The sequence below is a fragment of the Isoptericola variabilis genome (genome assembly GCF_050311655.1).
GTDB classification, from domain to species: Bacteria; Actinomycetota; Actinomycetes; order Actinomycetales; family Cellulomonadaceae; genus Isoptericola; species Isoptericola variabilis.
The window spans coordinates 227330-283071 of the sequence record NZ_JBNOZM010000005.1; the positions used below are offsets into that span (position 1 = coordinate 227330).

The 55742-nt window shown below is 74.0% G+C and carries 54 protein-coding genes and 1 pseudogene (2 of these 55 running past the window's edge); 30 read left to right on the forward strand and 25 right to left on the reverse strand.

The annotated features are described in order from the left end of the window. Positions 1–495: the 3' portion of a LysR family substrate-binding domain-containing protein gene (locus ACQP60_RS13220; protein ID WP_429733290.1), read on the forward strand. Its footprint begins 444 nt before the window's first position; only the last 495 of its 939 coding nucleotides appear in the window; its start codon lies beyond the left edge, outside the window; its stop codon occupies positions 493–495. 36 nt (positions 496–531) lie between these two features. On the opposite strand, the gene ACQP60_RS13225 is transcribed toward ACQP60_RS13220, so the two are convergent. Further along, positions 532–1128, reverse strand: coding sequence for a biotin transporter BioY (locus tag ACQP60_RS13225; RefSeq protein WP_429733292.1), 597 nt, complete (start codon positions 1126–1128; stop codon positions 532–534). Positions 1129–1422: 294 nt separating this feature from the next. Here ACQP60_RS13225 and ACQP60_RS13230 point away from each other — a divergent pair, with 294 nt between their 5' ends. Then, the gene (locus ACQP60_RS13230; protein WP_429733295.1) at positions 1423–2271 is read left to right on the forward strand and encodes a hypothetical protein; all 849 of its coding nucleotides are present in this window, start codon (positions 1423–1425) and stop codon (positions 2269–2271) included. 22 nt (positions 2272–2293) lie between these two features. Here ACQP60_RS13230 and ACQP60_RS13235 read toward each other — a convergent pair whose 3' ends face one another. Then, the gene (locus ACQP60_RS13235; RefSeq protein ID WP_429733298.1) at positions 2294–3850 is read right to left on the reverse strand and encodes an ATP-dependent DNA ligase; all 1557 of its coding nucleotides are present in this window, start codon (positions 3848–3850) and stop codon (positions 2294–2296) included. Between the two features lie 101 nt (positions 3851–3951). Here ACQP60_RS13235 and ACQP60_RS13240 point away from each other — a divergent pair, with 101 nt between their 5' ends. Continuing rightward, positions 3952–4734, forward strand: a complete 783-nt coding sequence (locus ACQP60_RS13240) for a metallophosphoesterase family protein (RefSeq protein ID WP_429733301.1) — start codon at positions 3952–3954, stop codon at positions 4732–4734. A 6-nt stretch (positions 4735–4740) separates the two neighbouring features. On the opposite strand, the gene ACQP60_RS13245 is transcribed toward ACQP60_RS13240, so the two are convergent. From ACQP60_RS13245 to ACQP60_RS13255, 3 genes and pseudogenes are all read right to left on the reverse strand, one after another. Then, on the reverse strand, positions 4741–5505 hold the full coding sequence (locus tag ACQP60_RS13245; RefSeq protein ID WP_429733304.1) for an ABC transporter permease: 765 nt from the start codon (positions 5503–5505) through the stop codon (positions 4741–4743). 40 nt (positions 5506–5545) lie between these two features. Continuing rightward, positions 5546–5956, reverse strand: coding sequence for an ATP-binding protein DrrA1-3 family domain-containing protein (locus tag ACQP60_RS13250; RefSeq protein WP_429733623.1), 411 nt, complete (start codon positions 5954–5956; stop codon positions 5546–5548). 18 nt (positions 5957–5974) lie between these two features. Next, positions 5975–6498: pseudogene (locus ACQP60_RS13255) on the reverse strand (ATP-binding cassette domain-containing protein); the annotation flags it as partial. A 60-nt stretch (positions 6499–6558) separates the two neighbouring features. Between ACQP60_RS13255 and ACQP60_RS13260 the strand changes: the two are divergent. After that, positions 6559–7239 carry a TetR/AcrR family transcriptional regulator gene (locus ACQP60_RS13260; RefSeq protein WP_429733307.1) on the forward strand — a complete coding sequence of 227 codons (681 nt, stop codon included), beginning with the start codon at positions 6559–6561 and terminating at the stop codon, positions 7237–7239. Between the two features lie 19 nt (positions 7240–7258). On the opposite strand, the gene ACQP60_RS13265 is transcribed toward ACQP60_RS13260, so the two are convergent. Together ACQP60_RS13265 and ACQP60_RS13270 are read right to left on the reverse strand one after the other, a co-directional pair. Beyond that, positions 7259–8116, reverse strand: a complete 858-nt coding sequence (locus ACQP60_RS13265) for an aldo/keto reductase (protein WP_429733309.1) — start codon at positions 8114–8116, stop codon at positions 7259–7261. Between the two features lie 33 nt (positions 8117–8149). After that, positions 8150–8863, reverse strand: coding sequence for a DedA family protein (locus ACQP60_RS13270; protein ID WP_429733312.1), 714 nt, complete (start codon positions 8861–8863; stop codon positions 8150–8152). A gap of 131 nt (positions 8864–8994) precedes the next feature. Here ACQP60_RS13270 and ACQP60_RS13275 point away from each other — a divergent pair, with 131 nt between their 5' ends. Together ACQP60_RS13275 and ACQP60_RS13280 are read left to right on the forward strand one after the other, a co-directional pair. After that, positions 8995–10155, forward strand: coding sequence for a sensor histidine kinase (locus ACQP60_RS13275; RefSeq protein ID WP_429733315.1), 1161 nt, complete (start codon positions 8995–8997; stop codon positions 10153–10155). Continuing rightward, on the forward strand, positions 10146–10793 hold the full coding sequence (locus tag ACQP60_RS13280) for a response regulator (RefSeq protein ID WP_429733318.1): 648 nt from the start codon (positions 10146–10148) through the stop codon (positions 10791–10793). Before ACQP60_RS13275 ends, ACQP60_RS13280 begins: the two co-directional genes overlap by 10 nt. A 37-nt stretch (positions 10794–10830) precedes the next feature. Here the strand turns inward: ACQP60_RS13280 and msrA are convergent, their stop codons facing one another. After that, positions 10831–11505, reverse strand: a complete 675-nt coding sequence (msrA, locus tag ACQP60_RS13285; protein ID WP_429733321.1) for a peptide-methionine (S)-S-oxide reductase MsrA — start codon at positions 11503–11505, stop codon at positions 10831–10833. A gap of 115 nt (positions 11506–11620) precedes the next feature. Here msrA and ACQP60_RS13290 point away from each other — a divergent pair, with 115 nt between their 5' ends. Beyond that, the gene (locus tag ACQP60_RS13290; protein ID WP_429733324.1) at positions 11621–12238 is read left to right on the forward strand and encodes a YdeI/OmpD-associated family protein; all 618 of its coding nucleotides are present in this window, start codon (positions 11621–11623) and stop codon (positions 12236–12238) included. A 68-nt stretch (positions 12239–12306) separates the two neighbouring features. Here ACQP60_RS13290 and ACQP60_RS13295 read toward each other — a convergent pair whose 3' ends face one another. Next, positions 12307–14715, reverse strand: a complete 2409-nt coding sequence (locus ACQP60_RS13295) for a M6 family metalloprotease domain-containing protein (RefSeq protein WP_429733326.1) — start codon at positions 14713–14715, stop codon at positions 12307–12309. A gap of 188 nt (positions 14716–14903) precedes the next feature. On the opposite strand from ACQP60_RS13295, the gene ACQP60_RS13300 reads away from it, so the two are divergent. From ACQP60_RS13300 to ACQP60_RS13310, 3 genes are read left to right on the forward strand one after another with little or no spacing between them, the layout of a single operon-like run. Then, the gene (locus ACQP60_RS13300; RefSeq protein ID WP_429733329.1) at positions 14904–16163 is read left to right on the forward strand and encodes an AI-2E family transporter; all 1260 of its coding nucleotides are present in this window, start codon (positions 14904–14906) and stop codon (positions 16161–16163) included. After that, on the forward strand, positions 16164–17390 hold the full coding sequence (gene ilvA / locus ACQP60_RS13305) for a threonine ammonia-lyase (protein ID WP_429733332.1): 1227 nt from the start codon (positions 16164–16166) through the stop codon (positions 17388–17390). Between the two features lie 4 nt (positions 17391–17394). After that, complete coding sequence (locus ACQP60_RS13310) at positions 17395–17808, forward strand: hypothetical protein (RefSeq protein WP_429733335.1); 414 nt, start codon at positions 17395–17397, stop codon at positions 17806–17808. Here the strand turns inward: ACQP60_RS13310 and ACQP60_RS13315 are convergent. Next, a complete protein-coding gene (locus ACQP60_RS13315; protein ID WP_429733338.1) occupies positions 17787–18635 on the reverse strand; it encodes a helix-turn-helix domain-containing protein in 849 nt (282 codons plus the stop codon). The two genes, ACQP60_RS13310 and ACQP60_RS13315, sit on opposite strands and share 22 nt — an antisense overlap. A 90-nt stretch (positions 18636–18725) precedes the next feature. Between ACQP60_RS13315 and melA the strand changes: the two genes are divergently transcribed. From melA to ACQP60_RS13350, 7 genes are all read left to right on the forward strand, one after another. Further along, the gene (gene melA / locus ACQP60_RS13320) at positions 18726–20147 is read left to right on the forward strand and encodes an alpha-galactosidase (protein ID WP_429733341.1); all 1422 of its coding nucleotides are present in this window, start codon (positions 18726–18728) and stop codon (positions 20145–20147) included. A gap of 106 nt (positions 20148–20253) precedes the next feature. Further along, positions 20254–21567, forward strand: coding sequence for an ABC transporter substrate-binding protein (locus tag ACQP60_RS13325; RefSeq protein WP_429733344.1), 1314 nt, complete (start codon positions 20254–20256; stop codon positions 21565–21567). Then, entirely contained in the window at positions 21551–22522 is a 972-nt protein-coding gene (locus ACQP60_RS13330) for a carbohydrate ABC transporter permease (protein ID WP_429733347.1), read from the forward strand. The genes ACQP60_RS13325 and ACQP60_RS13330 overlap by 17 nt, the downstream gene beginning before the upstream one ends. After that, positions 22519–23409 (forward strand): carbohydrate ABC transporter permease, encoded by an 891-nt coding sequence (locus ACQP60_RS13335; RefSeq protein ID WP_429733349.1) that lies wholly within the window; start codon positions 22519–22521, stop codon positions 23407–23409. The genes ACQP60_RS13330 and ACQP60_RS13335 overlap by 4 nt, the downstream gene beginning before the upstream one ends. Before the next feature lie 85 nt (positions 23410–23494). Next, positions 23495–23899, forward strand: a complete 405-nt coding sequence (locus tag ACQP60_RS13340) for a YciI family protein (protein WP_429733352.1) — start codon at positions 23495–23497, stop codon at positions 23897–23899. Next, positions 23899–24243, forward strand: a complete 345-nt coding sequence (locus tag ACQP60_RS13345) for a YciI family protein (RefSeq protein WP_429733626.1) — start codon at positions 23899–23901, stop codon at positions 24241–24243. Before ACQP60_RS13340 ends, ACQP60_RS13345 begins: the two co-directional genes overlap by 1 nt. Next, positions 24240–25547 (forward strand): RNA polymerase sigma factor, encoded by a 1308-nt coding sequence (locus ACQP60_RS13350; RefSeq protein ID WP_429733355.1) that lies wholly within the window; start codon positions 24240–24242, stop codon positions 25545–25547. The genes ACQP60_RS13345 and ACQP60_RS13350 overlap by 4 nt, the downstream gene beginning before the upstream one ends. An 88-nt stretch (positions 25548–25635) precedes the next feature. Here ACQP60_RS13350 and ACQP60_RS13355 read toward each other — a convergent pair whose 3' ends face one another. From ACQP60_RS13355 to ACQP60_RS13375, 5 genes are all read right to left on the reverse strand, one after another. Beyond that, positions 25636–26058 carry an ectoine synthase gene (locus ACQP60_RS13355; RefSeq protein WP_429733357.1) on the reverse strand — a complete coding sequence of 141 codons (423 nt, stop codon included), beginning with the start codon at positions 26056–26058 and terminating at the stop codon, positions 25636–25638. Between the two features lie 60 nt (positions 26059–26118). Continuing rightward, entirely contained in the window at positions 26119–27429 is a 1311-nt protein-coding gene (ectB, locus tag ACQP60_RS13360; RefSeq protein WP_429733360.1) for a diaminobutyrate--2-oxoglutarate transaminase, read from the reverse strand. A 129-nt stretch (positions 27430–27558) separates the two neighbouring features. After that, complete coding sequence (gene ectA / locus ACQP60_RS13365; protein ID WP_429733363.1) at positions 27559–28134, reverse strand: diaminobutyrate acetyltransferase; 576 nt, start codon at positions 28132–28134, stop codon at positions 27559–27561. Between the two features lie 282 nt (positions 28135–28416). Continuing rightward, the gene (gene greA / locus ACQP60_RS13370; RefSeq protein WP_429733366.1) at positions 28417–28899 is read right to left on the reverse strand and encodes a transcription elongation factor GreA; all 483 of its coding nucleotides are present in this window, start codon (positions 28897–28899) and stop codon (positions 28417–28419) included. 192 nt (positions 28900–29091) lie between these two features. Continuing rightward, a complete protein-coding gene (locus ACQP60_RS13375) occupies positions 29092–29535 on the reverse strand; it encodes a DUF4307 domain-containing protein (RefSeq protein ID WP_429733369.1) in 444 nt (147 codons plus the stop codon). Positions 29536–29642: 107 nt separating this feature from the next. Between ACQP60_RS13375 and mca the strand changes: the two genes are divergently transcribed. Genes mca through ACQP60_RS13390 form a run of 3 tightly spaced genes read left to right on the forward strand, consistent with a single transcriptional unit; the run spans position 29643 to position 31833 of the window. Then, a complete protein-coding gene (mca, locus tag ACQP60_RS13380; RefSeq protein ID WP_429733628.1) occupies positions 29643–30518 on the forward strand; it encodes a mycothiol conjugate amidase Mca in 876 nt (291 codons plus the stop codon). Beyond that, complete coding sequence (locus ACQP60_RS13385; protein WP_429733372.1) at positions 30515–30871, forward strand: hypothetical protein; 357 nt, start codon at positions 30515–30517, stop codon at positions 30869–30871. Before mca ends, ACQP60_RS13385 begins: the two co-directional genes overlap by 4 nt. Beyond that, complete coding sequence (locus ACQP60_RS13390; protein WP_429733375.1) at positions 30868–31833, forward strand: carbon-nitrogen hydrolase family protein; 966 nt, start codon at positions 30868–30870, stop codon at positions 31831–31833. Before ACQP60_RS13385 ends, ACQP60_RS13390 begins: the two co-directional genes overlap by 4 nt. 21 nt (positions 31834–31854) lie before the next feature. Here the strand turns inward: ACQP60_RS13390 and trhA are convergent, their stop codons facing one another. After that, a complete protein-coding gene (gene trhA, locus ACQP60_RS13395) occupies positions 31855–32628 on the reverse strand; it encodes a PAQR family membrane homeostasis protein TrhA (protein WP_429733378.1) in 774 nt (257 codons plus the stop codon). Between the two features lie 258 nt (positions 32629–32886). Between trhA and ACQP60_RS13400 the strand changes: the two genes are divergently transcribed. From ACQP60_RS13400 to hemQ, 5 genes are all read left to right on the forward strand, one after another. Beyond that, entirely contained in the window at positions 32887–33648 is a 762-nt protein-coding gene (locus ACQP60_RS13400) for an isoprenyl transferase (protein WP_429733381.1), read from the forward strand. Between the two features lie 58 nt (positions 33649–33706). Beyond that, on the forward strand, positions 33707–34189 hold the full coding sequence (locus ACQP60_RS13405; protein ID WP_429733384.1) for a MarR family winged helix-turn-helix transcriptional regulator: 483 nt from the start codon (positions 33707–33709) through the stop codon (positions 34187–34189). Positions 34190–34302: 113 nt separating this feature from the next. Continuing rightward, complete coding sequence (locus tag ACQP60_RS13410) at positions 34303–36090, forward strand: alkyl/aryl-sulfatase (protein ID WP_429733386.1); 1788 nt, start codon at positions 34303–34305, stop codon at positions 36088–36090. Positions 36091–36206: 116 nt separating this feature from the next. Further along, positions 36207–37352 (forward strand): ferrochelatase, encoded by a 1146-nt coding sequence (locus ACQP60_RS13415; RefSeq protein ID WP_429733389.1) that lies wholly within the window; start codon positions 36207–36209, stop codon positions 37350–37352. Positions 37353–37371: 19 nt separating this feature from the next. Beyond that, positions 37372–38136, forward strand: a complete 765-nt coding sequence (gene hemQ, locus ACQP60_RS13420; protein ID WP_429733392.1) for a hydrogen peroxide-dependent heme synthase — start codon at positions 37372–37374, stop codon at positions 38134–38136. A 1-nt stretch (position 38137) separates the two neighbouring features. On the opposite strand, the gene ACQP60_RS13425 is transcribed toward hemQ, so the two are convergent. From ACQP60_RS13425 to ACQP60_RS13435, 3 genes are all read right to left on the reverse strand, one after another. After that, complete coding sequence (locus tag ACQP60_RS13425) at positions 38138–38980, reverse strand: putative protein N(5)-glutamine methyltransferase (protein WP_429733631.1); 843 nt, start codon at positions 38978–38980, stop codon at positions 38138–38140. Continuing rightward, on the reverse strand, positions 38977–40278 hold the full coding sequence (locus ACQP60_RS13430) for a Glu/Leu/Phe/Val family dehydrogenase (protein ID WP_429733395.1): 1302 nt from the start codon (positions 40276–40278) through the stop codon (positions 38977–38979). The genes ACQP60_RS13425 and ACQP60_RS13430 overlap by 4 nt, the downstream gene beginning before the upstream one ends. 267 nt (positions 40279–40545) lie before the next feature. Then, entirely contained in the window at positions 40546–41139 is a 594-nt protein-coding gene (locus ACQP60_RS13435; protein WP_429733398.1) for a biotin transporter BioY, read from the reverse strand. Between the two features lie 204 nt (positions 41140–41343). Between ACQP60_RS13435 and ACQP60_RS13440 the strand changes: the two genes are divergently transcribed. Beyond that, the gene (locus ACQP60_RS13440; protein WP_429733401.1) at positions 41344–42645 is read left to right on the forward strand and encodes an Nramp family divalent metal transporter; all 1302 of its coding nucleotides are present in this window, start codon (positions 41344–41346) and stop codon (positions 42643–42645) included. Between the two features lie 3 nt (positions 42646–42648). Here ACQP60_RS13440 and ACQP60_RS13445 read toward each other — a convergent pair whose 3' ends face one another. Continuing rightward, positions 42649–43509 (reverse strand): helix-turn-helix domain-containing protein, encoded by an 861-nt coding sequence (locus ACQP60_RS13445; protein ID WP_429733403.1) that lies wholly within the window; start codon positions 43507–43509, stop codon positions 42649–42651. Between the two features lie 53 nt (positions 43510–43562). Between ACQP60_RS13445 and ACQP60_RS13450 the strand changes: the two genes are divergently transcribed. The 4 genes from ACQP60_RS13450 to ACQP60_RS13465 all read left to right on the forward strand — a co-directional run bounded on the left by ACQP60_RS13450 (position 43563) and on the right by ACQP60_RS13465 (position 50818). Further along, entirely contained in the window at positions 43563–47096 is a 3534-nt protein-coding gene (locus tag ACQP60_RS13450; RefSeq protein ID WP_429733406.1) for a proline dehydrogenase family protein, read from the forward strand. 104 nt (positions 47097–47200) lie between these two features. Next, positions 47201–48049 (forward strand): patatin-like phospholipase family protein, encoded by an 849-nt coding sequence (locus ACQP60_RS13455; protein WP_429733409.1) that lies wholly within the window; start codon positions 47201–47203, stop codon positions 48047–48049. Next, positions 48046–49107: a 1-acyl-sn-glycerol-3-phosphate acyltransferase gene (locus ACQP60_RS13460; RefSeq protein ID WP_429733412.1), complete on the forward strand. Its 1062-nt coding sequence runs from the start codon at positions 48046–48048 to the stop codon at positions 49105–49107. Before ACQP60_RS13455 ends, ACQP60_RS13460 begins: the two co-directional genes overlap by 4 nt. Before the next feature lie 91 nt (positions 49108–49198). After that, the gene (locus ACQP60_RS13465) at positions 49199–50818 is read left to right on the forward strand and encodes an APC family permease (protein ID WP_429733415.1); all 1620 of its coding nucleotides are present in this window, start codon (positions 49199–49201) and stop codon (positions 50816–50818) included. Between the two features lie 105 nt (positions 50819–50923). Here the strand turns inward: ACQP60_RS13465 and ACQP60_RS13470 are convergent, their stop codons facing one another. From ACQP60_RS13470 to ACQP60_RS13490, 5 genes are all read right to left on the reverse strand, one after another. Continuing rightward, positions 50924–51394: a YdeI/OmpD-associated family protein gene (locus ACQP60_RS13470; protein WP_429733418.1), complete on the reverse strand. Its 471-nt coding sequence runs from the start codon at positions 51392–51394 to the stop codon at positions 50924–50926. A 19-nt stretch (positions 51395–51413) separates the two neighbouring features. Continuing rightward, positions 51414–52418, reverse strand: coding sequence for a LacI family DNA-binding transcriptional regulator (locus tag ACQP60_RS13475; RefSeq protein ID WP_429733633.1), 1005 nt, complete (start codon positions 52416–52418; stop codon positions 51414–51416). Positions 52419–52433: 15 nt separating this feature from the next. Then, positions 52434–53990 (reverse strand): glycoside hydrolase family 1 protein, encoded by a 1557-nt coding sequence (locus ACQP60_RS13480; RefSeq protein ID WP_429733421.1) that lies wholly within the window; start codon positions 53988–53990, stop codon positions 52434–52436. An 87-nt stretch (positions 53991–54077) separates the two neighbouring features. Beyond that, a complete protein-coding gene (locus ACQP60_RS13485; protein WP_429733424.1) occupies positions 54078–55001 on the reverse strand; it encodes a carbohydrate ABC transporter permease in 924 nt (307 codons plus the stop codon). Next, positions 54998–55742 carry the 3' portion of a carbohydrate ABC transporter permease gene (locus ACQP60_RS13490; protein ID WP_429733427.1) on the reverse strand. The gene runs 401 nt beyond the window's last position, so only the last 745 of its 1146 coding nucleotides appear in the window; its start codon lies off the right edge, out of view — the gene reads right to left on this strand; its stop codon occupies positions 54998–55000. The genes ACQP60_RS13485 and ACQP60_RS13490 overlap by 4 nt, the downstream gene beginning before the upstream one ends.

Sequence of the window (55742 nt, forward strand, 5' to 3'; positions counted from 1 at the left end):
GCGCCGACGTCCCCGGACCCTGACACAGACCTCCGGCCCGACACGGCCGCCGACGCGGTCGCTCTGGTCGCGACCGGCGTCGGGGTCACGATCCTGCCCATGTCCCTGGCGCGGCTGCACCACCGCAAGGACGTCACCTACCGGGTGCTCGACGACGGGCCCGGCGCGCCCGTGGGCCTCGCGTGGCTTGTGGACGGACTGCCCGACGACGTCCGCGGCCTGGTCGAGGAGATGATCGGCATCGTGCGCGGCCGCACGGCGAACAGCTCCCGAGGCCGGGGCGGGGCCGGGCGGTCGGACACGAAGCCGGTGGAGGCCGGGAAGCCGGCGAAGGGGACCGGCCAGCGCGGCGCCGGCGGTGCCTCCGGCCAGGGGCGCGGCCCCGGTCAGCGTGGCACCGCACGTCGGGGTGGCGGGCCGAGGGGCGGCGGCTCCCGCGGCGGGGGCTCGCGCGGCGGCGGGCCGCGCAAGGGCGGGCGCCGAGGCGGCCGCTGAGCTGCTCGGCCGCTGCGCAGGCCGGTGAGGACCCCGTCAGCGCTCGCGTCGTGCGGCGAGCCGCTCTGCGCCCTTCCAGGCCGCGGGCAGCAGGCCGGCGACGACGGCGGCCTTGACGACGCCGGGCAGCACGAACGGGTAGAGGCCGTTCGCGAGCGTGGCCTGCAGGTCGAGCCCGGCCACGGCGGCGAGCCACGGCAGCCCGACGAGGAACGTCACGCCGGTGCCGGCGAGGAACGTCACCATGCCCTTGAGGAACGTGCGCTCCCAGCGCCGCTCGGCGAGCCTGCCCACGAGCGCGGCGGCCAGGACGAAGCCGACGATGTAGCCGCCGGTGGCGCCCAGCACCACCGACATCCCGCCGCTGCCGTCGGAGAAGACGGGCAGGCCGACCATGCCGAGCAGGGCGTACAGGCCCATCGACGCGGCGCCCCGACCGGCGCCGAGCGTCGCGCCGACGAGCAGCACCGCCACCGTCTGCCCCGTGATCGGGACCAGCGGCAACGGAACGGTGACCTGGGCGAGGAGCGCCGTGAGCGCGGCGCCCCCGATCACGAGCCCGACGTCGGTGGCGAGGCTGCGCGGCAGCACCCTGTCGGCGAGCAGGACGGCGGGCGTGGCGATCGTGGTCACGAGGGTTCCCTTCGCGGCGGGGGGTGGACGCGGACACGCCGTGCGGGCCTCGCACGACGCCGCCGACCGTCGACGCTAGCGGCCGTAGGGGCGCGGCAGAGGGGTGGGAACCCTCCTGGGTTCGGGGCGTGTCGTTGTCGGTGTCGCGCTCCCGCGGGCTCCGGACGGGTTCGCCCGAGCCGTCCGGAAATTTCACCCTTCCGCCGGAACGTCCGACTCGCTAGCATTCCGGCGCGGCCGGAGGCCGCACCCTCTGCTGATGCGGTCGATCCCGCCTGCCCTTTTGGAGTGCTCGTGCGCACACCCGCCGTCCTCGGAGCCTCGCTCCTTCTGCTCGCCTCCCTCGCCGCGGCGGGGCCCGCCGTCGCGACGGAGGAGACCTGGGACGGAGACGTCTCCGGGCTGAAGATCCTCGAGGGGGACTTCGGTGTCGCCGGCACCGTCTACGAATGGGACGGCAAGGGCTGCCCCGCCATGGGCTCCGACGAAGCGCAGGCGAAGGTCGAGGTCGGAGAAGGAACGACGACGGTCAGCCGGACGGCACCCGAGGGACAGGTGATCTGGGCGTACTGCGTCAAGTCGGGCTCGGAGAACAACGGTTTCGGGCCGCGGATCGTCGTGCTCGACGACCCGAAGTCCACCGTGACCTTCACCTACGCGATGCCTGGCGACCCCAAGGACATCAGTCACTACGCGGTGGCGTTCACGACCGAGTCGACCCCGCTGGAGCCGAAGCCTTCGACGAGCCCGAGCCCGAGCGCCAGCCCGACGCCGACCGAGACCACCACCCCGCCGACGCCTGCGGAGACCACCGTTCCGCCGACGCCGACCAAGACCACCACCCCGCCGACGGACGAGGAGACGCCGTCGGAGACGCCCCTCCCCACGGCGCCGACCGACGGCTCGACCCCGGGCCTGGGCGGCGCGGACTACGTGGACGACGAGTCCGACGTCGTCGAGGCGAGCTCGCCGGCCCTGGGCGGGGCGTCGGGCCGCGTGAGCGCGGACGTCGAGGCGGCGGCCGCGCCGGAGTCGCTCCCGGTCACGGGGGCGCAGGTGCTCGGCATCGTGATGGCCGCCGTCGCGCTGGTGGGCGCGGGCGTCGGCGCGCTGATCTGGACGCGCCAGCGCCGCACGAGCTGACGACCCGGACGGCGCCGCGGGCTCAGCCCGCACTGCTCCCCGAGACCGCCGCCAGGGCGCGCACGGTGTCCACCGTGTCCGCCTCGGCGGCGGTCTTGTCGTCCCGGTAGCGCACGACGCGCGCGAACCGGAGGGCCATGCCCCCGGGGTAGCGGGTGGAGCGCTGCACGCCGTCGAACGCGATCTCGACCACCTGCTCGGGGCGCACCTGCACGACGTACGACGACCCGTCGGCGGGCGTCGTCGCCAGCTCGGTGAACCGCTCGGTCTGCCAGGCGAGCATCTGGTCGGTCATGCCCTTGAACGTCTTGCCGAGCATGACGAAGCCGCCGGTGTCGGGGTCGCGCGCGCCGAGGTGGATGTTGGACAGCCGGCCCTGGCGGCGACCCGACCCCCACTCGACGGCGAGCACCACGAGGTCGAGCGTGTGACGGGGCTTGACCTTGACCCAGCCGGCGCCGCGGCGGCCGGCGGCGTAGGGCGCGTCCAGCGCCTTGAGCACCAGGCCCTCCTGCCCGGCGGCGACCGTGTCGGCGAAGAACCGCTCCACCTCCCCGGCGTCGGCGGAGACCAGCCGCGGCACGACGACCTCGGGCGGCAGCACGCGGTCGAGCACCTCGAGCCGCTCGGCCGCGGGCGCGTCGATGAGGTCGGTGCCGTCGTGGTGCAGCACGTCGAAGAACCGCACGCTGAGCGGTACGGCGGCGCTGCCGGCCTCGGCGTCGTGGCTGCCGGTGCGGGCTGCCGTCTCCTGGAAGGGGCGCGGGCGGCCGGCGTCGTCCAGGGCGATGGCCTCGCCGTCGAGCACCACCGTCCGCACGTCGAGGGACCGGGCGACGGCGACGACCTCGGGCAGCCGTTCGGTGACGTCGTCGAGCGAACGTGTGAAGACGACGACGTCGTCGCCGCGGCGGTGCACCTGCACGCGGATGCCGTCGAGCTTGGTGTCGGCGGCGACCGCCGCGCCCTCGAACCGCCCCAGCGCGGCGGCGACGTCGGGGGCGGACGCCGCGAGCATGGGCCGCACCGGCCGTCCGGGCTCGAGCCGGAACGCCTCCAGCGCGGGCGCGCCGCCGTCGAGCGCGGCCCGCGCGATGGGGCCGGTGAGGGCGCTGAACATCGCCGCGCGGCGCACGACCGGCAGCGGGACGTCGCCGGCGGCGGCGATCGCGTCGAGCAGCAGCGAGTCGAGGGCGCCCTGGCGCAGCTCGCCCAGCACGAGGCGCCGCACGAAGTCCTGCTCGTCGGCGGTGGCGCGCCCGAACAGCTCGTCGACGGCGGCGCGGCGGGCGGCCTGGGACCCTGCGCCCGCGAGCCGCTCGAGGCGGCCGAGCGCGTCGTCGACGTCGGCGGGCGTCAGGGACGGCTCGGCCGCGGGGTCGGGAAGGCTGCCCAGCGTGCGCCAGCCCAGGCCCGTGCGGCGCTGTCGCGGCCTGCCCGACAGGAACGCCGCGACGACCTCCACCTCGTCGCCCGGCTCCGCGGCGCGCAGCGCGTCCGCGAGCAGCTCCCGCTTGCGCAGCCGCGAGCGCGTCGCGGCGACGGCGGCGTGGGTGGTGACCAGCTCCGTGAGCAGCACCCGACGATCGTCGCACCAGCGTCCGACGCTGTCGCGGCGCCGTCATGCTGCTGCGGGCGAAACCACGTGCATGCCGCACGTCCGGCTGGGAGCGTGACGGCATGGACGCGACGACGGAGGAGCTGGGCACGGTCGCGGTGCTCTCGGACGTGCACGGCGTGCTGCCGGTGCTGGAGGGGGTGCTCGACGAGCCCGACGTGCGCGCGGCGGACGCCGTCGTCGTCATGGGCGACCACGCCGCCGGGCCGCAGCCGGTCGCGGTGCTCGACCGGCTCCGGGCGCTGGGCGATCGGGCCGTGCTGGTGCGCGGCAACGCGGACCGCGAGCTCGTCGCGCACGCCCGCGACGGCTCGGGCCCCGTGCCCGACCCGATCACGCTCTGGGCGGCGGCGCAGCTGCGGCCCGCCGACGTCGAGCTCCTGACCGGCCTTCCGCACCCTGTGCACCTGCGTGTGCACGGTTTCGGGCGGGTGGCGGCGTGCCACGGGACGCCGCGGGACGACGCGGAGGTGGTGCTCGTCGACTCCTCGCTCGAGCGGTGGGCCGACGTGCTGGGCGGTCTCGACGACGACGTGACCACCGTGCTGTGCGGGCACACGCACATGCCGTTCGTGCGGCTGGTGGACCGGCGCCTGGTGGTGAACCCGGGCAGCGTCGGGATGCCGTACGGACGCGCGGGCGGGTCGTGGGCGCTGCTGCGCGACGGCCAGGTGGAGCTGCGGCACACCGCCGTCGACGTTGATGCCGCCGTGGCGTCGCTGGTGGCCGGGTCGTCGTACCCGGACGTCCAGGAGTGGGCCGACGAGTACCTGCGGTCGGCCGCGAGCGACGCCGACGCGCTGCGCGTCTTCGGGCCGCGGGACGGCCGGTCGCCCCGCGGGTGAGGCCGTTCAGGCGCGCAGCCGGCCCATCGCGCGGACGCCCAGGGCGAGTCCCAGCGCGGCCATCCCGAGGGAGACGAGCACCGCGAGGGTGACGCTCGGGTCGGCGAGGTCGCCGGCGAACAGGGCGCGCTGGGCGTCGACGGTGTGCGCCATCGGGTTGACCCGTGACAGGCCGTAGAGCCAGTCCGGGGCGAGCTGCACGGGCAGCAGCGCGCCCGAGGTGACGATCAGCGGCGTGTAGATGAGCGTGACGACGCCCCAGAACGCGTAGGCGTTGCGCAGGCCGACGCCCGCCGCCAGCGACAGGAGCGCGAGGCCGGCGGCGAGCGCGGCGAGCTCGACGGCGGCGATCAGCGCCCCCGCGACGGGCACGCGGAGCCCCATCGGTGCCGTGACGGCGACGATGACGGCCGCCTGCACGAGCACCGTCACGACCACCCGCAGCACCCGTCCCAGGAGGACGGCCGCCCGGTGCGTGGGGGTCACGAGCAGCCGCTCGAGCGACCCGGCGGCCCTTTCCTCCTGGATGCCGGAGCCGATGAACGCCGCCGTGCTGAACGTCATGATCACGAGCATCCCGGGCACGAACCACTGCATGGTCGACGAGCCGGGCGCGCCGTCGGGAACGGCGGCCACCGCGCCGGCCAGGGGCGCGAACAGGAGCAGGAGCAGCAGCGGGTCCGCGAGGGACTCCACGTAGGGCCACGGGGTGCGCAGCTTGGCGCGCACGTCGCGCTCGAAGAGGGTTGCGGTCTCGCTCAGGGCGGTCATGGTCGTCCTCCGGGGTGCGTGCGGTGCGGGCGGTCGGCGGTCAGGCGGCATCGCGCAGGCTGCGGCCGGTGAGCGTGAGGAAGACGTCGTCGAGGGTGGGGCGCTGCACGCGGGTGCCGCGCAGCCGGACGCCCGCGGAGTCCATCGCTCGCACGACCTCCGGCGTCACCGTGTCGCCGCCGGCGACCCGGAACCGCACGATGTCGTCGGCGCGCTCGATGTCCTGGGCGCCCGGCATGCGGGCCGCGACCCCGGCGGCCGCCGATGCGTCGGCGACGTCAGCGAGCTCCACGGTCACGAGGTCTCCGGAGACCTTGCCCTTGAGCTGGTCCGGCGTCCCGTCGGCGATGACCTCGCCGTGGTCGACGACGACGACCCGGTCGGCCGCCGCGTCCGCCTCGTCCAGGTAGTGGGTGGTGAGGACCACGGTGGTGCCCTGCTCCGCCCGCATCCGCGCGACGTGGGCCCACAGGTGGGCCCGGCTGTGCGGGTCCAGGCCGGACGACGGCTCGTCGAGGAACACGACGGGTGGGTGGTGAACGAGGCCCATCGCGAGGTCGAGGCGTCGCCTCTGGCCGCCCGAGAGGGTGGCGACGTCCCGGTCCTCGAGCCCGGTGAGCTCCAGCTCGGCGACCAGCTCCTCGCCGCGGCGCCGCGCCGCGCGCCGCGACAGGCCGTAGAGACGTGCCTGGGAGGTGAGCTCCTCGAGGACGCGCAGCCCGTCGAACGAGCCGTTGCCCTGCCCGATGGAGCCGATGCGGCGGCGGACGGCGACGGGCTCGCGCGCGACGTCGGCACCCGCCACCGTCGCGGTGCCGCGGGTGGGGGGAGCAGGGTGGTGAGCATGCGCAGGGTCGTGCTCTTGCCGGCGCCGTTCGGTCCGAGCAGGGCGACGGCCTCCCCCGCGGCGACGTCGAGGTCGACGTCGCGGACGGCCTCGACCGTGCCGTGGTCGGTGCGGAACGTGCGGGTCAGGCTGCGGGTGCGGATCATCGTCGGTCCCCTCGTTGTTCCATTACGTCGCGTAACGAAATTAAACTGTAGGGTGAGGGCATGTCAACGGTGTTCTCCGAGTCCGGTCCGCCCGAGCCGGCCGCGCGGGTCGGCCGCCCGCGCGATACCGGGATCGACGGCGCCGTGCTCGCCGAGACCCTCGCGGCCCTCGACGACGTCGGATACGCCCGGCTGTCCCTCGGGGACGTGGCGCGCCGGGCGGGTACGTCGAAGCCCGCGCTCTACCGGCGATGGCCCACCCGGCAGCGCCTGGCGCTGGCCGCGCTGGAGAGCCGGATCGGGCGCGTGACACCCCCCGACACCTCGTGCACGATGTGCGACTTGGCCGAGTGCCTCGGCCTCTTCGTCTCGGCGTTCGAGCAGCTCCCGCCGGGCGTGCTCGCGCCACTCCTTGCCGACACGGCGGACGACCCGGCGCTGCGCGCCGAGTTCATGGCGCGGCTCTTCGACCCGCCCCGGGAGGCCGTGCGGCGCACACTGTCCGGGGCGCGGGAGCGCGGCGACCTCCGCGCCGACCTCGACCTGGATCTCGCCGTCGACCTGCTCGGATCGTTCGTCCACTACCGGGCGCTCTTCGGGCACGCGACGACGACCCCCGCCGAGATCGAGACCGTCGTCGAGACCCTGCTGCAGGGGATCGCCGCCGACTACCCTGCCCTGTACCGCGAGGCGATGGGGCACGACGTGGACGCGGAGCCCCACGCCCTGCATCGCCCCTGAGCGCGTCCCGCGGTGGGGCTCAGAGCTCCTCGTAGACCGCCGGGTCCTGGTCGTTGGTGCGGCCGTCGGGCCGGCCGAGGCCGGTGATGCGGGCCATCTCGTCGTCGGTGAGCTCGAACGAGAACAGGTCGAGGTTGTCGGCCTGGCGCTCCGGGCTCGACGCCTTGGGGATGGGGACGACGCCGAGCTGCACGTGCCAGCGCAGGATCGCGCGGGCGGGGGAGACGTCGTGCGCGGCGGCCACCTCGGCGACGACGGGATCGGTGAGCATGGCGTTGGCACGCCCGATCGGGCTCCACGCCTCGGTGACGATGCCGCGCTCGGCGTCGGCGGCGCGCTGCTCGGCCTGCGGAAAGTACGGGTGCAGCTCGATCTGGTTCACGACCGGGGTCACGCCGGTGGCCTCGATGACCGCGTCGAGGTGCTCGGGCAGGAAGTTCGAGACCCCGACGTGGCGGATCAGGCCGCGCTCCCGGCAGTCGACCAGCGCCTGGTACGCCTCGACGTACTTACCGATGCGCGGGTTGGGCCAGTGGATGAGGTACAGGTCGAGGTGGTCCAGCCCGCTGCGGTACACCGACTCCTCGACGGTGGCGACGGCGTCGTCGTAGGCCTGGCGGCGGCCGGGCAGCTTCGACGTGATCAGCAGCTCCTCGCGCGGCACGGACGACGCGCGGACGGCACGGCCGACGGTGCCCTCGTTCTCGTAGCTGAACGCCGAGTCGATCAGCCGGTACCCGGCGTCGATGGCCCGGGCGATCGCGTCGGCGCCGCCCGCGCCCTTGAGCTTGTACGTGCCGAAGCCGACGGCGGGGATCGCGGTGCCGTCGGCAGCGGTGCGAGTGGGGACGTCGGGCGTGGTGGGCTGCTCGCTCATGACCCCATTCCACACCCGTGCCCCGCCCGAGCGTCAGCGCGAGCGCGCGTGCCGCCGGCCGACCACGGCACGGCGTGTGATCACGGCGTGCACGACGTACCAGGCGACCGCGACGCCGGCCAGCACGATCACGACCGACTGGTAGCGGCCCATGACGTCCTCCACGGCGGGCCACTGCTCGCCCAGCAGGTACCCGACGAGCACGAGGGCGGAGTTCCAGACGAGGCTGCCGACCGCCGTGAGCGCCACGAACCGGCCCAGCCGCATCCGCTCGACGCCGGCGGGCACGGAGATCAGGCTCCGCACGATGGGGATCAGCCGGCCGATGAGGACGGCGCGCGCGCCGTGCCGGGCGAACCACGCCTCCGCGGTGTCGAGGTCCTCGACGCGGACCAGGGGCATGCGGTCGACGACGCGTCGCAGCCGGTCCCGGCCGATCGCCGCACCGACGAGGTAGAGGGCGAGCGCTCCGACGACGGACCCTGCGGTGGTCCACAGGACCACGGGGAGCAGCCCGAGCGAGCCCTGGCTCGCGGTGAACCCGGCGAGCGGCAGGATCACCTCGCTGGGGATGGGCGGGAAGAGGTTCTCGAGGGCGACGGCAAGACCCGCGCCCGGTGCGCCGAGCGACTCCATGAGGCCCACCGCCCAGTCGGTGAGGCGGGAGACGATCCCAGGGTCGCCCGCCGTCGCGGTCGTCGTGAGGGTGGTCGCCGTGGTGGCCGTCGCGAGGAGTGCTGTGCTCATGCCGTCGACGCTACGAACGGGGCGGCCACCGCCACGACGCGGCTTCACGCACGGTCCGGAGCGGGGAACCGCAGGTCAGGGGTGCGGTTCACCGCAGTACGGCACCCGCGTCCCGTGGCTAGGGTTGCCGGGTGGCCGTCCCCAGCTCCGTCTCCCGCGCGACGTACGGGGTCGTGCTCGGGGCGTGCCTCGTCCCGCTCGACGCCGCCGCCCTGGCCGCGGCGGGCGCCCTGGCCGTCGTGGGCGGGGTCGTCCCGGGCGCCCGGGCGCGGCGTGACCGCGTGCTCGCCGCGGCGGTGGCGCTGCACGTCCGGCGGCTCGAACGCTGGCTGGGCCGCCCCGCCGGCGCCCCCACGGCGACCGACCGGCGCGCGAGGTACCTGGCGGTGCGCCTCGTCGTCGGCCTCACCGGGCTGGGCGTCCTCCTGCTGCTCGCGTACGGGGTGCTGGCCGCGGTGCTGATGATCGCCTCGTGGGCGTTCGACCTGCGCGTCCCGGCGCTGACCGACGACGAGGGTGAGCCCACGACCGGGCTCACGGTCCTGTCGGCGGCGGTCCCGGGAGTGCTGCTGCTCTACCTCGCGGTGATGGGGCTGGTCGGTACCGCGGCGCTCGAGCGAGCCGCCGCCGCGCGCTACCTCGGCCACGAGGACCCCGCCGAGCTGGTGTCCCGCATCGAGTCGCTGGTCGCGTCCCGCGCCGGGATCGTCGCGGCGGTCGAGGCGGAACGCCGCCGGGTGGAGCGTGACCTGCACGACGGCGCGCAGCAGCACGTGGTCGCGCTGGGGATGCTCGTCGACCGCAGCCGCCGGGCCACCGACGACGCCGCCCGTGACGCCCTGCTCGCGCAGGCCGCCGACGAGACCGAGCGCCTCCTGACGGCGGTGCGCGACGTGGCGTGGAGCGTGCACCCCACGGCCCTCGACACCCAGGGCCTGCGACCCGCGCTCGGGCGGCTGGCCGCCCGGTCCGCACCGCCGGCCAGGCTGGACTACCGCGTGCCGGGCCCGGTGCCGCCGCCCGTCGAGGCGTGCGTGTATTACGTCGTCGCCGAGGCGCTCACCAACGTGGGGAAGCACGCGCGGGCCTCCCGCGTGGACGTGGTCGTCGCGCCGTCCGACGGCGCGGTGGTCGTGACGGTCGAGGACGACGGCGTCGGCGGCGCCGGGCTCGGCGGGGGCCGCGGGTTGGCGGGGCTCGCCGCGCGCGCCGGCTCGCTGGGCGGCACCCTCGACGTGCGCAGCCCGGCCGGCGGGCCGACGGCGGTGCGGGCGGTGCTGCCGTGCGCGTGACGATCGCGGAGGACTCGGCGCTGCTGCGCGAGGGCCTGCGAGCGCTCCTGACCGACGAGGGCATCACGGTGGACGCCGCCGTCGGCGACGCCGCGGAGCTCCTCGCGCTGCTGGGCGCGCGCACGCCGCCGGACGTCGTCGTCGTGGACGTGCGCATGCCGCCCACGCACACCGACGAGGGCATCCGAGCCGCCCTCGAGATCCGGCGCCGCTGGCCCGCCGTGGCGGTGCTCGTGCTGTCGCAGTACGTGGAGAGCGGCTCGGCGCGCGAGCTGGTGACCGGCGGGGGAGCGGGAGTCGGGTACCTGCTCAAGGACCGCGTCATGCGGGTCGCGGAGCTGTTGGACGCGCTGCACCGGGTGGCCCGCGGAGACTTCGTCGTCGACCCCGAGGTGGTGCGCCAGCTGTTCGCGGACTCGCGGCGGACGGACCCGCTCGCCCGGCTGACCCCGCGCGAGCGGGACGTGCTCGGCCTCATGGCGGAGGGGCGCACGAACGCCGGGATCGCGACCGCGCTGCACCTGTCGCTCTCGGCCGTCGAGAAGCACGGCAACGCCATCTTCACCAAGCTCGGGCTCGACGCCGCCGACGGCTACAGCCGCCGCGTGCTCGCGGTGCTGCAGTACCTGCAGGACTGACCGGCCGGAGGCGGGATGCGCCTCCGGCCGGAGGGGGTCACGCGGCGTCGGGGTAGGGCACGCCCGTCGTCGCGTGGCAGCGGTAGCCGTTCGGGTTCTTGTCGAGGTACTCCTGGTGGTAGTCCTCGGCGTAGTAGAACGGGCCGGCCTCGACGGCCGGACGCAGCTCGGTGGTGATGGGGTCGTAGCCCTTCGCCGCGAGCACCTCCGCGTACCGCTCGGCCGTCTCGCGCACCGCCTGCTCCTGCTCGGGCGTGGTCCAGTAGACCGCCGAGCGGTACTGCGTGCCAACGTCGTTGCCCTGCCGGAAGCCCTGCGTCGGGTCGTGCCGCTCCCAGAAGATCTTGAGCAGCTCGGCCTCGGAGACCCTGGCCGGGTCGTAGGCGACGAGGGTGGTCTCGGTGTGCCCGGTGCGCGCCGTGCACACCTCCTCGTACGTCGGGTTCGGCGTCGTGCCGCCCATGTAGCCGACGGCCGTGCTCACGACCCCGGGCACCTGCCAGAAGATCTCCTCGGCGCCCCAGAAGCAGCCCATCGCCAGGTACAGCACCCGCGTGCCCTCGGGCCACGGACCCGTGAGCGACGTGCCGAGCACCGTGTGCGGTCGGGCGGCGGGCAGGACGGGCGACTCGCGCCCGGGCAGCGCGTCCTCCGGCGCCACCATGGTGGTCTTGCCGGAGCGGCCGAGCAGCTGGTCGAAGATCGAGTTCATCGGGTTACCTCCTTGGTCGGGACCCATCGGTCCCGTAGTGCGCAACGACATCGTGCCGCCGGGTGTTCCTGCCTTCGAGCATGCCCGCGGGCAGTCCGGGCGCTACGGTCCCGTCATGGCCGACGACCGCCCTGACCTGCCCGACCAGCTCGTGCTGCCCGACCCGGCGGGGTGGCGGGCGTGGCTGGACGAGCACGAGGCCGACACTCCCGACGGCGTGTGGCTGGTGCTCGCGAAGAAGGGCCGCCCGGCGCCGACGACGCTCACGCACGCGACGGCGCTCGAGGAGGCGCTGTGCAGCGGGTGGATCGACGCGCAGATGCGCAGCCTGGGCGCCGACACGATGCTGCAGCGGTTCTGCCCGCGCCGGCCGCGCAGCCGCTGGTCGGTGCGCAACCAGGAGATCGTGGCCCGCCTGATCGACGAGGGCCGGATGCGGCCGCGCGGGCAGGCGGAGATCGACGCCGCGAAGGCGGACGGACGCTGGGAGGCCGCGTACCACGGCTCCGCGCGCGCCGAGGTGCCGCCGGACCTGGAGGCGGCGCTGGCGGCCAGTCCGGCGGCGACGGCGATGTTCGAGGTGCTGACCTCGCAGAACCGCTACGCGATCCTGCACCGCCTGGGCGCGCTCAAGACGGCGGAGGCGCGCGAGCGGAACGTGGCGAAGTTCGTCGCGATGCTGGAACGCGGCGAGACCGTCTACCCGCAGAAGCGGCGTCCGGAGGCCGGTTGACGCCGGTGGACGAGCCCGTCGACACCTGAGGTCGGGTCTCGACGGGCTCGCCCACCGGCGGAGCCGCGTCAGCGCCGCAGGTCCTCCGCGGCGGACACGAGGGCCGCGCTCGCGAGGTTGCGACGGCCCTCGGAGGCGACGTCCGCGGCGAACCGCTGGAAGCGGTCGAGCGCCCGGTCGGCGGCGTGCGGCGGCAGCGTCGCCACCAGGCCGATCTGGGTGAGCAGCCGCGTGCTCTCGCCGTGGGTGAGCACGCCCTGGGCGGCGTAGTCGCCCACCAGCGTCGCCGTGCTCGTCGGCGTGACCCGCAGGTCGCGCTGCGTCAGCGTGACGGTCGTCGTGGTGACGACGTCGGGGTCGGACTCGCTGGTCGCGGTGATCGTCACCGTGGCCTCCCGGGCCGCTCCGGCGCCGGCCGTGGCGTACGCGGCGACGGTCTCGGCGTGCCCGGCCTCGACGGCCGTCAGCTCGTACGGGAGCGTGACGTCCCAGCCCTCGCCGTCCACGGTCGCGGACAGGCGGTAGACGTCGGAGGCGTGCACGCCCTCGCCCGCCTCGCCCGTGTTCGTCAGGCGCGACGTCACCAGCGCGGTGTCGCTGCCGACGGGAGCGGTCCGGGCCCGGCCGAGCCGGCCGTCACGCTCCTGGTCGCCGGAGCCGTCGAGCGAGCGGGCGGCGACGTCGTACGACAGCACGCCGTCCCGGTCGCGGTACGCGTCCAGCACGTACAGGTGCAGCCGGTTGGGCTCGTCCACCCACTCCGCCACGCTGCCGGAGCCCGTGCCGGCGTGGAAGGTGGCGTCATCGAGCTGGCGTGGGTCGCCGCGCACCACCTTGACGTCCTCGCCGTCGGGACCCACGTAGTCGACCCGGTCGATGTCCTGCGGGTTGGCGTCGACCAGCCACTCGCGGGGGCTGCCCTTCGACTGGTTCTGCGCCAGCAGCACGCCGTGCCCGGGCGCGAAGGAGTCGTTGCCGACCCGGTCCACGACCTCCATGGTGTAGTCCTGCCAGCCGGTGCCGTCCGGGCACCAGAACCCGGGGTCCTCGGGGACCTGGGCCTCGCACGCCCCGGCGGTCCAGCCGCCGTCGACGTCGAGGTCGAGCGCGACCTTGTCGCCCTTGCCGGGCACGTGCTCGCGCGAGCGGAGCGTGGCGACGGCGACGCCGTCCTCGGCCAGCCCGCTGCGCGTGAGCTGCACCGTCATGTCGTCGGTGAGCACGCCCAGGTCCTGCTTGTAGTGCACCATGTGGTGCGGCCCGAGGCCGGAGCCGCCCGCGTTGGGCACCTGCCAGCGCTGGTGGGTCCCGCCGGGCCCGTTGAACGTCCCGCGGCTCATCATCTCCCAGTAGCCGGTGAAATTGCGGGTGTCGTCCGCGAACGGGTTGTTGTAGTTGTCCGGCAGGCCGCGCAGGTGGCTGAACTCGTGGGCGAACACGCTCAGCCCCGAGCTCTCCGCCTGCGTCGAAATGCCGCCGCCGGCGTTCGGCCAGTGGTTCGCCGCGGCCCGCCACGACGTCCAGTCCACGTACCGGGTGCTGGCCCAGTTCGTCATCGGCTCGCCGAGCTGGTTGAGCACCGGGGTGCCGTCCGCGTGGCGCGGCGGCCCGAGCTCGTCGGGCACGTCCTCCTTGCTCGCGTACTTCTGCCGCCCGAACTCCTCCCACGTGGAGGACTCGTCGTGGCCCGCGGTGACGATGAAGACGTTGTCGAACCCGCAGAAGTCGTCCGTGGTGCAGCCGATGGCGTCGCGCCACAGCGCCATCCCGTCGGCGCGCAGGTCCTTGCCGCACTCGTCGCCCTGCGGGCAGAACTGCTCGATCGGCCCGTTCATGCGGTCGTCGATGCCGTACTCGTGCAGCTTGCCGGGCAGGTCGTAGGCGCCGAACACCTCGGCGTCGACGCCGATCCTCCCGTGGCTGTCCTCCATCCAGTAGGAGTGCAGCGTCTGGAAGCCGTTGCGTTCGCTCGGCACGGTGAAGTAGTCGAGGTACCAGTCGTCCACCTGGTCCTCGGACACCGGCTCGAAGCCCTCCTGCGGGTTGCCGAACGGGTGCGAGCCGGGCTCCTGGGTGATGAGCATCGGCTGGTCGGTGAACTCGAGCAGGATCACCGCGGTGCGGTACTGCACCTCGGAGCCCTGCGACGTGTCGGCGGACGCCCACTCGTCCGGCCGCACCGGCACGTAGTCGTCCCACGTCATCTCGGCCTGGTCGGCCCACTGCTGCGGGTCCGCGGGGACGACGGGTCCGGACGACGGCGGCCTGCCCGGCGGGTCCTGCGCCGCGAGGCCGGGAGCGCTCGCGAGGGGCACCGCCACGAGGGCGGCGGCCGTGGCGGCGACCGCCCGCCAGGCGCGTCGTCGGCCCGCGCCCGGCCCGCGGTGGCGGGCAGGGCGGCGGGCATGATGGTCGGCTTGGTGGTCGGCAGGGGAGCGGGTGCTGCTGCTGAGGTCTCGCGCTGGGTTCGCTGTCACGACCGTGCTACCTCCTCGTAGCGGTGGGCGGCGCCCGGGCGGCGCCGCCCGCCGCGAACCTATCCGTGCGCCGGGGCGACAAACCTGTGGACGCGCCGTGAAGATCTCGGTCGGTGCCTGGGCACGCCGACCCGGCTCGCGGGTGCGCCCCCGCGCGTCGAGACCGCGGGCCACCTAGGGTTTTCCGCGTGAGCTCGGAACGCACCTCCCCCTCCGGCGCGGACACCGTCCCGCTGAGCGTCCGCGCGGCGGCCTCCTGGTCGTGGCGCGTGCTGCTGATCGCCGCCGCCGTCGCCGGCTTCCTGTGGCTGCTCGCGGCGCTCAAGACGATCGTCGTGCCGGTCGCCATCGCGCTGCTGGTGACCATCCTGCTGGCGCCCGTGCGACGGACCCTCCAGCGGTGGCACCTGGGCAAGGGCCTCGCGACGGCCCTGTCGATCATCGGCCTGATCGTGCTGGTGGGCGGCCTGATCACGCTGGCCGGCACGTCCATCGTCAGCGGCTTCCAGGACCTCGCGGACCAGGCGGTCGAGGGCTTCCGCCAGTTCACGACCTGGCTCGCCGAGGGCCCGCTCAAGCTCGACTCCGAGCAGCTGTCCCAGTACGGCCAGCAGCTGCAGGGCTCGCTGGTGGAGAGCTCGGGCCTCGTCTCCGGGGCGCTGGGCGCCGCGACCACCGTGGGGCACGTCTTCGTCGGGGCGCTCATCGCCCTGTTCTGCACGATCTTCTTCCTGCTCGACGGCCGCACCATCTGGACCTGGCTGGTCAACCTGCTGCCCGTGCGGGCGCGGGAGAACGTGCACCAGGCCGGCCGTCGCGGGCTCGTCACCCTGTCGGCCTACGTGCGCACCCAGATCCTCGTCGCCTTCGTCGACGCCGTCGGCATCGGGATCGGGTCGGTGTTCTTCGTGCCGGCCCTGGCGCTCCCGATCGGCATCCTCGTGTTCGTCGGCTCGTTCGTGCCGATCATCGGCGCGATCGTCACCGGCGCGATCGCCACCGCCGTCGTGCTGGTGGCCAAGGGGTGGATCGCCGCCCTCATCATGCTCGGCATCGTGCTGCTGGTGCAGCAGGCCGAGAGCCACATCCTCCAGCCGTTCCTCATGGGCCACGCGGTGTCGCTGCACCCGGTGGCCGTGGTGCTCGTGGTCGCCGCCGGGAGCCTCGCGGCCGGCATCGTCGGGGCGCTGTTCGCGGTGCCGCTCGCGGCCGTGCTCAACACGGTGCTGCTGTACTTCCACGGCCACGACAAGTTCCCCGAGCTCGGCACGGAGGACCACCTGCCCCTGCTGCGCAAACGCTCGCAGCTGCCCGGTACCCTGCTCTGGTCGGGACGGGGGTCGTCGCAGGAGACGACGACGGGCGGCACCACGGATGCCGGCACGGACGGCAGCACGACCGGCGCCCCTGCCTCGCCCGACGCGGGCCCGGCAGGAGAGAACAGGTAAGTGGCAGCAGCACACCCCCCGATCGACCACGTGACCCTCGAGGACGTCCGCGCGGCGGCGCGCCTGCTCGACGGCGTCATCACCCGAACCCCGGTGCAGGCGTTCCGCGCGATGTCGGAGGTCGCGGGCGCGCCCGTCGTCCTCAAGTGCGAGAACCTGCAGCGCGCGGGGTCGTTCAAGATCCGCGGCGCGTACACGCGGCTGAGCCGGATGTCCGACGAGGAGAAGGCGCGCGGCGTCGTCGCCGCCAGCGCGGGCAACCACGCGCAGGGGGTGGCGCTCGCGGCGCAGATGCTCGGCATCCACGCCATCGTCTACATGCCCGTGGACGCGTCGGTGCCGAAGCTGCGCGCCACCCGCGGCTACGGGGCCGAGGTGCGGCAGGTCGGCGAGAGCGTGGACGAGGCGCTCGTCGCCGCCCGCGCGGAGGCCGCCCGCTCCGGGCGCACGCTCATCCACCCGTTCGACCACCTGGACGTCGTGACCGGCCAGGGCACGGTCGCGCTCGAGATCCTCGAGCAGGTGCCCGACGTCGGCACGGTCGTCGTGCCGCTCGGCGGCGGCGGCCTGGTCGCCGGCATCGCGACCGTCCTCGCCGAGGCGGCCCCGCAGGTCAAGGTCGTCGGCGTGCAGGCGGAGACCGCCGCCGCGTACCCGGGGTCGCTGGCCGCGGGCCGTCCCGTCCCGCGGGCGCTCGGCGCGACGATGGCGGACGGCATCGCCATCGGCACCCCCGGCGACGTGCCGTTCGAGGTGCTGGCCCGCCTCGGCGTCGAGGTGCGCACCGTCTCCGAGGAGGAGATGTCGCGCGCCCTGCTGCTCGTCGCCGAGCGGGGCAAGCTGATCGTCGAGCCGTCGGGCGCCGCCGGCGTCGCGGCGGTGCTGGCCGCCGAGCCCGGCTCGCTGCCGGGCACCATCGTCCCCGTCCTCACCGGCGGCAACATCGACCCGCTGCTCCTGCTGCGCGTGGTGCAGCACGGTCTCGTCGCCGCCGGCCGGTACCTCCAGCTGCGCGTGTGCATCGACGACAAGCCGGGCTCGCTGGCCGAGCTGCTCGACGTCGTCGCGCACGCGGGCGCGAGCATCGTGCAGGTGGAGCACACGCGCACGGACACGTCGCTCACGGTGGCGCAGGTGCTCGTGAACCTGCAGCTCGAGACCAAGGGGACCGAGCACTGCGAGGCCGTCGTCGAGCGGCTGCGTGCCGCGGGGTTCGCGGTCGCGTGACGTCGTGATCGCCACGACCGGCACCGGTCTGCGCTGGCTCGACGCCCCGCTCCTCGTGCTCGCCCTCGGCTTCAGCGCGGGCTACGGCGGCGCGCTGATGCTCGACGACGGCGTGACCCGCGGCCGCCTGCTCGCGGTCGGCATCGGCGTCCTCGGGGCGCTCGCCGCCGGCCCGTGGGCGCGTGCCGTCGTCGCGCGGCAGGCCGCGGCCGAGCACCGGAGGCGGAGCGCCGTCGCGCGGCCCGGGGGCCCGGGATGGCTGGTCGTGGGCGTGGCCCTGCTCGGTCTGTCGCTGGGCGCGCTGCTGTCCGGCTACCGCGGCCCCTGGCTCGTCGCGACCGGCGCGCTCACCGCGCTCGCCCTCGCCCAGGTCGTGCTGCGCCGCGCCGCTCCGGCTCAGCGCAGCGCGCGCCGGTAGTCCCCGGGCGCGCACCCGCAGATCTGGCGGAAGGTGTCGTAGAAGCTGCTCTGCGACGTGAACCCGGCCGCGTGCCCCACCTCCACCGTGGTGGCGTCCGTCGTGATGAGCAGGCGCTGCGCCTCGGCCACGCGGCACCGCGCGATGTAGGTGCCGAGGGTGGTGCCCACCACCCGCTTGAACAGCGTCATCGCGTGGCTGGGGCTGAGGTGCACGGCGCGCGCGACGTCGGACGGCGCGATGGGGGAGCGGTAGTGCTCCGCCACGAACTGGGCCATCGCGGTGGCGCGCGCGGCCGCGCCGGACGGCCCCGGCGCGGCGGCCGCGTCGCCCGCTGGGCCGGGGGTCCCGACGGCGTCCGCGGCGGCGAGCGCCCGCCGCACGAAGGCCTGCACCTCGAGCATGACGACGGCGTGGTCGCCGCCCGCGAGGACGTCGCGGTGCCACAGGGCGAAGAGCGCGCCGACGTCGCGGGCGAGCGCGGCGGAGGGCACGACGACGGGGCGCGCCCGCAGCAGCACAGCGATCTGCTCGGCCGGCAGCGCCCAGCCGAGCACCTCGGTGAGCGGCACGTGCACCCACGACACCTCGGTCGGCACGGACCCCGGGTCGACGAGCTGGTGCGGCGTGCCGCCCCAGAAGAGCGCCACCTCGCCCGCCTCGACCCGCAGCGTCGACCCGCCGAACAGGTACTCCAGGCGGCCCGCGTGCACGAGGTTGAGCTCCAGGTCGTCGTGCCGGTGCGGGTGCTCCATCACCGGCGGCGCCCCGTGCCGCACCCACAGGGCGGCCTCCTCCAGGCGGACGTCGTCGACCGTCAGCGTCATGCGGGGGAGCCTAGGGGGTGCGAAGGATCCCGGAAAGCGGGGCGACCGATCCGGAGGATCGACCGCCATCCTCGGGCCTAGCGTCGCTGCATGGCTCATTCCCCGAAGATCACCATCATCGGCGCCGGCGGCTTCGTGTTCCCGTTCCGGCTCATCGGTGACCTGCTCAGCTTCCCCGCCCTGCGCGACGCCACGCTGTGCCTCATGGACCTCGACGCCGGCCGCCTGGACCGGGTGGCGGGCGCGGCGCGCGAGCTCGTGGACCACCACGGCCTGCCCACCGTCGTCGAGCAGACCACGGACCGGCGGGCGGCCCTCGACGGGGCCGACTTCGTCATCATCACGTTCCAGGTGGGCGGCGTGGAGTCCTACCGGCACGACGTCGAGATCCCGCGCCGCTACGGCGTCGACCAGACCGTGGGCGACACGGTCGGCCCCGGCGGGGTGTTCCGCTTCCTGCGCTCGGTGCGCGCGTACCAGGACATCGCGGCCGACGCGCTGGAGGTCTGCCCGGACGCGCAGTTCATCAACTACGCCAACCCGATGGCGATGGCCACCGCCTACCTCAACGCCCTCGGGCTGCGCACGGTCGGCCTGTGCCACAGCGTGCAGGGCACCACCCGCATGCTCGCGCGCACCCTCGGCGTCCCCTACGACGAGGTCTCCTACCGGTGCGCCGGCATCAACCACCAGGCCTGGATCCTCGAGTTCCGGCGCGGCGCCGAGGACCTGTACCCGCGCCTGCGCGAGGTCATGGCGGAGCGCCACGTGCCCGGCCGCGCGGCCGCGGACCTGCTCGTCGACGACGGCGACCACTCGGACGCCGCGCTCGCCGCCAGCACCTACGAGGGCGGCAACGAGCAGGTGCGCACCACGCTGATGAACCACTTCGGGTACTTCGAGACGGAGTCCAGCCACCACGCATCGGAGTACGTGCCGTGGTTCCGCAAGGACGCCGGGACGATCCTCGAGTACCTCCCGGAGCGCTGGGACTACTACGAGATCTGCGCCTCGCACGACGAGCAGGGCGACGTGGACGAGCAGCTCGAGCGGCTCAAGGCCGACCTCACCCCGTCGGTCGAGTACGGGGCGTCGATCGTCAACGCCGTCGTCACGGGCGTGCCCGCCGTCGTCTACGGCAACGTGCCCAACGCGGGCCGCGTCATCACCAACCTGCCCGACGACGCGTGCGTCGAGGTCGCGTGCCTGGTGGACGCGAACGGCGTGCAGCCGACGTCGTTCGGGGAGCTCCCGCCGCAGCTCGCGGCGATCAACCGCACCAACGTCAACGTGCAGACGCTCGCCGTCCGCGCCGCCCTCACCGGCGACGTCGAGCACGTGCACCACGCCGTCGCCCTCGACCCGCTGACGTCCGTGCACTGCACGCTCGAGCAGGCCCGGGCGATGACCGACGAGCTGCTCGAGGCGCACGCCGCCCTGCTGCCCGCCGCGCTGCGCCCGGCGGCCCCCGTCGCGGCCGTCCCCGAGCGCGAGCCCGCCCCGGCGCTCTGAGCGCCCCGGTGCCCCGGCGACGTCGCCGGGGCACCGCCGCGGGCCGCGCGCCGCGCCGCCCGACCTCGACGATCCCTCGACGATCCCTCGACGAAGAGGAGACGACATGCCGACCTCATCGGTGCCCGGCAGGCACCCGGTCGCGCGCAGGCTGTCCCGACGGAGCTTCCTGGCCGTGGCCGGGATCAGCGTGGCCGGGGCGCTCGCGGCCTGCTCCGGCGCCCCGACCGGCACGAAGCACCTGCGGCTGTCCTCGTGGAACATCCCGCTGGACCTGGAGTCGTACCAGGCGCTCGCCGACGAGTTCGTGGCGGCCCACCCTGGCACCAGCGTCGCGGTGGAGGTCACGACCGGGCAGTTCCACCAGTGGTTCATCACCCGGCTGGCGGCGGACCTCGCGCCCGACATCATCCGCATCACGCCGCAGCAGATCGGCCGCTACGCCGCCAACGGCAGCCTCGTGGACCTCACGGGCGCGGTGCCGCCGGAGTACCAGGACGACTGGTCGGAGCCGTTCTGGGCGATCGGCGCCAAGGCGGACGGCCTGTTCGGCGTCTTCCAGCACACCGACAACTTCATCACCTACTACGACAAGCGGGTGATCGAGCAGATCGGCGTGGACGTGCCGCGGACCCTCGACGAGGCGTGGCACTGGGACGAGTTCCTCGAGATCGCCGCCGAGGCGCAGAAGATCACCGGGCGGTACGGGTTCGGCTACGGCTGGAGCGGTCCCGAGACGGCGTACCGCTGGATGCCGCTCGTGTACCAGAACGGGGGCGCGTTCCTGGGCGAGGACGGCGAGACGCCGAGCATGGACACCGACGCCGCCGTCGGCGCCCTGGACTTCGGCCGCCGCTGGTACGCCGACGGGCTGGTCTCGCCGGCGAACATGAGCAAGTCCGGCGGCGGCGCCGTCGGGCGCGACCTCTTCGCCACCGGCCAGACCGGGCTGCTGCTGGACAACCCCGAGGCCATCGCGGCCCTCGACGAGGCCCGTCCGGACGAGTGGGGCACCACCTACATGATCCGCAACGGCGGCGAGGCGTCCGACCTCGGCGGCAACGCGCTGGCGGTGACGAGGTCCAGCAAGCACCCCGAGCTGGCGGCCGAGCTGGTCGCCTTCCTCACGAGCCGCACCAACGTCGCGGAGTTCTGCCGGCGCGGGAACTGGCTGCCCGCCCGCTCCTCGCTGGACGCCGCGGACATCGGCTACGACCGGCACGAGGACACGATGCAGCAGTTCATCGACCAGGCCACGACGATCCCGCTCTCCATGGTGCGGGCCCAGTCCGGGCCGTACTTCAGCTCCCTCAACTCGGTCTTCGCGGACTACCTCGACCTGTGCTTCCTCGGCGAGCTCACGCCCGCCGAGTGCGGCGCCCAGATGACGGAGGCGATGCGCAGTGTCACCACGCGGTGAGACCCTCACGGCGCCGGCAACCACCGAGCCGCCGTCCCCGGCGGCCGACGTCGCGCGTGCGACGTCGCGGACGGGCGGGCCCGCGGGCCGCCGTCGTGGCCGCTGGGCGCCCTACCTGTTCGTCGGCCCGGCGGGGTTGCTCTTCCTCGCCTTCTCGCTGGTGCCGATCGTCATCGCGGTCGCCCTGTCGTTCCAGGACACCGCCACGCTCGGCGACGGGCAGTGGGTGGGCGCGGACAACTACCGGACCATGCTGTCGGACCCGCTGCTGCGCACGGCCCTGCTCAACACGCTGGTCTTCACCGTCGGCACGGTGCCCACCGCGATGGCGGTCGGCCTGGCGCTCGCCGTCGCGCTCAACCGCCCGCTGCCGGGGCGGGGCCTGCTGCGGGCGCTCTTCTTCGTGCCGATGGTCGCGGCCGGCGTCGTCGTCGGCGTGATCATGTCGTGGATCTTCAACCCGGACTACGGTGTCGCGAACAACGCGCTCCGGGCGGTCGGGCTGGAGGGGCTGCCGTGGCTGACGTCCCCGCGCACGGCGATGCTCACGCTGGTCCTCGTCGTCGTGTGGACCCGCATCGGCTTCTGCATGGTGATCTACCTCGGGGCCCTCCAGTCGATCCCGTCCGAGCTGCGCGAGGCCGCCGCCATCGACGGAGCGAGCCGCTGGCAGCGGTTCCGGCGCCTCACCGTGCCGATGCTCGCCCCGACGACGTCGATCCTGCTCATCCTCAACGTCGTGTTCTCGCTGCAGGCCTTCGACGTCATCTACGTGATGACCGGCGGCGGCCCCGGCTTCTCCACGACCGTCCTCATCCAGTACGTGTTCCGGTCGGCGTTCGCCGACGCCCGCATGGGCTACGCCGCGGCGCTGGGCCTGCTGCTCGTGCTGATCCTGCTGGTCTTCACGCTGCTGCGGCAGCGCGCGACGAAGAAAGCCGAGGAGCTCCTGTGACCACCGCCGTCCTGCCCGCTCGCCCCGCCGCCGAGCCGCGGTCCGGCCGCGGCCCGCGCGAGCGCCGGTCCCACCGCCGCCGCTGGCTGCTCACCGCCGGCCTCACCGCCGTCGCGATCCTCGTCGTCTTCCCGCTGTACTGGATGGTGGTCTCGGCCCTCACCCCGGGCGGGCAGTCGCAGAGCAGCGACTTCTACCTGTGGCCCGACGCGCCCACCCTCGGCAACTTCACCGAGGTCTTCGCCACCCAGCCGGTGTGGCGGTGGCTCGGCAACTCGTTCCTCGTCGCGACCGTCGGCACCGCGCTGTCCGTGGGCGTCTCGCTCGGCGCCGGGTACGCGCTCGCGAAGTACCGGTTCCGCGGGCGCGGCCTGCTGTACGCGGTGTTCCTCGTGACGATCATGATCCCCATCCAGGTCACGCTGGTGCCGGCGTTCCTCGTCGTGGCGCGGCTGGGTCTCGTCGACTCGCCGTGGGCGGTCATCCTGCCCACCCTGTTCGACGTCGTCGGCATCTTCATCGCCCGCCAGTTCATGCTGGGCGTGCCCGACGCGCTCATCGAGGCCGCGCGGCTCGACGGCGCGGGGGAGCTGCGCACCTTCTTCCGGGTGGTGCTGCCCTCCTGCGGCCCGCTGGTCGGCGTCCTCGTGATCCTCGGGTTCATGAACCGCTGGAACGACTTCCTGTGGCCGCTCGTGGTGCTGCAGGGCAACGAGAGCCTTACCGTGCCGGTCGGGCTGTCGACCCTGACCAGCAACCCGGCGTTCGCCTCGCCGTGGGGTGCCGTGATGGCGGTGGCGACCGTCGCCGTCGTGCCGCTGCTCGTGGTGTTCCTGGTCTTCCAGAAGACCTTCGTGCAGGGGATCGCGAGCACGGGGATCAAGTAGCCGTCGACCCGATGTCCGGCGAGGTGTCTGTCGGACGGGCTCCCGTTCGTCGTGCTCATGTACACGGCCTCCACGGCCGTGCAGGATGAGGAACCGACCGAAGGAGATCGCCGTGCGCTACCTGATGCTGGTGCTGTCCACCCCCGAGGACCCGGAGCTGCGCCCGGAGGACGTCGCGGGCGCGCCGCCCATCGAGGGGTGGGTGGAGAAGTACTACGGCAGCGGTGCCGCCGTGCTGGGCGACCGGCTCCGCCCCCCGGCCGACGCGGTCGGGGTGCGGGTGCGGGGCGGGCGCGCGCTCGTCACCGACGGGCCGTTCTCGGAGACCAAGGAGGCGATCGGCGGGTTCGACGTCATCGACGCTCCCGACCTCGACACCGCGATCACCATCGCCACCGAGCACCCCATGGCCCACGAGGGCGCCATCGAGCTGCGGCCGTTCTGGCCGCTGAACCTCGAGGTCGCCGGCGCGACGGACGGGGGCGCGTGATGCGGTACCTGCTGCTCGTCATCGAGCCCGACGTGCCCGACCGCGGGCCGGACGCCGACATCGAGGACTGGGTGCGCCGGCGCGACGCCGACGGCTCGCGCGTGCTGGGGGAGCGGCTGCGGCCGGCCGCCGACGTGCGACGCGTCCGGGTGTCCGACGGCCGCACCCTGGTCACGGACGGCCCGTTCACCGAGACCAAGGACGTCATCGGCGGGTTCGACATCGTCGAGGCGCCCGACCTCGAGGCGGCCCTCGCGATCGCGGCCGAGCACCCCGGCGCCCGGGGCGCCGGCACGGTCGAGGTGCACCCGTTCTGGCCGACCGACGGCACCGGACCCGCGTGACGACCACCTCCGCCGTCGAGGACGCGTTCCGCAGCGAGTGGGGACGCGTCCTCGGCGCGGTGGCGCGCGCCACCGGCGACCTCGACCTCGCGGAGGAGTCCGCGCAGGAGGCGTTCGCCACGGCGCTGCGCACGTGGTCGCGCGACGGCGTCCCCGAGCGGCCCGGCGCGTGGCTCACGACGACGGCGCGGCGGCACGCCCTGGACGTGCTGCGCCGTCGCCGGGTCGAGGCGGAGAAGAGCGTGGCGGCCGCGCGGCGCGGCGAGCGCGTCGACGGGCCGGGGAGGTCCGCCGACGGCGTGCACGACGAGGTCGAGCACGGCCTCGAGGACGAGGGCTGGTCGCCCGACGACCCGGACGGGGACCTCGTCCGGCTGCTGTTCACGTGCTGCCACCCGGCCCTGCCGCTGGACGGCCGCGTGGCGCTCACGCTGCGCTCCCTCACCGGCATGACGACCGCCCAGGTGGCGCGGGCGTTCCTCGTCCCCGAGGCGACGATGTCACAGCGGCTGGTCCGGGCCAAGCGGCGCATCCGCGCCACCGGCATCACGTTCCGGGTGCCGCCGCCGGGGCTGCTGGCCGAGCGCACGGACGCGGTGCTCGCCGTGCTCTACGTGCTCTTCACCGAGGGGTACGACGCCTGGGCGGAGCCGGCCGACGAGGTCGAGGGGTGCGCCGAGCGGCGCGCGCTGGCCGGGGACGCGGTGCGGCTGGCCTGGCTCGCCGCCCGGCTGCTGCCCGACGAGCCCGAGGCCCGCGGCCTGCTCGCGCTCCTGCTGCTGCAGCACGCGCGCCGCGACGCGCGCACCGGGGCGGACGGCGTCGCGCGGACCCTGGCGGAGCAGGACCGCGCGCGATGGCGCCGCGACGAGATCGACGAGGGGCTGGCGGTGCTCGACACGGCGCTCGCGGCGCGCCGGCCGGGGCCGTACCAGGTGCAGGCGGCGATCGCGGCGCTGCACTGCCGGGCGGAGACCGCGGGGGAGACGGACTGGGCGGAGGTGCTCGCCCTCTACGACGTGCTGCTCGACCTGGCGCCGTCGCCCGTCGTCGCGCTCAACCGCGCCGTCGCGGTGGCGGAGGTGCACGGCGTCGACGCCGCCCTGGCCGCGGTCGACGTTGTCGCGCAGGACCCGGCGCTGACGGGCTACCACCTGCTGCCGGCCCTGCGCGCGGACCTGCTGACCCGCTCCGGGCGCCCCGGCGACGCCGTCGTCGAGCTGCGCCGCGCCCTCGACCAGGTCGACCGCGAGGGCGACCGCCGCCTCCTGCGCACCCGCCTCGCCGCCCTCGGCGGCCGCTGACCCGGAGACGACGTCGTGGGTGGGATTCGTGGCCCTGTTTCGCGAAGAAACAGGGCCACGATCCCACCCACAGCGGGTCGGGACCGGGTCAGACGGCGGCGGCCTCGGGCTCGGCCGTCGGCTCCGGCTCGGTGACCAGCGGGTAGACGCCGTTCTCGTCGTGCACCTCGCGGCCGGTGACCGGCGGGTTGAACACGCACACGCACGTGATGTCCGTGCGCGGGCGCACCTTGTGCTTGTCGTGGTCGTTGAGCAGGTACAGCGAGCCCGGCTTGAGCTGGTGCACCTCGCCCGTGCCGAGGTCCTCGATCTCGCCCTCGCCGGACGTGATGAAGACGGCCTCGATGTGGTTGGCGTACCAGAAGAAGCTCTCGGTGCCGGCGTACAGGGTGGTCTCGTGCATGGAGAAGCCGACCCCCTCCTTCGCCAGGATGATCCGCTTCGAGCGCCAGTTCTCGCTCTTGACGTCGGCGTCGGTGTCGGTGATCTCGTCGAGCGTGCGCACGAGCATGGGTGGTACCTCCGGTGGTTCGGGTGCGGTGGTGCGGGACGGTGCCGGTGGGACGGCCGGTCAGGCCGTTGGCGCGGGCAGGACGGCGGCGACGGAGTCGCTGATGATGCGCAGGCCGCGCTGCAGCTCGTCGTAGGTGATCGTCAGCGGCGGCAGCAGCTTGACCACCTCGCCGTCGGGGCCGGAGGTCTCCATGAGCAGGCCGCGGGAGAACGCCTCGTCGCAGATGCGGCTCGCGGTCTCGCCGTCGGGCGTCTGCAGGCCGCGCGCGAGGCCGCGGCCCTTGGCCACCAGGACGTCGTCGCCGTAGCGCGCGACGAGCGAGTTGAAGTGCGCCTCGACGAGCGCGCCCTTGTCGATCGTCGCCGTCTCGAGCGTGTCGTCGGTCCAGTAGGTGCGGATCGCCTCGGACGCCGTCGCGAACGCGGGGGCGAAGCCGCGGAACGTGCCGTTGTGCTCGCCCGGCTCCCAGATGTCCAGCTCGGGGCGCACCAGGGTGAGCGCCATCGGCAGGCCGTAGCCGGAGATCGACTTCGACAGGCAGATGATGTCGGGCACGATGCCGGCGTCCTCGAACGAGAAGAACTTGCCGGTGCGGCCGCAGCCCATCTGGATGTCGTCGAGGATCAGCAGGATCTCGTGGCGCTTGCACAGGTCGGCCAGGCCGCGCAGCCACTCGGCACGCGCGGCGTTGATGCCGCCCTCGCCCTGCACCGTCTCGACGATGACGGCGGCGGGCGCGTTGAGGCCCGAGCCGCTGTCCTCGAGCAGGCGCTCCAGGTACACGAAGTCGGGCACGTCGCCGTCGAAGTAGTCGTCGTACGGCATCGGGGTGGCGTGCACCAGGGGGATGCCGGCGCCGCCGCGCTTCATCGAGTTGCCCGTCACGGACAGCGCACCCAGGGTCATGCCGTGGAACGCGTTGGTGAAGTTGATGACCGACTCGCGGCCCGTCACCTTGCGCGCCAGCTTGAGCGCCGCCTCCACCGCGTTGGCGCCGCCCGGGCCGGGGAACACGACCTTGTGGTCCAGGCCGCGCGGCTCCAGGATCACCTCGTTGAAGGTCTCGAGGAACTCGCGCCGCGCCGACGTGAACATGTCCAGCGTGTGCACCATGCGGTCGTCGGTCAGGTAGTCCAGCAGCACCTGCTTGAGCAGCGGGTTGTTGTGCCCGTAGTTGAGGGTGCCGGCGCCCGCGAAGAAGTCGAGGTACTCGGTGCCGTCCTCGGCGTAGACCGTCGCTCCGGAGGCACGGTCGAACACGACGGGCCAGGAGCGCGAGTAACTGCGGACCTCCGACTCGAGGGCGGTGAAGCCCAGCGGGTCGTCGGCGGCGGACGCCTCGGTGGTGGGGACGGTCGGGGTTGTCACGAAGGACACTCCTTGGGGTGGTGCGCGCCGGTGCGGTTCTTGTGGTGGAAGGGGCTGCGTCGTCACCTGCGCGCCGAACCGGCGCAGCCCGAGGTCAGCGGACCCGCGAGGGACCCGAGAGGTGGGACGTCAACGGGGAGGGCGGATGCCCTCGATCACCAGCAGCGGTTCGGCCTCGTGGCCGTCGGGGAAGTGCGCGGCCTCGTAGCCGGTCGTCTCGCGCAGCGTCGCGCCGCGCTCGGCTGCCCACCGCGCGAACACGCGCCGCGACGACGCGTTGTCCGTGGTCACGGTGGTGTGCAGCCGGGTGACGGCGGGGCCGTCGCCCTCCGCCGTCGCGTCGACGACGGCGTCCAGCAGCCGCCCCGCGACCCGCCGGCCGCGGGTCCGCGGGTCGACGGCGACCTGCCACACGAAGAGCGTGGCGGGGTCGGCGGGCAGCCGGTACGCGGAGACGAAGCCCACGGGCTCGCCCTCGGCGCCGGCGCTGCCGTCGGGGAGGAACGCCAGCCGGCAGGTCGCGGCGAAGTGGTCCGCGAGCAGCAGGTAGGCGTAGGAGGAGTTGAGGTCGAGCGAGCCCGAGTCGCGCGCCAGGCGCCACATCGCGGCGCCGTCCTGCGTCGTCGGCGGGCGCACCGTGAGGCCCGGGAGGGTCGAGCTGTCGTCGGTCGAATGGTTGGTCGTTGCGGTGTCCGTCGTGTCCATACCGCCATCGACCATAGACGCACCGCGGGGGAAAGTTCACCCCCGTCATGACCATTCCTCGACCGGGAGGCCATGGCGGTGGGACTCGGATCGTTGGCAGCGCAACGAAAGGTCGCGTTGACCATCGACGGATCATCGACGGCTCTATGGATCGCCATCTGTCTCGTATCGTGAGACCGGCGCGGGTGACGTCGGGTCGGGGCCCGGGGACGACGATGGGCGTGCCCGTCGGGACGGGCACGCCCATGGCATGCGTCGGTGCCGGGCAGCGCCCGGGGGAGGTCAGCCCGCGAAGGGCGTGGCCTTGAGGATCTCGACGGGGATCTCGCGACCGTTCGGCGCGGTGTAGGCCACCTTCTCGCCGATGCGGTGCCCGTCGATCGCGGCGCCGAGCGGCGACGTCGGCGAGTACACGTCGAGGTCGGTGGTGCCGGCGATCTCGCGGGAGCCCAGCAGGAACGTCATCTCGTCCCCGGCCACGACCGCGGTGACGACCATGCCGGCCTCCACGACGCCGTCGTCCGCGGGCGTGCCGATCTGCACGTGCCGCAGCTTCTCGGTGAGCTCGCGGATGCGGGCCTCGTTCTTCGCCTGCTCCTCGCGGGCGGCGTGGTAGCCGCCGTTCTCCTTGAGGTCGCCCTCGTCGCGGGCGGCGGCGATGCGCTCGGCGATCTCGGCGCGGGCGGGGCCGGAGAGGTGCTCCAGCTCGGCCTGCAGCCGGTCGTGAGCCTCCTGGGTGAGCCAGGTGACAGTGCTCTCGGTCACGAGGGCTCTCCTTTCGTGGTGCTCGATGGCCTGTTTCGGCCGTGCGCGGGCGACCGACGGGCGTCGGCACGCGCGTCGGCTGGGGCAGGACTGCGTGTGAATCCCTCAGGATAGCCCGGCGAGGCGCCAGAACCCAGGCCTCTGCCCTGGGCGAACAGGGTGAGCGGTCGCGACGACGTGAAGCGGGAGGTGTCAGGAGGCGTCGGGGACGTCGCAGGAGTCGACGACCGCGGTCGTGGCCTCCTCGGACGTGCGGACCGTGACGGAGTACGTGGAGGTCTGCTGCTCGGCGGGGCCCACGGGCACCTCGATCGTGCCCACCTGGGCGTAGCTCTGCGCGAGCGCCTCCACCTCGCAGACGGCGGTCGTGCCGGGCGGCATGTGCACCTGGAACGTGACGTCCACCTGCTCGGCGTCGCGGACGTCGAAGCCCACCATCTCCACCGTCACCGGGTCCCGGCGGTTCTGCTCGACCGAGAACCAGGCCGCCACGCCGACGGCGGCCGCGAGGGCGACGCCGATCGCCACCTTGGCCCCCGTGCCGAGCGGGCGCCGTCCGTCCGGGCGACCGTCCTGTCCGGCACGCGACGTGCCGTACCGGTCGGCGGGCGGAGTGGGGCTGACGGGCTCGCTCATGGTGCACCATTGTCCCTGAACCTCGCTGCCGACCCGTCACCCCGGGAGGGACCTTGTCCTCCGCCTCCTCCGTGCCGCCCACCCCGCGGTCCGAGCCCCTGCGTCTGATGGCGGTGCACGCGCACCCGGACGACGAGTCCAGCAAGGGGGCGGCGACCACCGCGCGGTACGCCGCCGAGGGGGTGGAGGTGCTCGTCGTCACCTGCACGGGCGGGGAGCGGGGCGACGTCCTCAACCCGAGCTTCCAGGTGCCCGACGGGCACGAGTTCGACACCATCGAGGGGCGTCGCGCCGTGCGGCGCCTGGAGATGGCGGCCGCGGCCGAGGCGCTCGGGGTGCGGCAGACCTGGCTCGGCTTCGTGGACTCCGGGCTGCCGGAGGGCGACCCGCTCCCGCCGCTGCCCGAGGGATCGTTCGGCCTCGTGCCCCTCGACGAGGCGGCCGCGCCCCTGGTCGAGCTCGTGCGCGAGTTCCGCCCGCACGTCATGACCACCTACGACCCGTCCGGCGGCTACCCGCACCCCGACCACATCAAGTGCCACGAGGTGGCGTTCGAGGCCTACCACGCGGCCGGCGACGCCTCCCGGTACGTCGTCGACGGCGGCGCGGAGCCCTGGCAGCCGCTCAAGCTGTACTACAACCACGGCTTCTCGATGGCGCGCATGCGCGCCGTGCACGAGGCGATGCAGGGCGCCGGCCTGGAGTCGCCGTTCGGCGACTGGATCGAGTCGCGCGCGGCGCGCGAGATCCCGGAGCGCGAGGCGACGACGCACATCGCCGTCGCGGACTACTTCCCGCAGCGCGACGCCGCCCTCGTGGCGCACGCGTCGCAGATCGACCCGGACGGCTTCTTCTTCGGCGTGCCCCGCGACCTCGAGGCCGACGTGTGGCCCACCGAGGAGTACGAGCTCGCCGACTCGCGGGTGCCCACGTCGCTGCCCGAGGACGACCTGTTCGCCGGCCTGCGCGAGGGGGACCGATGAGCGCCGCCTGGGTGGCGCTGCTCGCCGCCGCGCCGAGCCCCAGCCCGAGCCAGGGGCCGGACGAGCTGCAGGTGACGCCGGGCCTCGCCGGGTTCGTCGCGACGTTCGCCGTGGCCGTGGCCTGTGTGCTGCTCTTCCTGTCGCTCACGCGGCACCTGCGCCGGGCGCAGCGCAACGCCGAGGACCAGGGCATCCCGCTCGAGGAGCCCAAGCACTTCGGGCTGCACGGCCCGGGGCGTCGTCCGGGGGCTCCCGAGGACGCGCCCGACGGCGACCAGGCGCGCGGCGGCGCGGGTGACGGCATGGACGGCGGCGGCACGAGCGACGACACGGACGGCGAGCCCGGCCGATGAGCGCGAGCGTGCGGGTCACGGTGGGCCAGCTCGCGATCACGGCCGACCACGACGCCAACCGCGAGGCGATCGCCGAGGCCTTCCTCGCCGCCGGCCGCGTGGGGGCGGACCTGCTGGTGCTGCCCGAGTACTCCTCCGGCTACGACCCGCACGGTGTCGGCGTGGAGCACGCGGAGCCGCTCGACGGCCCGTTCGTCACGGCCCTGCGCCAGCACGCCGCGCGGTACCGGATCGCCGTGGTGGCCGGCACCACGCTGCCCGCCTACGGCGCGCCGAGCACGGGCACGGGCCAGCACCCGGCGGTGAGCGGCACGTTCCCCGCCGTCAGCGGCACGTTCCCCGCCGTGACGGGGTCGTTCCCGGCCGTCACCGGGTCGCTGCCCGCGATCACGGGGACGACGCCGGCGGCGGGCTCGGCGGCCGGGCCGCCGACGCGCGCCTTCAACACCGTCGTCGCCGTCGACGCGACCGGCGCCGTCGTCGGCGCGTACCGCAAGGTGCACCTGTACGACGCGTTCGGGACGCGCGAGTCCGACCGCCTCGAGCCCGGCCCGGCCGGGGTGCCGCCCCTCGTGCTGCGGCTGGGGGACCTCACGTTCGGCGTCCTGACCTGCTACGACCTGCGCTTCCCGGAGTCGGCGCGCCGGCTCGTGGACGCCGGCGCGGACGTCATCGTCGTCCCCGCGGCATGGGTGGACGGGCCGCTCAAGGCGGACCACTGGCGCACGCTGCTGCGCGCGCGGGCCATCGAGAACACGGCCGTGGTGATCGGCGTCGGGATGTCCGGCCCGGGGCTGGTGGGCCGGTCGCTCCTGGCCGGGCCGGACGGCGTCGTCGGCCTCGAGCTCGACGAGACGCCGCAGGTCCGCACGGTGGACCTGGACCCCGAGCCGCTGGCCCAGGTGCGCCGGCAGAACCCGTCGCTGGCGAACCGCCGCTACCTGGTGGTGCCGGCGGGCTGATCCCGCCGCCGTCGGCCGCCGCTACAGGGCCGCCAGGTAGATCGCCACGGTGTGGCACGTGAAGCCCACCACGGTGAGCGCGTGGAAGATCTCGTGGAAGCCGAACCAGCGGGGCGACGGGTTCGGGAACTTGGTGCCGTAGACGACGGCGCCGAGGATGTACGCGATGCCGCCCGAGGCGACGAGCCAGGCGACGGCGGCGCCGCCCGAGGCGGAGAACTGCGGGATGTAGCCGACGGCGACGCAGCCCAGCGCCACGTAGACCGGCACGTAGAGCCAGCGCGGCGCGCTCATCCACAGCACCCGGCCGACGAGGCCGAGGATCGCGCCGCCCCAGACGACGGCGAGGAGCACCGTCGCGGTGCTGCGCGGCAGCAGCATCACCGCCAACGGTGTGTAGGTGCCGGCGATGATGAGGAAGATGTTGGCGTGGTCCAGGCGCCGCAGGACGGCGGCCGTGCGGGGCGACCAGGTGCCGGTGCCGAGGTGGTAGACCGCGCTGGTGCCGAACAGCATGACGGCGGTGACGCCGAAGATCGCGCACGCGACCTTGTCGGCGGTGGTGTCCGCGAGGACGACGAGCACGATCGCGGCGGCCAGCGACAGCGGCGCGGTCACGGCGTGGATCCAGCCGCGCAGGTGCGGCTTGAGGAGGGCTGCCTTCCCGGCGGCCGCCGCCGTCACGGTCTGCACGGCGTCGCCCACGACGCCCTTCGCCTCGCGGGCGACCTCCTTGACGTCGTCGACGTCGAGCCGGTCGGCCCGGTGGCCGTTCGGCTGGGCGGCTGCTGCCACGGGTGCTCCTTCTCGTTCGGACGACTAACCTACGCATCCGTAGGTTACGCCAGCGTAGGGGACGCGGCGCGGGCGCAGCGACCCCGCGCCGTGAAGATCGTGCGCAGGGGTTGCGGGGCGTCCCGTGGGGGCCGCCCACGCCCGGGACCTGCGGGGTCGCGGGAGCGGTACCGTTGTCCCGCTCTCCGTCCGTCCCGCCCCGCCGGGTGCCCGCGCCGTCGCGCGCCCGCGGCCCGGCCCGAACCCCCGAGGTCCCGCGTGCGCATGCCCCACCTGCTCTACGGCCTGTACGAGCGGCGCCTGGCCGCCTCGCTGCCGACGGCGCAGACGCCCCGGCACGTGGGCGTCATCCTCGACGGCAACCGGCGGTGGGCCCGGTCGTTCGGCGAGACGGCGGCCACGGGCCACCGGCGCGGTGCGGACAAGATCGCGGAGTTCCTCGGCTGGGCGGAGGAGCTCGGCGTCGAGGTCGTCACCCTCTGGATGCTGTCCACGGACAACCTCGCCCGCCCTGCGTCCGAGCTGGCCGACCTGCTCGACATCATCCGCGACGCCGTCCAGGACCTCGCGGAGTCGGGGCGCTGGCGGCTGCGGGTCGTGGGCCGGCTCGACCTGCTGCCCGCCGAGCTCGCGGGCGCCGTGCGCTCCGCCGCCGAGGCGACGAAGAACGTCCAGGGCCTGCAGGTGAACGTCGCCGTCGGCTACGGCGGCCGGCACGAGATCGCCGACGCCGTCCGCTCCTACCTCAAGCAGGAGTCCGCGTCCGGGGCGTCGCTCGAGGAGCTGGCCGAGCGGATCGACGTCGACGACATCGCCGCCCACCTGTACACCAAGGGACAGCCCGACCCGGAGCTCGTCATCCGCACGTCGGGCGAGCTGCGCGTGGGCGGGTTCCTCATGTGGCAGAGCGCGCACTCCGAGCTCTACTTCTGCGAGGCGTACTGGCCCGACTTCCGTCGCGTGGACTTCCTGCGCGCCCTGCGGGACTTCTCCCGCCGGGAGCGGCGCCTCGGCCGCTGAGCCGACCGGACGGGGACGTCGCCGGGCGTTCGTCGGAGCCCTGCGGCACACTGCCACGGTGACCCCGCCCGAGAGCCACCCCGCGCCCGACGTCCGCCTCGCCGCCGAGGCCTGGGAGTCGCTGTTCCGGGCGCAGGTCACGCTCATGCGCCGCTTTCAGGCCGACGACATCTGGCGCGACCTGTCGATGCGGGAGTACGACGTGCTGTTCACCCTGTCGCGGGCGCCCCGGGGGGAGCTGCGGCTGCGCGACCTCAACGAGGGGATGCTCATCGCGCAGTCGTCGCTGTCGCGGATGGTGGAGCGGCTGGAGGCGCGCGGCCTCGTGGCACGGTCGGTGCCCGCCGACGACGCCCGCGGCACCCTGGTGCGGCTCACCGAGGAGGGGGCGCGGCGCCAGCGCGAGACCGGGCTCGCCCACGTGCGCACCATCGCGGAGTACGTGGGCCAGGCGCTCGAGCCCGCCGAGCTGGAGAGCCTGCGCGACCTGGCCGATCGCCTCCGCCTCGCGCAGCCGGGAATCCCGCCGCGCGCATCCTGAGGCCACCTGGGCCTCCACCTCCCGCTCGGGTCGCCGGTCGCGGGGAGCCGGGCGACGATGTGCCCTGGCGGGCCCTCGTCGTCCGCCCTTCCCGAGGAGGAGGCGTGACCAGCATGACCGATCCCCAGACCGATGTCGCCGACGCCGACCGTGGCTTCGTGGCCACCCTGGACGACCCGCTGATCCGCAAGGCCGACGGGACCGTCGTCTTCGACGCGTCGTGGGGGCGCGCCGTCGAGGGCGACGCCCCCGAGACCGCGCACGCGAGCCTGTGGCGCCAGGCCGGACTCACCGCCCGCAACGGTCTCTACGAGGTGGCGCCGGGCTTCTACCAGGTCCGCGGCTTCGACATCTCCAACATGACGATCGTCGAGGGCGAGACGGGTGTCATCGTCATCGACCCGCTCCTCGGCGCCGAGACCGCCGCCGCGGGCCTGGCGCTGTACCGGCGCGAGCGGGGCGACCGTCCGGTGACCGCCGTGATCTACACGCACGCCCACATCGACCACTTCGGCGGGGTGCTCGGCGTCGTCGACGCGGACACCGACGTCCCGATCGTCGCGCCGGAGCACTTCCTCGAGCACGCCGTGTCCGAGAACGTCTACGCCGGCACGGCGATGCTGCGCCGCAGCGTCTACTACGACGGCCACGTGCTGCCCAAGGGCGCGCGCGGCTCCCTCGGCATCGGGCTCGGGCCGGGCGCCGCCTCCGCGACCGTCGGCCTGCTCGCCCCGACGCTCGACATCACGCGCACGGGGCAGGAGGAGGTGCTCGACGGCGTCCGCATCGTCTTCCAGCTCACGCCGAACACCGAGTCGCCCGCGGAGATGAACTTCTTCTTCCCGGACCACCGGGTGCTGTGCATGGCGGAGAACGCCACCCACACGATGCACAACATCCTCACGCTGCGCGGCGCGCAGGTGCGCGACGCGCGGATCTGGTCGCGGTACCTCGCGGAGGCGGTGGAGCTGTTCGCGCACGACGCCGACGTCGTCCTCGCCTCCCACCACTGGCCCACGTGGGGCACCGAACGGCTCGTCACCTTCCTCGAGCAGCAGCGCGACCTGTACGCGTTCCTCAACGACCAGACGCTGCGGCTCATGAACCAGGGCCTCACCGGCACCGAGATCGCCGAGGTGCTGGAGCTGCCCGCCGCGCTGAGCGACGCGTTCCACGCCCGCGGCTACTACGGGTCGCTGAGCCACAACGCGAAGGCGACCTACCAGCGCTACCTCGGCTGGTACGACGGCAACCCGGCCCACCTGTGGCAGCACCCGCCGCAGGCGCAGGGCGAGCGCTACGTCGAGCTGCTGGGTGGCGTCGGCGCGGTGGTCGACGCGGCCCGCCGCTACGCCGAGCAGGGCGACCTGCGGTTCGCGGCGGAGCTCGCCTCGCACGCCGTCTTCGCGGCGCCCGACGACGCGGACGCCAAGGAGACGCTGGCGGGCGTGCTCGAGCGCCTCGGGTTCGGCGCGGAGAACGCCACGTGGCGCAACGCCTACCTGGTGGGCGCGCAGGAGCTGAGGCAGGGCATCGAGGGGATGGACATCTCCTCGGCGGGCATGGCGGGCGCGCTCACGGTCACGCAGCTCTTCGACACCGTGGCGATCCGGCTCGACGCCGCGAAGGCGGGGGCGGCGCGGGCGAGCGTGCGGTGGGTCTTCACGGACCTGGGCGAGACGTACCGGATGGAGCTGTCGAACGGTGCCCTGGTGCACTTCCCGACCTCGCGGCACGACCCGGCCGATCTCGCGGTGACGCTCACCCGCCCGGCCCTGCTGAAGGTCGTCGGCACCGGTTCGCTCGACGGCCTCGCCACCGAGGGCGACGCCGGCGCCTGGGCCACGATCCTCGGCCTCACCGACGCGCCGGACCCGGTGTTCCCGATCGTCACGCCGTGACCTGAGCCCGCGCGAGGTCCCCGGGGCGGAAGATGACAAGGCGTGCCTTCAACGTCACGTCGCCCCGGGGGCCTTCTCGGCGGGCCGGGCCTCCAGCCGGTGCCATGATGGCAGTCATGTCGCTGACCCCCCAGTCGGCCGATGCCGGCCCGTACGACGCCCTGCTCCTGTACTCCTTCGGTGGCCCGAACAAGCCGGATGACGTCGTCCCGTTCCTCCGCAACGTGACCGCCGGGAAGGGGATCCCCGACGAGCGGCTCGAGGAGGTCGGCGAGCACTACTACGGCTTCGGCGGCAAGAGCCCCATCAACGAGCAGAACCTCGCGCTGAAGGCGGCGCTCGAGGCCGAGCTCGCCGAGCGCGGGATCGACCTGCCCGTCGTGTGGGGCAACCGCAACTGGGAGCCGTACACCACCGACGCGATCGACGAGCTCGAGCGCCTGGGCGCCGAGCGCGCCGTCGCGCTCGTGACCTCCGCGTACTCCTCCTACTCCGGCTGCCGCCAGTACCGCGAGGACCTCGCCGTGACCCTGGAGAAGCGCGGGCAGCTCGGCCCCGACGGCTCCACCGGCGTCCAGTTCGACAAGATCCGCTCGTACTTCAACCACCCGGGCTTTGTGGCCGCCAACGCCGAGGCCGTGCTCGAGGGCTACGAGGCGCTCGAGGCCAAGGGCGGCGACCCCGCCGCGGCGAAGCTCGTGTTCGTCACCCACTCCATCCCCGACACGATGGAGGCGGCGTCCCGCGTCTCGCACGCCACCTACTCCGCGCAGCACCTCGACGTCGCCGCCGTCATCGCGGCGGTCGTCGCCGAGGAGCGCGGGCACCCCGTCGAGTGGGAGCTGGCGTACTGCTCGCGCTCCGGCCCGCCGTCGCAGCCGTGGCTCGAGCCGGACGTCAACGACCTGCTCACCGAGCGCGCCGGCGAGGGCCTCAAGGACGTCGTGCTGTCGCCGATCGGCTTCGTCTCCGACCACATGGAGGTGGCCTACGACCTCGACACCGAGGCCATGGCCACCGCCACCGAGCTGGGCATGACGGCCGTCCGGGCGGGCACGGTCGGCACCCGGCCGGCGTTCGTGTCGGGCCTGGTGGACCTGCTCCTCGAGCGCGCGGCGATCGCCCGCGGCGAGGAGGTCGAGGAGGAGACGGTGGGCAACCTCCCCGCCTTCCGCTCGGTGTGCGCACCCGGCTGCTGCCTGCGGCGGGACGGCGAGCCCAGCGGGATCCCCGCCCTGTGCAGCGTCGACCTGCACTCCTGACCCGGACCGAGAGGACGTCATGACCGACAGCCACATCCACGGCGACACGGGCGAGACCGTCGACGCCGCCGCGATCAACGAGTCCCTCCGGTACGCGATGATCGCGGTCTTCTCCACGGCCGAGCCGCTGCCCGCGGGCGACGCCGAGCGCGCCGAGCTCGCCGCCGAGGCCGAGGCCGCCCTGTGGGACGGCCAGCCCGACGACGCCCGCGACCCCGCCCGCGCCGAGGGCGACGTCGTCGTGCGCGGGGCGTACGACGTCGCCGGCCTGCGCGCCGACGCCGACCTCATGATCTGGGTGCACGGCCCGACGGTCGAGTCGGTGCAGGGCGCCTACCAGCGGCTGCGCGCGTCGCGGCTCGGCGCCGCCCTCGCGCCGGAGTGGTCGGTCGTCGCCCTGCACCGCGCCGCCGAGTTCAACAAGGGCCACGTGCCCGCGTTCCTCGCCGGCGAGCGCCCGCGCGACTACCTCACCGTCTACCCGTTCGTGCGCTCCTACGACTGGTACCTGCTGCCCGACGCCGAGCGCCGCACGATGCTGCGCGACCACGGCATGGCTGCGGCGGGCTACAAGGACGTGCGGGCCAACACGATGAGCACGTTCGCGCTGAGCGACTACGAGTGGCTGCTCGCCTTCGAGGCCGACGAGCTGCACCGCATCGTCGACCTCATGCGCGACCTGCGCGCCACCGAGGCCCGCCGCCACGTGCGCGAGGAGGTGCCGTTCTTCACCGGCCCGCGCGTCACGCTCGCCGACTGGGCGGACAAGCAGCCCCGCGCCTGAGCTACCTCGCGCCCAGGGTGGCGACGACGACGGTGCCGCCGGTGGCGTCGTCGGCGTCGGGGTCCTCGTCGGTGACGACGGCGGCGCGCAGGCCGTGCGCCTCGACCAGCGCGGTCGCGCCGTCGACCTGGTCGGTGCCGACCTCGAAGAGCAGCGACCCGCCGGGGGCGAGCCAGTCGGGGGCGGAGGCCACCACGCGGCGCAGGACGTCGAGGCCGTCGGCGCCGCCGTCGAGCGCCACGGCGGGCTCGTGGTCGCGCGCCTCGGGCGGCATGGCCGTGATGGCTCCGGTCGGCACGTAGGGCGCGTTGCACAGCAGCAGGTCGACGCGGCCCCGCAGCATGGTCGGGACGACGGCCAGCAGGTCGCCCTGGTGCACCGCGGCGCCGAGCGGCCCGAGGTTGCGGCGCGCGTGCGCCACGGCGGCGTGCTCGACGTCGCTCGCGTGCAGCACGGCGTCGGCTCCGGCCGCCCGCAGCCCGAGCAGGACCGCGCCGCCCACCGCGCCGCAGCCGCAGCACAGGTCGAGCATCGTGGCCGGCGCCGGGAGCGCGAGCGCCGCGGCGACCATCAGCTCGGTGCGGCGGCGGGGGACGAACACCCCTGCGCCCACCGACCAGCGGCGCCCCGCGAACTCCGCCCACCCGAGCACGTGCTCCAGCGGCTCGCCCGCGACCCGCCGGGCGACCAGCGTCTCCAGGAGCTCGACGTCCATGACGGCCGCCTCGAGCAGCAGCGCCGCCTCGTCCTCCGCGAACACGCAGCCGGCCGCCCGCAGCCGCGCGACCAGGGTCTCCGGGTCGCGGGCCGCGGGCGGCTCGGGGGTGGTGCGGTCGACGCTCAGGGGTACAGCCCCCGGATGCGGTGGGCCTCGGCGGTGCGCTGCACGCCGATGACGAGCGCGGCGTCGCGCAGCGACAGGCCCTCGCGCCTGGCGAGCGCGGACACGTCGCCGTACGCGGACGTCATGCGGTGCTCGAGCCGGTCCGCGATCTCCTGCTCGGACCACCAGTACGTCTGGTTGGCCTGCACCCACTCGAAGTAGGAGACGACGACGCCGCCGGCGTTGGCGAGCACGTCGGGCACGACGGTGACGCCGTTCCTGGCCAGGACCCGGTCGCCCTCGGTGGTGGTCGGACCGTTGGCGCCCTCGACCACCCAGCGTGCGCGGACGCCGGCGGCGGTCTCGCCGTCGAGCACGCCCTCGACCGCGGCGGGCACGAGGACGTCGACGTCGAGGCCGAGCAGCTCGGCGTTGGACAGCGGGTCGGCGCCGTCGAAGCCGACGACGGTGCCGGTGGCGGCGACGTGCGCGAGGAGGCGCGGGACGTCGAGGCCGGCGTCGTTGCGCAGGCCGCCGTACTGGTCGCTCACGGCGACGACCGTGGCGCCGCGGGCGGCGAAGATCGCCGCGGCGTGCGAGCCCACCTTGCCGAAGCCCTGCACGGCGACGGTGACGTCGGTCAGCGGCACGCCGGCCTCGCCGAGGGCGGCGGCGGTGACGTGCACGATGCCGGCGCTCGTGGCGGTGCCGCGACCGCGGGAGCCGCCCACGGCGAGCGGCTTGCCGGTGACGACGGCGGGGATCGTGTACCCGCGGTTCACCGAGTACGTGTCCATGACCCAGGCCATGGTCTGCTCGTCGGTGCCCATGTCGGGCGCCATGACGTCGGTGTCGGGGCCGATCATCGGCATGATCTCGGAGGTGTAGCGCCGGGTGACGCGCTCCAGCTCGGCCGTCGAGTAGTCGCGCGGGTCGATGGCGATGCCGCCCTTGGCGCCGCCGTACGGCAGGTCGACGATGCCGCACTTCCAGGTCATCCACATGGCCAGCGCCCGCACCTCGTCGATGTCGACGCCGGGCGCGTACCGCAGGCCGCCCTTGCCGGGGCCGCGGGAGATGTTGTGCTGCACGCGGAAGCCGTGGAACAGGACGGTCTCGCCGTCGTCGCGCCGCAGCGGCACGGCCACGTGGATCTCGCGGCGGGGGGTGGCGAGCATCCGGTGCTGGCCCTCGTCGTAGCCGAGCACGGACACGGCGCTGGCGAGCTGGCTGTGCGCGGTGTCGAGCGGGGAGCTCGACCGTGGCGCCGGGACGGTGGGGCTGTCGGCCGGGGTGTCGGGCAGGGGTGTCGAGGTCATCGACGTCGTCGTCGTCACGGGTCCTCCAGGACACGGTGCCGGGGGCCCCGGGTGGGGGCCCCGGCAGGGGTGGCGCGGCCCGGGATGGTGGGCCTCGGCGCCCACCGTAGCCGCTCCCGCGCGCCCGTCAGCGGGCGAAACCCTCCGCCTGACGGAGTCGTGTCCGGGCGTTGACCCGACGATGCCGCCGGTTGAGCTTGTCGAGACCGAGGGACAGGGATTCGACAAGCTCGACCGGCGGCCGGTGGTGCGCCGCCGGGTGGTGCCTCAGCGCACGAACCGCCAGGCGGTCGGCAGCAGGGCGGCGGCGAGCGCGGCCTTGAGCGCGTCGCCGGGCAGGAAGACGGCGGCACCGGAGAGCAGCGCGGCCTCCACGGGCATCCCGGTGGTCACCGCGAGCCACGGCACGCCCACGGCGTAGACGGCGAGGGTCCCGAGCGCGTAGGTGCCGACCGTGGACAGCACGCGGCGGTCGGCGCCGCGGCGCGCGAGCGCCCCGACGACGACGCCCGCCAGGAGGAAGCCGACGAGGTAGCCGCCCGACGCGCCGGCGACGGACTCCCAGCCCGCCGTCGCGCCGGCGAACACGGGCAGGCCGGCGACGCCCGCGGCGAGGTACACGGCCTGGGCGGCGGCCCCGCGCCACGGGCCGAGGGCGGCGGCGCCCAGCAGGACGGCGAACGTCTGGCCGGTGAGGGGCACCGGCAGGCCGGGCACCGGGATCACCACCTGGGCGGCCAGCGCGGTGAGCGCCGCGACGGCGACGACGAGCACGGCGTCGCGGGCCAGGGCGCCGGGGAGCAGGTCGGCGAGGACGCGGCGCGGGCGGGCGGGGGCCAGGGGCAGGGCGGCTGCGGTCATGACGACGACGCTAGGGGCGCGCGGGAGGGCGCGTCACGGGTGGGTGCCGCACGAGTCGGGGCGCAGTGTTTGTGCAGGTCGTACAGGTACGGCCCGGCGGGGAGCGTGCGGCGCGCCCTCCTTTGTGGGAATCGTGCACCGCCGGTCGGCGACGCGCCCGGCAGGTCACAGGACCGAAACCTGCGTGCTGTAGCCTCCGGCGACATGGCTGACAAGGACGTCACACCCCCCTCTCTCGACCGCGACCTCGACCACGGCTCCGACGTCGAACGCCCCCGCTGGCGGCTGGTCGGCCCGGGCCTCGTCGTCGCCGCGACGGGCATCGGCGCCGGCGACCTGGTCGCCACGCTCGTCGCGGGCAGCAAGTTCGGCTACACGTTGCTCTGGGCGGCCGTCCTCGGCGTGATCATCAAGATCGTGCTGGTGGAGGGCGCGGGCCGCTGGTCGCTCGCCACGAACCGCACGATCTTCGACGGCTGGAAGTCGCTGGGCGCCTGGGCGAGCGTCTACTTCGGCGTCTACATCGTGGTGTGGGGCTTCAGCTACGGCGCCGCGGCGATGTCGAGCTCGGCGCTGCCGCTCGTCGCACTGTTCCCGCAGGTCGACCTCATCTGGTTCGCGATCGCGATGGGGCTGATCGGCGCCGGCATCGTCTGGCTCGGGAAGTACAAGATGTTCGAGTACGTCATCGCCGTGCTGGTGGGCGTCATGTTCGTGACGATCGTCGGCTCCGCGGTGCTCACCGTGCCGAACCTCGGCCAGATCCTCGGCGGGCTGGTGCCGCGCATCCCGGAGGGCTCGATCCTCTACACGCTCAGCCTCGCCGGCGGCGTCGGCGGCACCATCACGCTGGCCGCCTACGGCTACTGGCTCAAGGAGAAGGGCTGGTACGCGCCGCGCTGGATGAAGGTCATGCGCATCGACAACGCGATGGCGTACGTGATCTCCGGCGTCTTCGTGATCTCGATGCTCATCGTGGGCGCCGAGCTGCTGTACTCCTCGGGCATCACCGTCGCCGACGGCGAGGGCGGCCTGGTCGACCTCGCCGACGTGCTCGCCGAGCGGTACGGGTCGTTCATGGCGCCGCTGTTCCTCGTCGGGTTCTGGGCGTCGTCGTTCTCGTCCGTGCTGGGCGTGTGGAACGGCGTCTCGCTGATGTTCGCGGACTTCGTCGCCACGGCCCGCGGGCTGGCGGAGGACGACCCGCGGCGCAAGGCCGGCGGCAGCTACTACAAGGCGTACATCCTGTGGCTCACGTTCCCGCCGATGCTGCTGCTCCTGCTCGACAAGCCGATCGCCCTCGTCGTGGCGTACGGCGCGCTCGGCTCGTTGTTCATGCCGTTCCTCGCCATCACGCTGCTCATCCTCATGAACTCCTCGCGGGTGCCGGAGCGGTGGCGCAACAAGCCGCTCACCAACGTCGTCCTCGGCCTCGTGGCGCTGATGTTCGTGGTGCTCGGCGTGCAGCAGCTCGTCGAGGCGCTCGCCCCGGTGCTCGGGGGGTGAGCCTCAGCCCGCGGCGCGGGCGCGGCGCCGGAACGACGACGGCGTCTCGCCCGTGAGGCGGGCGAACGTGCGCGTGAACGACGGCTGGTCGTAGAACCCCGCCGCGGCGGCCACCTCGGCGAGCGGCGTGGTCGTGGACGTCAGCAGGTGCGCCGCCCGGTCCACCCGGGTGCGCAGCACCAGCTGGCGGGGCGAGAGCCCGAACACCTTGCGCACCCGGCGGTCCAGGACGGCGGGCGTGCTGCCCGACAGCCGCGCCAGGTCGGCGACGGACAGCGGGTCGCCGGGGGAGACGTCGAGGTGCCGCTCGACGGCGGCGACGAGGCGGGCCATCGCGTCCATGGTGGCGTCGTCGGCGTCGCCCGAGCGCAGGTCCTGCGACACCGACACGAGCCCGACGACGCGGCCGGCGGCGTCGCGCACGGGAAGCTTCGCGGTGAGGAACCAGCCGGGCGTGCCGCCCACGCGGCGGATGAGCTCGAGCTCGTTGCGCAGCGGACGGCCCGTGCGCAGCACCTCGGCGTCCTGCGCCTCGTAGCGCTCGGCGAGCTCGGGCACGAAGAGGTCGACGGCGCGGCGGCCGAGCACCTGGCGGCGCGAGCGCTCGTTGGTGCGGCGCACGAACACCTGGTTGACGGCGAGGTAGCGGCCGTCGGCGTCCTTGGCGCAGAACATCACGTCGGACAGCTCGTCCATGAGGTCGACCATCACGGGGGACAGGGCGGCCATGAGGGCGGCGGTGCCGGGCACGTCCGCCGAGGCGCCGGCGCGGGCCACGACCGAGATCGGGCCGGTGGGGTCGCCGACGGGGTCTCCCGGGCTGTCGCCCGAGGTGGCGGAGGTGTTGTCGGAATCTGCTCCCATCGCGCGCCCGATCGTACAAGACGGGCCCCCGCCCCAGGGCGCACCCTGGGGGCATGAGTACCTCCGTTCCGGCGCGCGGCGGCGCCACCCCTTCCGCCGTGCAGAGCGCCCCCACCGACGTCGGCGCCGAAGCCCTGGTCGAGGACGCCGTCGCCCTCGCCCACCACTGGATCGCCGTCGCCTCCGGCTCCTCCGGCGCTGCCGGGTCGACCACCCGTGCCGACCGGAAGACGCGCGCCACCGCCGAGCGGCTCGGCTCGCTCGTCTCCGACCCGGCCGGGCTCGAGCTCGCCGTCGGGTTCGTCGACGACGTCGCGCGCCCGCAGGACGTGGGCGTCGCCGCCACCGCGCTCGCCCGCCTCGGCCGCGACGCCGGCTCGGCCACCTTCCTCGGCCCCGTCGACCGCACCCTGTTCAAGGTCGGCGCCGCCGTCGCGCCCGTGCTGCCGTCCGTCGTCGTGCCCGCCGCGCGCGTGCGCCTGCGCCAGCTCGTCGGCCACCTCGTGGCCGACGCCGGCAAGGGCCTCACCGCGCACCTCGCCCGTACCCGCGCCGAGGGCTACACCCTCAACGTCAACCTGCTCGGCGAGGCGGTGCTCGGCGACGACGAGGCCGCCGCCCGCCTCCAGCGGACCATCGACCTGGTGCGCCGGCCCGACGTCGACTACGTCTCCGTCAAGGTGTCCTCCGTCGCGGCGCAGCTCGTCACCTGGGACCTCGACGGTTCCCGCGAGCGCGTCGTCGAGCACCTGCTGCCCCTGTACCGGGCCGCGCGCGACCACGGCGTGTTCCTCAACCTCGACATGGAGGAGTACAAGGACCTCGCGCTGACCACCGCGGTCTTCCGTCAGGTGCTGGACCGCGACGAGTTCCGCGACCTCGAGGCCGGCATCGTGCTCCAGGCCTACCTGCCCGACGCGATGGGCGCGCTCGACGAGCTCACCGAGTTCGCGCAGCAGCGCGTGGCCGGCGGCGGCGCCCGCATCAAGGTGCGCCTCGTCAAGGGCGCCAACCTGGCCATGGAGCACGTCGAGGCCGAGCTGCACGACTGGGCGCAGGCGCCGTACCCCACCAAGCCGGACGTGGACGCCAACTACGTGCGCATCCTCGACCACCACCTGCGTGCCGACCGCACCGCCGCCGTGCGCCTCGGCGTCGCGTCGCACAACCTCTTCCACGTGGCGCTCGCCGTGCTGCTCGCTCGCGGCCGCGGGGTCACCGAGGGCCTCGACATCGAGATGCTCCAGGGCATGGCCCCCATCGAGGCGCGCCTCGTGCGCGACGAGGTGGCCAAGGACGGCGGCCACGTCGTGCTGTACACGCCGGTGGTGCGCGACGAGGACTTCGACGTCGCGATCTCCTACCTGGTGCGCCGCCTCGAGGAGAACGCCGCCGAGCAGAACTTCCTGCACGCCGCCTTCGCGCCCGCCGCCGGGACGGGCGGCGTCCAGGCCACCCCGATGGAGCGGCAGGAGCTGGCCTTCCGGGCCTCGGTGCGGGACGGCCTGCACTACCAGCCGGTGGACGTCGCGCCCCGCCGCCGCGACCGGTTCGCCGGCGGGGCCGCCGCGCCCACCGCCACCGGCTGCCCGAGCGCGGAGCCGTTCCGCAACGCCGTCGACACCGACCCGGCCGTGGCCGCGCACCGTGCGTGGGCCCGCAGCGTCGTCGGGCCGGACTCCGGGTACGTCCCCGTCCAGGCCCCCGAGGTCACCTCGACCGAGGCGATCGACGACGCCGTCTCCCGGGCCGTCGCCGCCCAGCGCGCCTGGGCCGCCGTCGCGCCCGCCGACCGCGCGCGCGTGCTGCGCGCAGCGGCCCGCGAGCTCGAGGCCCGCCGCACCGACCTCGTCGCCGCCATGGTGCACGAGCCGGGCAAGACCGTGGCCGAGGCCGACCCCGAGGTCAGCGAGGCGATCGACTTCGCCAACTACTACGCCGCGATGGCCGAGGCCCTGGAGCAGGTGGACGGCGCCACGTTCACGCCCGACGGCGTCACGCTCGTCACCCCGCCGTGGAACTTCCCCGTCGCCATCCCCACGGGCGGCGCCCTCGCGGCGCTCGCGGCCGGGTCGACCGTGCTCGCCAAGCCGGCCCCCACCACGCCCCGGTGCTACGAGCTGGCGATCGAGGCCGTGCACGCGGCCCTCGACGCGGCGGCCCCGGAGATCGGGCTGGACCCGCGGGTCGCGCGGGACGTCGTGCAGTTCCTGCGCGTGCCCGACGGCGACCTCGGCCAGCACCTCGTGACGCACCCGGACGTGGCCCGCGTGATCCTCACGGGCTCCATCGAGACGGCCGAGCTGTTCGCCTCGTGGAACCCGGAGCGTCCCGTGCTCGCGGAGACGTCGGGCAAGAACGCGCTGGTCGTGACGCCGTCGGCGGACCTCGACCTCGCCGTCGCCGACCTGGTCAAGAGCGCCTTCGGCCACGCCGGGCAGAAGTGCTCGGCCGCGTCGCTGGTCATCCTGGTCGGATCCGTGGGCGACCCGTCCACCGAGACCGGCAAGCGGTTCCGCCGGCAGCTCGTCGACGCCGTGCAGTCGCTCGCCGTGGGCTCGCCCACCGAGCTGTCCACGGTCATGGGCCCGCTGACCGAGCCCGCGCAGGGCAAGCTGCTGCGCGCGCTCACGACCCTCGAGCCGGGGGAGTCCTGGCTCGTGCGCCCGCGCCGCCTGGACGACGCCGCGGCCGCCGCCGGCATCGAGCCCGAGCGGCTCTGGTCGCCGGGCCTGCGCGACGGCGTCGCGCCGGGGTCGTTCTTCCACCTCACCGAGGTGTTCGGCCCGGTGCTCGGCATCATGACCGCGAAGGACCTGGACGAGGCGATCCGCCTGCAGAACCAGGTGGACTTCGGCCTCACCGCCGGCATCCACTCCCTGGACGACGACGAGATCGCCACCTGGCTGGACCGCGTCGAGGCCGGCAACGTGTACGTCAACCGGCACATCACCGGCGCCATCGTGCAGCGGCAGTCGTTCGGCGGCTGGAAGGCCTCGGCCGTGGGCCCGGGCGCCAAGGCCGGCGGCCCCAACTACGTCGCCGAGCTCGGCGCGTGGGCGGACGCCGAGGGCGTGCCGTCGCGCACGGACGACCCCGAGGGCTGGCTCGCCGCGGCGCAGGCGTCGGACGACGCCGCCTGGGCCACGGAGATCGGCGTCGGTCACGACAAGTCCGGCCTGACGGTGGAGGAGAACACCTTCCGCTACCGGCCGATCGACCGTCTCACCGTGCGCGTCGGCGACGGCGCCCTGCCGGTCGAGGTGCGGCGCGTGCTGGCCGCGGCGAAGCGCGCCGGCGTGCCGGCCGTCGTCGTCCCCGACTCCGACTCCGGCTGGGGCGTGCCCCACGAGGCCCCGATGTCCCACGCGGACTTCGCCGCCGCCGTCGCCGCGGGCCGCGTCACGGGCCGCGTCCGCGTGGTCGGCCGCGCGCCGGGCCTGCGCGAGGCCGCCGCGACGCGCCTCGGCACCGTGACGGTGCTCGACGCGCCCGTCGTCGCCAGCGGCCGGCGCGAGCTGCTCGCCGTCGTGCGCGAGCAGGCCGTCAGCCGCACCCGTCACCGGTACGGGCACGTGCACGCCTGATCCCGCACCTGTCAGGGCCACGCGGAGGTATTCCTGCGCGTGGCCCTGACAACTCGGGTACGCACGTGATGCCGCGGGCATGACGGCGTGGCACGATCGCCGCCATGACGGTGGCGTTCGTGCTCGGCGGCGGCGGTGTGCGCGGCGCCGTCCAGGTGGGAATGCTGCAGGCGCTGTTCGAGGCGGGGGTCGCCCCCGACCTCGTGGTCGGCACGTCGATCGGCGCGATCAACGGCGCCGCGGTCGCCGCGGACCCGAGCATCGCGGTCGTCGACCGCCTCGGCGCCGCGTGGGCGTCCCCGACGGCGGAGCAGGTCTACGGCGAGCCCTGGTACCGGCAGCTCACCCGGCTCGCCCGCTCGCGCACCCACCTGTACGACCCGGCCGCGCTGCGGCGGCTCATCGCGGGCACGCTGGGGGAGCACAGCACGTTCGAGGACCTGGCCGTGCCGCTCGTCGTCGCGGCCGCGAGCATCGAGCGGGCGTCGGAGCACTGGTTCGACGCCGGCCCGCTGGTCGAGGCGGTGCTCGCGTCGGCGTCGGTGCCGGGCGCGCTGCCGCCCACCGAGATCGGGGGCGAGCACTACGTGGACGGCGGCATGGTGAACTCCATCCCGCTGGGCGAGGCCGTGCGCCGCGGGGCCACCACGGTCTACGTGCTGCAGGTGGGGCGCGTCGAGGAGCCGCTCACCGTCCCCGCCAAGCCGTCCGACGTCGCGCGCGTGAGCTTCGAGATCGCCCGGCGGCACCGGTACTTCCGGGAGCTGGAGGAGGCCCGCCGGGTCGCGACCGTGCACGTGCTGCCCACCGGCGGCGCGCTGCCGGGGGACGAGAAGCTGGGCGCGTTCCGGCGCATGGACTCCACCGCGGCGCGCATCGGGCAGTCGTACACCGCCGCCCGCGGCTACCTCGCGGCTGTGCCGGACGCTCCGGACGTGCCGGGGGAGTCGTGATCGCGCCCCCGCCCCGGTGGGTCCGCCGGGTCGTGCTGGCGCCGCTCGTGGTGCTGCTGGCGGTGCTGCTGGTGCCGACGTCGATCATGCTCGCCCTGGTGGTGGGCGCCGCGCTGACGTGGCTGCTGCCGGGCCGGCTGCGGGTGCTGCGCCTGCTGTGGATGCTCTCGTTCTACGTGCTGTGGGACGCCGCCGCCCTCGTCGTGCTGTTCGCGCTGTGGGTGGCGTCCGGCTTCGGGCTGGCGATGCACCGGCCGTGGGTGCAGCGGGCGCACGTGACCGTCGCGCGGTGGGCGCTGGCGGTGCTGTTCTGGCAGGTGCGGTGGACGCTGCGGCTGCGGATCGAGATCGAGGTCGACGCCGGCGCGCGCCTGCCCGACGTGCCCGTCCTCGTGCTCAGCCGGCACGCAGGTCCGGGGGACTCGTTCATCCTGGTCGACGTCCTCCTCGGCCGCGCCCGCAGGGCGCCCGCCATCGTCCTCAAGGACACGCTGCAGTGGGACCCGGCGATCGACGTGCTCCTCGGCCGCCTCCCCGCGGCGTTCGTCACGCCGCTGGCGCGGCGCCGGCCGGGGCAGCCGGGTGCCGCGGAGACCATCACGCGGATCTCGGCCGACCTGGGGCCGGACGACGCCCTCGTGCTGTTCCCCGAGGGCGGCAACGTGACCCCCCGGCGCCGCGAGCAGCGGATCGCGGCGCTCCGCGCCCGTGGCAAGGACGTCCTCGCCGACCGGGCCGAGCGCATGCCGCACGTCATGGTGCCGCACGCCGGCGGGTTCCTGTCCGCGCTGGACGCCGTCTCGCCGGACGCCGTCGTGCTCGTCGTCGCGCACACCGGCCTGGACCGCCTCGTCACGGTCAAGGACATCTGGCGCGAGCTGCCCATGGACAAGGAGATCGTGCTCGGCGGCACCCTCACGCGGGTCGCCGACCTCCCGGCCGACGTCGAGGGCCGTGAGCTGTGGTTGTTCGAGCAGTGGGAGCGGGTCGACGCCTGGATCTCGGAGCGCGACGTGGACCGTCCCGTCGTGCGGACCCGCCGGGATCGCTCCCGCTGAACGCCCCGTTCACCGATGTCGTAGCGTCGTGTAGGGTCTCCCAGCCGCCGAGACCCGGTGGTACAGACCACTCCAGTAAGGAGCCTCAACGATGCAGCTCATGCGGAGGCGCTCGATCGAAGCCACGATCGCGGCGTCCGACGAGCCCCAGCGCCAGCTCAAGCGCACCCTTGGAGCCTGGGACCTGGTCGTCCTCGGCATCTCCGTGGTGATCGGCGCGGGCATCTTCTCCAAGGCCGCGCAGGTGTCGGCCACGCAGACCGGCCCGTCGGTCGTCATCTCGTTCGTCATCGCCGGGATCGTGTGCGCCCTGGCCGCGCTGTGCTACGCGGAGTTCGCCTCGTACATGCCGGTGGCCGGATCCGCGTACACGTTCTCGTACGCGTCGATGGGTGAGCTGCTCGCCTGGATCATCGGCTGGGACCTCATCCTGGAGATGTTCTTCGCCGCGTCGGTCGTCGCGAAGGCGTGGGGGCTGTACTTCGACAACTTCCTCAACGTCTTCGGCCTCGGCGGCGTCGACTCCGAAGGCGTCGCGTCCGGGATCCACAACACGATCCACCTCGGAGGCGTGTCGTTCGACTGGGGCACCGCGATCCTCATCGTCGTCCTCGCGACCCTGCTCGCCGTCGGCACCAAGCTCTCGACGCGGGTCACCGGCGTCCTCACGGCCATCAAGGTCGCGATCGTGCTGCTCATCATCGTGGTGGGCTTCGCGTTCTTCAGCGCGTCGAACCTCAGCCCGTTCGTGCCCAGCCCGGAGTCGTTCGGCGAGTCCACGACGCACAGCACGACGATGACGCAGACCCTCTTCTCCTGGATGGCCGGCGCGGAGCTCTCCGTGGGCGGCGTCATGGGCATCCTCGCGGGCGCCGGCACGGTGTTCTTCGCCTTCATCGGGTTCGACGTCGTCGCCACCGCGGCGGAGGAGACCAAGAACCCGCGGCGGAACGTCCCGCGCGGCATCCTCGGCGGCCTCGCGATCTGCACCGGCCTCTACATCGCGGTCTCCATCGCCCTGTCCGGCATGGCCACCCCGCAGCAGCTGCGCGACGCCACGCCCGACGGCGGCGCGTCCGCGACGATCATCACCGCGTTCCAGCTGCAGCCGAACGCCCCGGCCTGGGCCACCCAGGTCATCACGGTGGGCATCCTCGTCGGCCTGACGACCGTGGTCATGGTGCTCATGCTCGGCCTGACCCGCATCGTCTTCGCGATGAGCCGCGACGGCCTGCTGCCCCGCGGCATGTCGAAGACGTCGGAGAAGCGCGGCACCCCGGTCATGATCCAGGTCGGCACGGCCGTGCTCCTGGTGATCGTCACCTGCTTCTTCTCGGTCGACGTGCTCGGCAACATGGTGAACATCGGCACCCTGTCGGCGTTCGTGCTGGTGAGCTTCGGCATCCCGATCCTGCGCCGGCGCCAGCAGAAGGCCGGCGGCGGCGAGGCCAGCGCCGACCACTTCAAGGTGCCGTGGTCGCCGGTGCTGCCGATCGTGTCCGGCGTGCTGTGCCTGTGGCTGATGCTCCAGCTCGACGTCGAGACCTGGCTGCGGTTCCTCGTGTGGCTGGCGCTCGGGTTCGCGATCTACTTCGGCTACAGCTACCGCAACTCGCAGCTGGGCAAGAACCCGTCGCAGCTCGCCGCCGACTACCGCGAGGCCCTGCAGACGGCCATCGGGGTGGACGACGACACCCCGCGGCGCGGCTGACCGCCTCGCGCCCGGCCGGCCCGGCCACGCCACGGCGGCCCGTCAGAGCGATCTGACGGGCCGCCGTCGTGCGTCCGGGCACCGGGGTCCGCGCCGGAGCCGGGCTCAGCCGACGAGGGACTCCAGCACCTTCGCGACGCGGCGGTCGCGGGTCTCGTCCGTCCTGGCGCCGTCCACGCTCAGGGCGTGCGCCTTCTGCTTGCTCGGCGACAGCTTCTCCCAGGCGGCGGTGGCCGCCGGGTCGGCGGCGAGCGCGGTGGCCAGCGCGGGCGGCACGTCCACCGTGCGGGGTGCGTCGTCGACCTCGAGGCGCACCTCGACCTCGTCGCCCGCGCCGCGGCCCGTGGCGGCGCGCGTCTCGGCGTTGAACGAGACCAGGAACCGGCCGCCCATCGAGGACACGGTGGTGCGGTACGTATAGCCGCCGTCGACGGTCACGACGACGGGCACGCGCCGACCGCGGTCGAACGCCGCGACGACGTCGTCCGGGACCGGGATCCCGACGTTGTTGCCGCCGGTGGCGAGCAGCGTGGTGGTGAACGTCTGGGCGGTGGGAGCGTCGCGCGTGTCGCTCATGAGTCGACCGTAGCGACGGTTACGCCGACTCGCCCTCGACGAGGCGCGGCACGAAGATCTGGGGCTCGGCGGGGACGTCGGCCCCGCCGAGGACGTCGAGCAGCGTCGCTGTCGCGGCCGTGACCATCTCGACGACGGGCTGCAGCACGGTCGTCAGGCGGGGGGTGGTCCGCTCCGCGCCGAGGGCGTCGAAGCCCACGAGGGCGACGTCGTCGGGTACCCGGCGGCCGGACTCGCGCAGCACCTGCAGCGCGCCCGTCGCCATGAGGTCGGACGCCGCGAAGACGCCGTCGACGTCCGGGTGCTCCGCCAGGATGCGCTCCATCGCGGACGCGCCGCCCGCCACCGTGAAGTCGCCGTTCTCCACCGCCACGGCCGGCAGCCCGGCGTCCTCGAGCGTGTGCCGCCAGGCGTCGTGCCGGTCGACGGCGGCGGTCATGTCGAGAGGTCCGGTGATGGTGGCGATGCGGGTGCAGCCGCGGTCCACGAGGCGCTGGGTGGCGGTGCGCCCGCCCGAGGCGTTGTCCACGTCGACGAAGTGCAGCGACTCGGTGTCGAACGGCCGTCCCACGAACACCGACGGCAGGTGCGAGCGCATCAGCTCGGACTCGAGCCGGTCCTCCTTGTGGTGCGACGCCACGATGACGCCGTCCACGTGCCCCGACCGCAGGTACCGCGCGATGTGGCCCGGCGGCTCGCCCGGCCGGGCGAGCAGCAGCACGAGCTGCAGCTCGGTGCCGGTCAGCCCCTCGCTGACGCCGCGCAGCACGCCCGCGAGGAAGGGGTCGGTGAGGATGCGGGCGTCGGGCTCGGGCACCACGAGGGCGATCGAGTCGGTACGCCGGGTGACCAGCGAGCGGGCCGCCCGGTTCGGGGCGTACCCGAGCCGGGCGACGGCGTCGTCGACGGCGGTCTGCGCCTCGGGCGACACCCGGTCACCCCCGTTGATGGCGCGCGAGGCCGTGGACCGCGAGACTCCCGCGGCCCGGGCGACGTCGTCCAGCGTGGGGCTGGCATGCTCGATGACCACGTCGGGAGACTACTCTGCGTCCGAGCCGTCACGTGCCGGGACGACGCCCGTGCGGGCGACCTCGGCGTACCAGCGCCCCGACGACTTCACGGTGCGCTCCTGTGTCCCGTAGTCCACGTGCACCAGGCCGAAGCGCTTGGAGTAGCCGAGGGCCCACTCGAAGTTGTCGAGCAGCGACCAGGCGAAGTAGCCGCGCACGTCGGCGCCGGCGTCGATCGCGTCGCGGACGGCGCGCAGGTGCGCGTCGACGAACGCGAGGCGGTCCGGGTCGTCGACGCTCCCGTCGGCCTGCACCACGTCGGGGTACGCGGCGCCGTTCTCGGTGACGTACATCGAGGTGCCGCGCGGGCCGGTGTAGTCGCGCTGGAGCCGGGTCAGCAGGCGGGTGAGACCCTCCGGCTGCACCTCCCAGCCCATGTCCGTGAGGGGCAGGCCGCGGCTGTGGTGGTAGATGCCGTCGGGCACCGGGTTGGGGGAGCGGGTCTCCCACACCGCCGCGTCGACGCGCTCGCCGCCCGGGTCGGCTGTGCCCGCGGGGGTCTCGCCGTCCGCGCCCTGCGGCCGGGCCGAGACGGCGCCGCCGTTGTAGTAGTTGACGCCGAGCACGTCGATCGGCGTGGAGATCACGTCGAGGTCGCCCTCGCGCACGACGTCGGAGAACCCGAGGTGCGCGACGTCGTCGAGCAGGTCCTGCGGGTAGGCGCCGCGCAGGATCGGGTCGAGGAAGAAGCGGTTGAACATCCCGTCGTCGCGGCGCGCGACGTCGACGTCCGCCGGGTCCGTCGGATCGACCGGGTCGGACACGGTGAAGTTGAGCGTGAGGCCGAGCACGGCCTCCGGGTCGCGCTCGCGCAGCACCCGCACCGCGTCGCCGTGGGCGAGCATGAGGTGGTGGGCCGCGGCGAGGCCGTCCTCCGGCGACTTGCGGCCCGGGGCGTGTGCGCCGGCGGTGTAGCCGAGGAACGCGGAGCACCACGGCTCGTTGAGCGTCGTCCAGACCTTCACCCGGTCGCCGAGCGCCTCGTGCATCGTCACGGCGTAGTCGACGAAGCGTGCCGCGGTGTCCCGGTTCGGCCAGCCGCCCAGCTCCTCCAGCGCCTGCGGGAGGTCCCAGTGGTACAGCGTGAGCCAGGGCAGCACGTCGGCGGCGAGCAGCTCGTCGACCAGGCGGGAGTAGAAGTCCAGCCCTTCCTGGTTGACCGTCTTCCCGTCGGGGATGACGCGGGCCCACGACGTCGAGAACCGGTACGCGTCGAGGTTGAGGCGCTTCATGAGCGCCACGTCCTCGCGGTAGCGGTGGTAGTGGTCGTCGGCCACGGACCCGTCGTCGCCGTTCACGACGGCGCCGGGGATGCGGCAGAACGCGTCCCAGACCGAGTCCTCGCGGCCGCCCTCCGTGGACGCGCCCTCGATCTGGAAGGCGGCCGTGGCCGTGCCCCAGAGGAAGCCGTCGGGGAACGTGACGGCCCCGGTGGCGTGCGGGGAGCTCGTGAGAGGCGCGCTGGGGGTGAACGGCACGGTCGTGCCGGGGGCCGCCCGGCGCGCGCCGGGGGTGGGGAGGGTCATGAATTCGGATCTTTCCATCGGTGGTGGGCCCCCGCAGCCGCGCGACGGCGCGGCTGCGAGGGCGTGACGTCAGCCTCGGTGACCGGGTCAGCCCTTGACGGCGCCGGCCATGATGCCCGCGACGAGCTGCTTGCCGACGAAGGCGAAGATCACCAGCAGCGGCAGCGTCACGAGGAAGATGCCGCCCATCACGAGCGAGTAGTCGGTGAAGAAGTTCGCCTGCAGGGACCGGACCACGAGGGGCAGCGTGGGATTCTCGCTGTTCAGCACGATCGACGGCCAGAAGAAGTTGGTCCACTGCTGCACGAAGGTGAACAGGCCGAGCATGGCCGCCGCCGGTCGTGCGGCCGGCAGGGCCACCGACCAGAACGTCCGGATCATCGAGGCCCCGTCCACGCGCGCCGCCTCGATGAGCTCGTACGGCAGCGCCTCGGAGAGGTACTGCGTCATCCAGAAGACGCCGAACGCGGTGACGAGACCCGGCACGATGACCGCCTGGAGCTTGCCGATCCAGTCCAGGTCGGACATGAGGATGTACATCGGGATCACGCCCAGCTGGGTGGGCACGGCCATCGTGGCGATGACGAACACCAGCAGCGGGCCGCGCCCGCGGAACCGGAGCTTCGCGAAGGAGTAGCCGGCGAGCGTGGAGAACAGCACCACCGCGGCGGACGTGACCACGGCGATGATCACCGAGTTGGTGAGGGCCTTCCAGAAGTTGATCCGCGTGGAGGAGATCACCTCGGCGAACTGCTGGAAGAGGCTCGCGTCCGGCAGCCACTGCGGAACGGCGTTCTGCGCGATCGTCGTCGGGTCGGACGAGCCGAGCAGGAGCGTGAAGTACAGCGGGAAGATCGAGATCAGCAGCGTGATCCCGAGCAGCGTGTAGGTGAGCCAGCCGGGCCGGCGCTGCGCGCTGCGCGTGGCGCGCGAGCCGCGGTTCCGGCGCTTGGCCGCGGCGCGGGCCGCGCCCCGGCCGGCGGTCTGGGCGGTGACGGCGACGGAGCTCATCGGCGGTCCTCCCGGTGGTCGGTCGAGGTGGTCGGCGGGAACGTGGGCGGCGGTGGCGGTCCCGCCGCCGCGCGGGCCTGCGGGTGGGGCGTGTCGCCGGCCGCGGCGGCGCTGCGTGCCTCGGCGAGGAGGGCGCGGGTGTGGCGCCGCCTCACCTTGGGGGACTTCGGGCCGGAGGTCGCGATGCGCTGCGTGATGAGGAAGTTGATCAGGCCGATGACGACGATCAGGAGGAACAGGAGCCAGGCGACGGCGGACGCCCGCCCGAAGTTCTTCTGGTTGCCCCACGCGACGTCGTACAGATAGACGACGGTGGTCATCCAGTCCTTGTCGGGCCCACCGAGCCCGTAGGTGTCGTACATCCGCACCTCGTCGAAGATCTGCAGGCCGCCGATCGTCGAGGTGATGACGACGAAGATGATGGTGGCGCGGATCTGCGGCACGGTGATCGAGAAGAACTGGCGCGCGCGGCCGGCGCCGTCGATGACGGCCGCCTCGTAGAGCTCGCGCGGCACCGCCTGCATCGCGGCGAGGAAGATCAGCGCGTTGTAGCCGGTCCAGCGGAAGTTGACCATCGTGGCGATCGCGATGTGGCTGGGGATCCGCTCGCTGTGCCAGCCGACCGGGTCGACGCCGACGAGCCCGAGCAGCTCGTTGATGAGGCCGTAGTCGTCGGCGAACAGGCGCCCGAAGATCATGGAGACCGCGACGGGGGCCACGACGTAGGGGATCAGGACGCCC

What these genes read in the sequence shown, in the direction of transcription:
- ACQP60_RS13455 (WP_429733409.1), top strand. Translation starts at nt 47,201, where the DNA reads ATGACGGTGGCGTTCGTGCTCGGCGGCGGCGGTGTGCGCGGCGCCGTC.
- ACQP60_RS13440 (WP_429733401.1), top strand. Translation starts at nt 41,344, where the DNA reads ATGGCTGACAAGGACGTCACACCCCCCTCTCTCGACCGCGACCTCGAC.
- ACQP60_RS13270 (WP_429733312.1), bottom strand. Translation starts at nt 8,863, where the DNA reads ATGAGCACAGCACTCCTCGCGACGGCCACCACGGCGACCACCCTCACG.
- ACQP60_RS13415 (WP_429733389.1), top strand. Translation starts at nt 36,207, where the DNA reads ATGTCGCTGACCCCCCAGTCGGCCGATGCCGGCCCGTACGACGCCCTG.
- ACQP60_RS13385 (WP_429733372.1), top strand. Translation starts at nt 30,515, where the DNA reads ATGAGCGCCGCCTGGGTGGCGCTGCTCGCCGCCGCGCCGAGCCCCAGC.
- ACQP60_RS13265 (WP_429733309.1), bottom strand. Translation starts at nt 8,116, where the DNA reads ATGAGCGAGCAGCCCACCACGCCCGACGTCCCCACTCGCACCGCTGCC.
- ectA (WP_429733363.1), bottom strand. Translation starts at nt 28,134, where the DNA reads ATGGACACGACGGACACCGCAACGACCAACCATTCGACCGACGACAGC.
- ACQP60_RS13465 (WP_429733415.1), top strand. Translation starts at nt 49,199, where the DNA reads ATGCAGCTCATGCGGAGGCGCTCGATCGAAGCCACGATCGCGGCGTCC.
- ACQP60_RS13240 (WP_429733301.1), top strand. Translation starts at nt 3,952, where the DNA reads ATGGACGCGACGACGGAGGAGCTGGGCACGGTCGCGGTGCTCTCGGAC.
- ACQP60_RS13450 (WP_429733406.1), top strand. Translation starts at nt 43,563, where the DNA reads ATGAGTACCTCCGTTCCGGCGCGCGGCGGCGCCACCCCTTCCGCCGTG.
- ACQP60_RS13430 (WP_429733395.1), bottom strand. Translation starts at nt 40,278, where the DNA reads ATGACCTCGACACCCCTGCCCGACACCCCGGCCGACAGCCCCACCGTC.
- ACQP60_RS13485 (WP_429733424.1), bottom strand. Translation starts at nt 55,001, where the DNA reads ATGAGCTCCGTCGCCGTCACCGCCCAGACCGCCGGCCGGGGCGCGGCC.
- ACQP60_RS13325 (WP_429733344.1), top strand. Translation starts at nt 20,254, where the DNA reads ATGCCGACCTCATCGGTGCCCGGCAGGCACCCGGTCGCGCGCAGGCTG.
- msrA (WP_429733321.1), bottom strand. Translation starts at nt 11,505, where the DNA reads ATGAACTCGATCTTCGACCAGCTGCTCGGCCGCTCCGGCAAGACCACC.
- mca (WP_429733628.1), top strand. Translation starts at nt 29,643, where the DNA reads ATGGCGGTGCACGCGCACCCGGACGACGAGTCCAGCAAGGGGGCGGCG.
- ACQP60_RS13245 (WP_429733304.1), bottom strand. Translation starts at nt 5,505, where the DNA reads ATGACCGCCCTGAGCGAGACCGCAACCCTCTTCGAGCGCGACGTGCGC.
- hemQ (WP_429733392.1), top strand. Translation starts at nt 37,372, where the DNA reads ATGACCGACAGCCACATCCACGGCGACACGGGCGAGACCGTCGACGCC.
- ACQP60_RS13355 (WP_429733357.1), bottom strand. Translation starts at nt 26,058, where the DNA reads ATGCTCGTGCGCACGCTCGACGAGATCACCGACACCGACGCCGACGTC.
- ACQP60_RS13390 (WP_429733375.1), top strand. Translation starts at nt 30,868, where the DNA reads ATGAGCGCGAGCGTGCGGGTCACGGTGGGCCAGCTCGCGATCACGGCC.
- melA (WP_429733341.1), top strand. Translation starts at nt 18,726, where the DNA reads ATGGCTCATTCCCCGAAGATCACCATCATCGGCGCCGGCGGCTTCGTG.
- ACQP60_RS13250 (WP_429733623.1), bottom strand. Translation starts at nt 5,956, where the DNA reads ATGCGGGCGGAGCAGGGCACCACCGTGGTCCTCACCACCCACTACCTG.
- ACQP60_RS13435 (WP_429733398.1), bottom strand. Translation starts at nt 41,139, where the DNA reads ATGACCGCAGCCGCCCTGCCCCTGGCCCCCGCCCGCCCGCGCCGCGTC.
- ACQP60_RS13260 (WP_429733307.1), top strand. Translation starts at nt 6,559, where the DNA reads ATGTCAACGGTGTTCTCCGAGTCCGGTCCGCCCGAGCCGGCCGCGCGG.
- ACQP60_RS13480 (WP_429733421.1), bottom strand. Translation starts at nt 53,990, where the DNA reads ATGACCCTCCCCACCCCCGGCGCGCGCCGGGCGGCCCCCGGCACGACC.
- ACQP60_RS13345 (WP_429733626.1), top strand. Translation starts at nt 23,899, where the DNA reads ATGCGGTACCTGCTGCTCGTCATCGAGCCCGACGTGCCCGACCGCGGG.
- ACQP60_RS13410 (WP_429733386.1), top strand. Translation starts at nt 34,303, where the DNA reads ATGACCGATCCCCAGACCGATGTCGCCGACGCCGACCGTGGCTTCGTG.
- ACQP60_RS13375 (WP_429733369.1), bottom strand. Translation starts at nt 29,535, where the DNA reads ATGAGCGAGCCCGTCAGCCCCACTCCGCCCGCCGACCGGTACGGCACG.
- ACQP60_RS13445 (WP_429733403.1), bottom strand. Translation starts at nt 43,509, where the DNA reads ATGGGAGCAGATTCCGACAACACCTCCGCCACCTCGGGCGACAGCCCG.
- ACQP60_RS13340 (WP_429733352.1), top strand. Translation starts at nt 23,495, where the DNA reads ATGAGGAACCGACCGAAGGAGATCGCCGTGCGCTACCTGATGCTGGTG.
- ACQP60_RS13290 (WP_429733324.1), top strand. Translation starts at nt 11,621, where the DNA reads ATGGCCGACGACCGCCCTGACCTGCCCGACCAGCTCGTGCTGCCCGAC.
- ACQP60_RS13315 (WP_429733338.1), bottom strand. Translation starts at nt 18,635, where the DNA reads ATGACGCTGACGGTCGACGACGTCCGCCTGGAGGAGGCCGCCCTGTGG.
- ACQP60_RS13470 (WP_429733418.1), bottom strand. Translation starts at nt 51,394, where the DNA reads ATGAGCGACACGCGCGACGCTCCCACCGCCCAGACGTTCACCACCACG.